This window comes from Jiangella endophytica (genome assembly GCF_003427025.1).
GTDB classification, from domain to species: Bacteria; Actinomycetota; Actinomycetes; order Jiangellales; family Jiangellaceae; genus Jiangella; species Jiangella endophytica.
The window spans coordinates 230,687-288,357 of sequence record NZ_QVAI01000008.1; the positions used below are offsets into that span (position 1 = coordinate 230,687).

The 57,671-nt window shown below is 72.1% G+C and carries 33 protein-coding genes (2 of these 33 running past the window's edge); 3 read left to right on the forward strand and 30 right to left on the reverse strand.

All coding sequences use genetic code 11. From position 1 onward, the window contains the following. Both DZA62_RS37245 and DZA62_RS18080 read left to right on the forward strand, forming a co-directional pair. On the forward strand, positions 1-125 hold the 3' portion of the coding sequence (locus DZA62_RS37245) for a hypothetical protein (protein WP_269813896.1). It extends 4 nt beyond the left edge of the window; 125 of the gene's 129 nt are visible here — the last part of the coding sequence; its start codon lies off the left edge, out of view; the stop codon is at positions 123-125. A gap of 36 nt (positions 126-161) precedes the next feature. After that, complete coding sequence (locus tag DZA62_RS18080) at positions 162-5,030, forward strand: S8 family serine peptidase (RefSeq protein WP_157987747.1); 4,869 nt, start codon at positions 162-164, stop codon at positions 5,028-5,030. 553 nt (positions 5,031-5,583) lie between these two features. Here DZA62_RS18080 and DZA62_RS18085 read toward each other — a convergent pair. The 17 genes from DZA62_RS18085 to DZA62_RS18165 form a co-directional block, all read right to left on the reverse strand. Continuing rightward, complete coding sequence (locus DZA62_RS18085) at positions 5,584-6,060, reverse strand: hypothetical protein (protein WP_116950298.1); 477 nt, start codon at positions 6,058-6,060, stop codon at positions 5,584-5,586. Between the two features lie 14 nt (positions 6,061-6,074). Continuing rightward, complete coding sequence (locus DZA62_RS18090; RefSeq protein WP_408619083.1) at positions 6,075-7,115, reverse strand: sigma-70 family RNA polymerase sigma factor; 1,041 nt, start codon at positions 7,113-7,115, stop codon at positions 6,075-6,077. Between the two features lie 174 nt (positions 7,116-7,289). Further along, positions 7,290-8,246 carry a sugar phosphate isomerase/epimerase family protein gene (locus DZA62_RS18095; protein WP_116950299.1) on the reverse strand — a complete coding sequence of 319 codons (957 nt, stop codon included), beginning with the start codon at positions 8,244-8,246 and terminating at the stop codon, positions 7,290-7,292. 34 nt (positions 8,247-8,280) lie between these two features. Further along, positions 8,281-9,288 carry a sugar phosphate isomerase/epimerase family protein gene (locus DZA62_RS18100; protein WP_116950300.1) on the reverse strand — a complete coding sequence of 336 codons (1,008 nt, stop codon included), beginning with the start codon at positions 9,286-9,288 and terminating at the stop codon, positions 8,281-8,283. A 35-nt stretch (positions 9,289-9,323) separates the two neighbouring features. Then, positions 9,324-10,706: a nucleotide pyrophosphatase/phosphodiesterase family protein gene (locus DZA62_RS18105; RefSeq protein WP_116950301.1), complete on the reverse strand. Its 1,383-nt coding sequence runs from the start codon at positions 10,704-10,706 to the stop codon at positions 9,324-9,326. Further along, the gene (gene eboE / locus DZA62_RS18110; protein ID WP_116950302.1) at positions 10,703-11,878 is read right to left on the reverse strand and encodes a metabolite traffic protein EboE; all 1,176 of its coding nucleotides are present in this window, start codon (positions 11,876-11,878) and stop codon (positions 10,703-10,705) included. Before eboE ends, DZA62_RS18105 begins: the two co-directional genes overlap by 4 nt. Before the next feature lie 2 nt (positions 11,879-11,880). Continuing rightward, on the reverse strand, positions 11,881-12,762 hold the full coding sequence (locus tag DZA62_RS18115; protein WP_116950303.1) for a TatD family hydrolase: 882 nt from the start codon (positions 12,760-12,762) through the stop codon (positions 11,881-11,883). Positions 12,763-12,764: 2 nt separating this feature from the next. Further along, positions 12,765-13,430, reverse strand: coding sequence for an EboA domain-containing protein (locus DZA62_RS18120; protein ID WP_116950304.1), 666 nt, complete (start codon positions 13,428-13,430; stop codon positions 12,765-12,767). After that, positions 13,430-14,308, reverse strand: a complete 879-nt coding sequence (locus DZA62_RS18125) for a sugar phosphate isomerase/epimerase family protein (protein ID WP_116950305.1) — start codon at positions 14,306-14,308, stop codon at positions 13,430-13,432. Before DZA62_RS18125 ends, DZA62_RS18120 begins: the two co-directional genes overlap by 1 nt. After that, on the reverse strand, positions 14,305-15,279 hold the full coding sequence (locus DZA62_RS18130; RefSeq protein WP_116950306.1) for an SCO3242 family prenyltransferase: 975 nt from the start codon (positions 15,277-15,279) through the stop codon (positions 14,305-14,307). The genes DZA62_RS18125 and DZA62_RS18130 overlap by 4 nt, the downstream gene beginning before the upstream one ends. Continuing rightward, complete coding sequence (locus DZA62_RS18135; protein WP_116950307.1) at positions 15,276-16,430, reverse strand: inositol-3-phosphate synthase; 1,155 nt, start codon at positions 16,428-16,430, stop codon at positions 15,276-15,278. The genes DZA62_RS18130 and DZA62_RS18135 overlap by 4 nt, the downstream gene beginning before the upstream one ends. Before the next feature lie 238 nt (positions 16,431-16,668). Continuing rightward, entirely contained in the window at positions 16,669-22,965 is a 6,297-nt protein-coding gene (locus DZA62_RS18140) for a ThuA domain-containing protein (protein ID WP_408619085.1), read from the reverse strand. A 221-nt stretch (positions 22,966-23,186) separates the two neighbouring features. Beyond that, on the reverse strand, positions 23,187-24,392 hold the full coding sequence (locus tag DZA62_RS18145) for a Gfo/Idh/MocA family protein (RefSeq protein WP_116950308.1): 1,206 nt from the start codon (positions 24,390-24,392) through the stop codon (positions 23,187-23,189). An 88-nt stretch (positions 24,393-24,480) separates the two neighbouring features. After that, positions 24,481-25,545: a substrate-binding domain-containing protein gene (locus tag DZA62_RS18150; protein WP_116950309.1), complete on the reverse strand. Its 1,065-nt coding sequence runs from the start codon at positions 25,543-25,545 to the stop codon at positions 24,481-24,483. A 102-nt stretch (positions 25,546-25,647) separates the two neighbouring features. Continuing rightward, positions 25,648-26,718 carry an ABC transporter permease gene (locus DZA62_RS18155; RefSeq protein WP_232827525.1) on the reverse strand — a complete coding sequence of 357 codons (1,071 nt, stop codon included), beginning with the start codon at positions 26,716-26,718 and terminating at the stop codon, positions 25,648-25,650. Beyond that, a complete protein-coding gene (locus tag DZA62_RS18160; protein ID WP_116950357.1) occupies positions 26,715-28,205 on the reverse strand; it encodes a sugar ABC transporter ATP-binding protein in 1,491 nt (496 codons plus the stop codon). The genes DZA62_RS18155 and DZA62_RS18160 overlap by 4 nt, the downstream gene beginning before the upstream one ends. A gap of 17 nt (positions 28,206-28,222) precedes the next feature. Further along, positions 28,223-29,488: an ROK family transcriptional regulator gene (locus DZA62_RS18165; protein WP_198663911.1), complete on the reverse strand. Its 1,266-nt coding sequence runs from the start codon at positions 29,486-29,488 to the stop codon at positions 28,223-28,225. A gap of 468 nt (positions 29,489-29,956) precedes the next feature. Between DZA62_RS18165 and DZA62_RS18170 the strand changes: the two genes are divergently transcribed. Further along, on the forward strand, positions 29,957-30,337 hold the full coding sequence (locus DZA62_RS18170) for a VOC family protein (protein ID WP_116950310.1): 381 nt from the start codon (positions 29,957-29,959) through the stop codon (positions 30,335-30,337). 76 nt (positions 30,338-30,413) lie between these two features. Here DZA62_RS18170 and DZA62_RS18175 read toward each other — a convergent pair whose 3' ends face one another. From DZA62_RS18175 to DZA62_RS18240, 13 genes are all read right to left on the reverse strand, one after another. Then, the gene (locus DZA62_RS18175) at positions 30,414-32,528 is read right to left on the reverse strand and encodes a PQQ-dependent sugar dehydrogenase (RefSeq protein ID WP_116950311.1); all 2,115 of its coding nucleotides are present in this window, start codon (positions 32,526-32,528) and stop codon (positions 30,414-30,416) included. A gap of 982 nt (positions 32,529-33,510) precedes the next feature. After that, positions 33,511-36,840 (reverse strand): PQQ-dependent sugar dehydrogenase, encoded by a 3,330-nt coding sequence (locus DZA62_RS18180; RefSeq protein WP_116950312.1) that lies wholly within the window; start codon positions 36,838-36,840, stop codon positions 33,511-33,513. Between the two features lie 27 nt (positions 36,841-36,867). After that, on the reverse strand, positions 36,868-37,815 hold the full coding sequence (locus DZA62_RS18185; RefSeq protein WP_116950313.1) for a sugar phosphate isomerase/epimerase family protein: 948 nt from the start codon (positions 37,813-37,815) through the stop codon (positions 36,868-36,870). A 1,028-nt stretch (positions 37,816-38,843) separates the two neighbouring features. Continuing rightward, positions 38,844-40,037, reverse strand: coding sequence for an ROK family transcriptional regulator (locus DZA62_RS18195; RefSeq protein WP_116950359.1), 1,194 nt, complete (start codon positions 40,035-40,037; stop codon positions 38,844-38,846). Between the two features lie 66 nt (positions 40,038-40,103). Then, positions 40,104-41,048 (reverse strand): ABC transporter substrate-binding protein, encoded by a 945-nt coding sequence (locus DZA62_RS18200; RefSeq protein ID WP_116950315.1) that lies wholly within the window; start codon positions 41,046-41,048, stop codon positions 40,104-40,106. Positions 41,049-41,086: 38 nt separating this feature from the next. Then, positions 41,087-41,728: a hypothetical protein gene (locus DZA62_RS18205; RefSeq protein WP_116950316.1), complete on the reverse strand. Its 642-nt coding sequence runs from the start codon at positions 41,726-41,728 to the stop codon at positions 41,087-41,089. Positions 41,729-41,904: 176 nt separating this feature from the next. Further along, positions 41,905-46,590, reverse strand: coding sequence for a ThuA domain-containing protein (locus DZA62_RS18210; protein ID WP_198663912.1), 4,686 nt, complete (start codon positions 46,588-46,590; stop codon positions 41,905-41,907). Positions 46,591-46,717: 127 nt separating this feature from the next. Then, complete coding sequence (locus tag DZA62_RS18215; RefSeq protein ID WP_116950317.1) at positions 46,718-52,498, reverse strand: ThuA domain-containing protein; 5,781 nt, start codon at positions 52,496-52,498, stop codon at positions 46,718-46,720. A gap of 84 nt (positions 52,499-52,582) precedes the next feature. Further along, a complete protein-coding gene (locus tag DZA62_RS18220) occupies positions 52,583-53,449 on the reverse strand; it encodes a sugar phosphate isomerase/epimerase family protein (protein ID WP_198663913.1) in 867 nt (288 codons plus the stop codon). A 124-nt stretch (positions 53,450-53,573) separates the two neighbouring features. Beyond that, on the reverse strand, positions 53,574-54,809 hold the full coding sequence (locus DZA62_RS18225) for a substrate-binding domain-containing protein (RefSeq protein WP_116950319.1): 1,236 nt from the start codon (positions 54,807-54,809) through the stop codon (positions 53,574-53,576). A 28-nt stretch (positions 54,810-54,837) separates the two neighbouring features. Further along, the gene (locus DZA62_RS18230; RefSeq protein ID WP_116950320.1) at positions 54,838-55,902 is read right to left on the reverse strand and encodes an ABC transporter permease; all 1,065 of its coding nucleotides are present in this window, start codon (positions 55,900-55,902) and stop codon (positions 54,838-54,840) included. Next, positions 55,899-57,008, reverse strand: a complete 1,110-nt coding sequence (locus DZA62_RS18235) for an ABC transporter permease (RefSeq protein WP_116950321.1) — start codon at positions 57,006-57,008, stop codon at positions 55,899-55,901. Before DZA62_RS18235 ends, DZA62_RS18230 begins: the two co-directional genes overlap by 4 nt. After that, positions 57,005-57,671: the 3' end of a sugar ABC transporter ATP-binding protein gene (locus DZA62_RS18240; RefSeq protein ID WP_116950322.1), read on the reverse strand. 881 nt of this gene lie beyond the right edge of the window; only the last 667 of its 1,548 coding nucleotides appear in the window; its start codon lies off the right edge, out of view — the gene reads right to left on this strand; its stop codon occupies positions 57,005-57,007. Before DZA62_RS18240 ends, DZA62_RS18235 begins: the two co-directional genes overlap by 4 nt.

A 57,671-nucleotide genomic window follows, 5' to 3' on the forward strand; every position in this document is an offset into this window, starting at 1 on the left:
CCTCGCCCGACCCGCGCGAACGGGTGCCGGACGGCGCCCAGGACGACGCCCCGGGACCGGACCCTGCCACGACCTCGCCCACCCCCGAAGCGCCCGGCCGCCCGGATGGCTACGAGCCGCTCTGAGCCCCGGGCCGGAGCACCCCACCACGAGGAGTGACGATGCGACGACTACGACGCGCGACGGCGGCCCTGGCCTCGGTCATCGGCCTGACCGGTGCCGCCCTGGTCATGTCCGGCGCACCGACGGCGGGCGCCGAGAGGCCGGACCCGGCACCGTTCGACACCGGCGGACCGCCCGCCGCCGCGGGTCCGCCGTCGGCGCTGGCGGGTCTGGACCAGGCGTCCTACGACCTCACTCTCATCACCGGCGACCGAGTGCGGGTGGAGCGGGTGGCACCCGGCGACTACAGCGTCCAGGCCGAGGCCGCGACCCGCCCGGACGGATCGGTCCCCCGCATCGAGGTGACCAACCAGGGTGCGAGCGACGCCCTGTACGCCATCCCCGACGACGTCCGCGGGCCGCTCGAGTCGGGGCTGCTCGACGAGCAGCTCTTCGACGTCGCCTACCTGGCCGAGAACGGTTACGCCGACCGCGCCGACCTGCCGCTGATCGTCGAGTACGCCGGCGCGCAGGACGCCCGCACCCTGGCCGGCCGCGCCGCCACCCTCGCGGCGACCGGCGCCAGCGTGCCGCTGGACAGCATCGACGCCGCCGCGATCACGGTCGACCGGGCCGGCGCCGCCGACTTCTGGGCCTCGCTGTCCGCCGGCCGGAACCGGCTGGCGGCCGGGATCGAGCGGGTCTGGCTGGACCCGGCGGTCTCCGTGAGCCTGGACGAGAGCGTGCCGCAGATCGGCGCCGACGAGGCCTGGGCCGCGGGACTGGACGGCGCCGGCGTGACCGTCGCGGTCCTCGACACCGGGGTCGACCCGGCGCATCCCGACGTCGCCGGGCAGGTCGCGGCCAGCCAGAGCTTCATCCCTGGTGAGGAGGTCACCGACGGCCACGGGCACGGCACCCACGTGGCGTCGACCGTCGCCGGGACCGGCGCCGCCTCCGGGGGCCGCTTCGCCGGCGTCGCGCCGGGCGCGCGGCTGGTCGTCGGCAAGGTGCTGTCCGACGCCGGCAGCAGCGTCGGCTCGTCGGTCATCGCCGGGATGGAGTGGGCCACCGTCGAGCAGGACGCCGACGTCGTCAGCATGAGCCTGGGCGGCGGCCCGTCGGACGGGACCGACCCGCTGAGCCAGGCGGTCGACGCGCTGACCGAGCAGACCGGTGCGCTGTTCGTCATCGCCGCGGGCAACGCCGGCCGCGACTTCTCCGTCGGCACGCCCGGCACCGCGGACGCGGCGCTGACCGTCGGCGCCGTCGACAAGCAGGACGCCCTCGCCTCGTTCTCCAGCCGTGGCCCGCGCCGCGGCGATTACGCGATCAAGCCCGAGATCACCGCGCCCGGCGTGGCGATCGGCGCGGCCCGCGCGGCCGACACCAGCATGCCGGGCGCCGTGCACATCGACGACCGCTACACCCGGGTGAGCGGCACGTCGATGGCGACGCCGCATGTCGCCGGCGCCGCGGCGATCCTGGCGCAGCAGCACCCGGACTGGACGGGGCAGCAGCTGAAGGCGGCGCTGGTCGCCGGTGCCGAGGACGGCGGGTACACGGCGTACGAGCAGGGCGCCGGCCGCCTGGACGTCGCGCGCGCCATCGGCCAGCAGGTGCTCGTGAGCCCGGCGACGGCGGACTTCGGCTTCCTGCGGCTGCCGGTCGAGGGCGAGGCCGTCACCCGCACGCTGACCTACACCAACCCGGCGGACGTGCCGGTGACGCTCGAGCTGGCGCTGTCGATGCGGGGCGACGACGGCCCCGTGGTCCCGGCCGACGCCGCGCGGCTGGACCGCGACACGATCGAGCTGCCGGCCGGCGGCTCGGGCACCGTCGTCGTCACGTTCGACCAGAACGCTGTGGAACCCGGCGCCTACACCGGCAGCGTGGTCGCGACCGCGCCCGGGATCCGGCTCACCACACCGGCCGGGGTCACCATCGGGGCGCAACTGCACACGGTCACCGCCCGTCAGCTGCACTCCGGCGCACCGAGCGGGTGGAGTCCCGGCAGCGTGACGTTCGCGCCCATCGACGGCCCCGCCGCGGCGTCGACCCGGGACGGCTGGGTCAGCCGCGGCGGCGGCATCGACGTCCAGACCCCGCAGGAATGGGCGGACGGCGTGGAGTTCCAGCTGCCGACCGGCACCTACATCGCCTTCACCAGCTCCGTGCAGTGGTACGACGCCGCGACCGGCGGCGAGAACTGGGCCACTCTCGTCGACCCCGAGGTGGAGATCACCGGCGACGGCGAGATCGTGCTCGACGCCGCCGACGCGGAGCGGGTCACGTTCGACACCCCGCTGCCCGCCGAGGGCTTCCAGCGCCGGATGATGATGCAGCGCTGGGTGCCGGACCACGTCGCGGGCGGCGGCGGGTTCGTGACGCTCGCGGACAACCCCACCACCGCGAACGGCCGCGCCGACTACTGGGTGACGCCGACCGACGAGGTCGAGACCGGCGAGTTCCGGATGGTCATCGAGAACACGCTGGTCGCTCCCGACCTGTCCATGCGGGCCGAGGGGCACGACGACCTCCAGCTGCGACCCGAGTACCCGGAATGGGGCCAGCCGTTCGCGACCGCCGGACCGCCCCCGTTCAGCGTCGGCGAGCCGGCCGTCGACGGCGAACCCGCCGCGACCGCGCCCGGACCCGTCGTGCCGACCGGCGCCCCGGTCGAGGTGGCGGTCGTCGTCTCCAACCCGGCCGGCTCCCCCGTCCGCACCGGGCTGACGGCGAGGTCGCCGCTGGGCACCGGCACGTGTGCCACGGACACGCTCCTCTCCGGTCAGTCGACCACCTGCGCTCTGCTGACGACAGCCGTCGCCGGCCCGCAGATCGTGCCGCTGATCGTCACCGGCGCCAGCCTCGACAGGGACGGTGTGCCGATGCCCTCGGCGGACACCGCCGTCGCCTATTACACCGGCGCCGCCGGCGCGGACGACCCGCCACCGCCGGCCGGAACGGCCGTCGCGATCGTCACGGCCGCCGTGTCCGGGCAGGCCGCGAGCCTGGCGCCGGGCCCGCAACTGGAGACCGGGACCGACCTCACGATCGAGGTGACGGTCCGCAACACCGGGACCGCGGCCCTGAGCGAGGTGGTCGCCGAGACCGACCTGGGCCCGTTGACCTGCCCGCGGCCGGCGCTGGCGCCGGGCGAGGACACCACCTGCACCCTGGCCGCCGAGGTCGTGGCCGGCCGGTCCCCGATCGCCGTCACCGCCGTCGGCCGTGACGCCCAGGGCGCTCCGGGCGGTGCCGCCACCGTCGTCTACTACGAGGGCCGCACCAAGCCGGCGATGTTCTCCGGCCACCGGAGTCTGGACGTCGTCGACGCCGGCTTCGGCACGCCGGCCGAGCTGGCCGGGCTGGATCTGCAGGGCGCGCTGGTGCTGCTGCGGGCCGATCCGGCGAGCTTCGACGGGCAGCGGACCAACTGCTGGCCCACCCGCGACGCCGTCGACGCCGTGGTGGCCGCCGGCGCGGCCGGCGTCGCGCTGACCCCGAACGAGGAGCACCTGTTCTTCGACGGCCCGCCCGGCGGGTACCTGAACGGCAGCCTGTGGTGTGCGGTGGCGCCCCTGCAGAGCTCGTCGGAGGTGCAGCGCTACGCCGAGGCGATCACGCGGGTGCCGCTGGTGTACCTGCCGTTCGACCAGGGTGCCGCCCTGCGCGAGCTGGCCGCCGGCGATCTGAGCGTCGCCGTCGACGGCACGCCCGTGACGCCGTACTACTACCAGCTGCGCCCGGCGCTGGACGGCGCGATCCCGGACTCGCTGCACTTCACCGTCGACGAGGACGAGCTGGTCACGATCGACCACCAGATCCACGCCGCGGGCAGCAGGGGGATCGGGGTGTCGCTGGCCGGGTGGCGGCCCGCCGACGCGGCGGCCGGCCCGCGCACGACCGGCACCCGGGCTCTGCCGCCGTTCGCCACCACGGCGCCGTGGGAGGTGACCGAGTTCTCCTGGCCGCTGGACCCGGACACCGTCGTCCGTCACGAGGTGCAGGACTTCACCTCGCCCGCTGGGCGGCAGGTGCGCTACGACGTCTTCGACGAGCCCACCCGCACCACGATGGTGTGGAACGACTCGCCGCCGGTCCCGGCGCCGGTGCCGCCGCTGGCCGGCAGCGCGCCGACCGGTTACCTGACGCACGGCTACATGCCGACCGAGATGGCGCCGTGCACCGGCTGCCGGGAGGGCGACGTGTTCTTCCCGCACCTGCGCTACACCGCGTCGGCCGACCCCGGCCAGATCGGCTGGGACGTCATCGGCCAGTTCGGGCAGCTGGGCAACGACGGCAGCACCCACCTCTACCGTGACGGCGTCGAGGTCCAGGGCGGCCCTGATCCGGTCGGGCGGACGCTGCTCGCCTACCAGCTGCCGCCGGAACCGGCCGACTACCGGCTGACCCACCGGTTCGGCCCGACGGATACGGCGTGGGAGTTCCGCTCCGGCACGGCCGACGAGGACCTGCTGGCCGATCCGTACATCTGCGACTCCGAGTGGATGACCCGGATCCTGAAGCGGCCGCCGCTGGGCACGCCGTGCCGGCCGGAGCCGCTGATCTTCCTCCGCTACGACCTCGGGCTGGACCTGACGAACCGGGTGGACGCGCCGGGCCCGCAGCGGATCACCGTCACCACGGACCGCCAGCCGTCGGCGCGGCCGATGCCGGCGGTCGAGGGTCTGCGGCTGTGGGTCAGCTACGACGAGGGCTCCGAGTGGACCGAGGCCCGCGTCCGTCCCCGCGGCGACGGCGAGTTCGACGTGACGGCGCTGCACCGGCCGGCCAACCGCCGGGCGTCGGACGTGGTCAGCCTGCGGGTGGAGGCGTGGGACGAGGCGGGCAACCGGGTGGAGCAGACCATCCGCAACGCCTACCGGCTGGTCGACCGGAACGACGCCGCCGGTCCCCGGTGACGGAGCCGGCCGGGTCGCACCGCAGGCGGCCCGGCCGGCTCGCCAGCCGAACGGTCGGTGCATGGTGGGGGTCGTCGGTGGCGGTTGCTGCGGGGTGTGGTGTCCACTTGGTGAGATTTCTCGTCGCTTCGGGGGCCATGCCTAGGACTGTGTTCGCTCTGCGAGGCATGCATGCCTGGTGGAGCGGGAGAACGCCTAGTGGCGTACGTGATCGTTGATGATCATCGCTGTCCACAGGCTCGCGGCGTCGGTGATCCCGAGGCCACGGTCGCCGAGGGCCGGTTCACGTCGCCGGCCGGACCGCGACGACGGCCGCCGGTGTCGCGCAGCCGACCATGGCCGAAACTGCGCCACGGTCGCCGCCGAGAGGGTGGCGTCGCCTGCGGAGCTGGAGGTGGGCCAGACTCGTCCGTCCCCCTGATAGCTGCCACGTTCTTGGCTGCGCGGCTAAGAGAATGGGCAGCAGGGGACGGCGAACGGCACGAAGCCGGCATACGAGTGCACCGGCCACAGGAGTAGACCGAGCCGACGCACGTCGCGGAAGAGGCCGTTCTCACTCCACCTCGTTGCGGACCAGCGCGACGGCGGCGTCGACCCGGGCCTTGGTGTCGGGGTCGCGCAGGTCGATGCCGGAATCGACCGCGGCGGTCCAGACGATCTCGTCGGCCGGAGTGCGCCGGCCGGTGACGCGCACGCCGCGGCGGCCGTCGACGGCGACATGGCGGCTGATGACGACGCTCTGGGTGACCTGCTCGCGCACGACGTCGACCAGGCGGCGTGGCGACTCCAGCGCCACCCGGTGCCGCACGCGGCGGCCGCGGTCGTCAGGCACCTCGGTGACGACCAGCAGCTCGGCGTCGCCGTCCCACGCGGCGGTCTCGACCTGCGTCCACTCGACGGCCGCGCCGCGCAGCAGCAGCCGGTGCGTGGTGGCGGCGACCTCGCCGTCGGGTCCGCCGGCGGTGGCGAGCACCCGCTCGCCCGCCGCGAGCCCGTCGATGGCAGGGGGACGTGGCCGGCGCAGCTTCACGCCCCCCAGCCTAGTCAGCCGAGGTAGTCGCGCAGCTCGCTGGCCCACTCGTTGCGCCGCAGCTTGGTCAGCGTGCGGTGCTCGATCTGCCGGACCCGTTCGCGGGTGACGCCGAACTCGCGGCCGACCTCCTCGAGCGTGCGGGTGCGGCCGTCGTGCAGGCCGTAGCGGAGCCGGACGACCGCCCGTTCGCGCTCGCTGAGGCCGTCGAGCACCTGCTCGACCTGGTCGCGCAGCAGCAGCTGGGCGACCAGCTCCTCGGGGCTCAGCTCGTCGGTGTCCTCGACGAAGTCGCCGAAGCTGTTGTCGGACGACTCGCCGACCGGCAGCTGCAGGCTGACCGGCTCCTCGGCGTACGAGAGCAGCTCGACGACGCGGTCGGCGGTCAGCGACGTGGCGGCGGCGAGCTCCTCGACGGTGGGGTCGCGGGCCTCCTGCTGCGCCATCGTGCGCAGCACCCGCAGGACGCGGTTGAGCTCGTCGACCACGTGCACCGGCAGCCGGATGGTGCGGCCCTGCTCGGCCAGGGCGCGGCTGATGGCCTGGCGGATCCACCAGGTCGCGTAGGTGGAGAACTTGAACCCGCGCGCGTGGTCGAAGCGCTCGACGGCGCGAATGAGACCGACGTTGCCCTCCTGGACGAGGTCGAGCAGCGGCAGGCCGCGCCGGGTGTAGCGGCGGGCGATGGAGACGACGAGGCGCAGGTTGGCCTCGATGAGGCTGGCCTTGGCGCGCTGCCCGAGCCGCACCACCTCGAGCAACTCGTCGTGGTCGGGACCGGTGTCGCCGGCGGCCAGCCGTTCACCGGCCAGCAGCCCGGCCTCGATGGCGCGGGCCAGCTCGACCTCCTCGAGCCTGCTGAGCAGCGGGATGCGGCCGATCTCGCGCAGGTAGCGGCGCGTGAGGTCGGTGCCGTTGCCGGACCCTGGATCGGATGTCCGGGGCACCGGCGCGGCCGGCGGATCGTCGTCGTCGACGACCGCCGTGGACACAGCGTCGCCCTGCGTACTGCCTTCGGAAAGATCACCCTCCAGCCGCCCACGCTGGGACGGCAGCGCGCGACCCTCCGCCCTCGATCGGATCACCGGCACCACCTCGGTCCCCCAAGTGTGCCCCGTCGAGGTGCCCGGGAGCTACCCTTCCGGCCGAATCGAAGATCATCGTCATCTGGACGAAACAGGGCGGCGGCCCGCCTCAGCGTGCCGCCGCCCTGGTCGAACGTCCTGGTCTCAGCGCATGCGCAGCTCGGTAAGGTACCGGTAGCCGACCTCCGCCGTCTGCAGCGGGGTGACGTCCGGGCTGTCGTTCTCGACGATGTACTCCAGCACGCGGTGCGCGCGGAAGATCTTCGCGAAATCGATGTGCCCGGTGCCGAGGTCGGCCATGTCGCCGCCGTCGAGGTGCCGGTCCTTGACGTGGTACTGCAGCGTCCGCTGCGGCGCGGCGTCGATGACGTCGATGGCGAACTCCTCCGCCTTCGCGACCGGGACGCCGGTGTTGATGCCGCCGGTGACCGCCCAGTAGAGGTCGACCTCGAGGTGCACCAGCTTCGGGTCCAGCTCCGACGTCAGCACCTCCCACGGGGTCACGCCGCCGCCGAGGTCGGTGGTGAACTCGTGCGCGTGGTTGTGGTAGCCGTAGCGCAGCCCGTACCGGCGGGCCAGCCGGGCCTCCTCGTTCATCTGCTCGGCCCACAGCTGCCAGTCGGACAGGCTGTCCGAGGCGAGGTACGGGACGACGATGAAGCGCTGCCCCAGCGTGGCGGCGTTCTCCAGCTTCGCCTCCAGCGACGCGCGATCGGGGCTGATGCCGTCGTGGCTGGACGTGCAGGAGATGCCGATCTCGTCGTAGAAGTCACGCAGCTGCTCGGCCGTGCGGCCGAAGTACCCGAGTGCCTGCTCGACCTTCGTGTAGCCGTAGTCGGCGATCGAGCTCAGCGTCGCGTCGTAGAGGGCGCCCGGCGCGAGCGCGTCGCGCACCGTCCACAACTGGATGCTGATGGCGCCGCGCGGGACGATCTTGCGGCCGGTCGGCTTGGCCCCGGCCGACGCGGGCACCGCAGCGCCGACGCCGGCGAGCACGCCGCCGGCGGCCGCGGCCGCGCCCAGCAGGAAGGTGCGCCGGCCCAGCCCGCGGCGGGCCAGCGACTCGTCCAGGGCGCGATCGCCGTCGTATCCGTAACACATCGTCGTGCTCCTTTCGGGGTGGTGCTGCGGAGGTCTAGTCGGTGGAGCTGAACGCGGCGTCGAAGGCCGCGGCGGGCGCGTCGAACAGGTTCGACCGCACGAACTCCAGCGCTTCCGGGGCGCCGCGCAGCCGGTCCATGCCGGCGTCCTCCCACTCGACGGAGATGGGGCCCTCGTAGCCGATCGCGTTGAGCATGCGGAACGACTGCTCCCACGGCACGTCTCCGTGGCCGGTGGACACGAAGTCCCAGCCGCGCCGCGGGTCGGCCCATGGCAGGTGCGAGCTGAGCCGGCCGTTGCGGCCGTTGCCGAGCTGCTTCTTCGTGTCCTTGCAGTCGACGTGGTAGATGCGGTCGCGGAAGTCCCACAGGAACGCCACCGGGTCGAGGTCCTGCCACACCATGTGGCTGGGGTCCCAGTTGAGGCCGAAGGCCTCGCGGTGCCCGATCGCCTCCAGCGTCTGCACGGTCGTCCAGTAGTCGTAGGCGATCTCGGACGGGTGCACTTCGTGCGCGAACCGCACGCCGACCTCGTCGTACACGTCGAGGATCGGGTTCCAGCGGTCGGCGAAGTCGCGGTAGCCGGCCGCGATCATGTCGTCCGACGCCGGCGGGAACATCGCGACGTACTTCCAGATCGCCGAGCCGGTGAAGCCGACGACGGTGTCGACGCCCAGCCGGGCCGCCGCGCGCGCCGTCACCTTCATCTCCTCGGCGGCGCGCCGGCGGACGCCCTCGGGCTCGCCGTCGCCCCAGATGCGGTCCGGCAGGATCGCCCGGTGCCGCTGGTCGATCGGGTCGTCGCAGACCGCCTGCCCCTTGAGGTGGTTGGAGATCGTCCAGACCTTGAGGCCGTTCTTCTCCAGGATGTCCAGCCGCGACTTCACGTAGGCGTCGTCCTCGGCGGCGCGCCACACGTCCAGATGATCGCCCCAGCAGGCGATCTCGAGGCCGTCGTAGCCCCATTCGCCGGCCAGCCGGGCGACCTCCTCGAACGGCAGGTCGGCCCACTGCCCGGTGAAGAGGGTGATCGGTCGTGCCATGGTGTCTCCTTCGTGCCTCGGTGCGTTGCGCTCTGTCAGTTGCGTGCGGGCGTGCTGAGCCCGGCGAGTTCGAGCATCAGGTCGCGGACGTCGGTGGCGGCCAGCTGGTCGCGGGCCGTCGACGGGTCGCTGCACAGCAGCACCGGCCCGTCGGCGGGGTCGTCGGGCAGCCGGCCGTGCGTGCCGCGGACCCACTGCCCGTCCAGCGGCACGACGTTCATCGCGTAGCGCAGGCCCAGCTTCTTCTTCGCCAGGTTGGCGCCCGCGCGCAGCTTGACCCGGGGGTCGGCCGGGTCGAGGAACAGCTCGGCGGGGTCGTAGCCGGGCTTGCGGTGGATCTCGACGCCGCGGGCGAAGTCGGGCGCGCGGTCGTCGTGCAGCCAGTAGTAGTAGGTGAACCAGGCGCCGAGGTCGGCGACCAGCACCAGCTCGCCGGAGCGCTCGTGGTCCAGACCGAACTCGCGCTGCGCGGCCTTGTCGAGGACGAGGTCGACCCCGGGCAGCGCCTCGCACTGTGCGCGGACGGCGTCGAGGTCACCCGGATCGCGGACGTAGACGTGCGCCACCTGGTGATCGGCGACGGCGAACGCCCGCGAGGCCCACGGGTCGAGGTACTCCATGCCTGCCTGCGTGTACACGTCCAGCAGCCCGGCCTGCCGCAGCGCCCGGTTGACGTGGACGGGGCGGCTGGCCGGGCCGATCCCGTACTCGCTGAGTGCGACGACGGTGACGCCCTGGTCGCGGGCGTCGATGAGCAGCGGCGCCAGGACGCGGTCGACGTCGCGGGCCGCGGCGACGGCCTGCGGGCTGTGCGGCCCGAAGCGCTGCAGGTCGTAGTCGAGGTGCGGGACGTAGGCCAGTGTGAGATCGGCCTGCGGCATCAGCCGCCGCGCCGCCTGGACGATCCACTCACTGGACCTGATCGACGCCGTCGGGCCCCAGTACTGGAACAGCGGGAACTCCCCCAGCGACCGGGTCAGCTCGTCGTGCAGCGCCGGCGGCCGGGTGTAGCAGTCCGGCGACTTGCGGCCGTCGGCGTGGTAGATCGGCCGCGGCGTCACCGTCCAGTCGGTGTCGGCGCCCATCGCGTACCACCAGCACACGTTCGCGACGGTGTACCCGGGGCGCGCCTGCCGGGCGAGGTCCCAGACCTTCTCGCCCTGCACGAGCCGGTTGTGCTGGCGCCACAGGAAGATCTCGCCGAGGTCGCGGAAATACCAGCCGTTCCCGACGATGCCGTGGTCACGCGGCATCGCGCCGGTGAGGAACGTCGACTGGACCGAGCAGGTCACGGCCGGCAGCACCGTCCCCAGGGCGGCCTGCCAGCCGTCGCCGGCGAGCGCCCGCAGGTTCGGGGTGTGCTCCAGCAACCGCGGCGTCAGGCCGACGACATCGAGCACCAGCAGCTTGTTGGTCACGAAATCTCCTCCATACCGATCTCCGCCATCCGGTCCGCGACCCAGCGCAGCTCCGCCGCCAGCCCGGCCACCAGCCCGTCCGGGCCGTCCGGCCGGCGCCCCACGGGCAGCACCGACCAGGTGTACGTCTCGACCTCCACGTGGTCGGTCACCGCCCGTTCGCCGCCGAACAGCCCGCGCAGGGTCGCCGCCAGGTGGTCCTGGGTGGCGGCCAGCGGCGGCTCCGGCTGCTCGTGCACGGGCACGTGGAAGTGCACCCGCCACGGCCCGTCGTCCGGGAACGCCGCCGACGACAGCGCCGCCGGCAGGTCGTCGGCGCCGACGATCTGGCCGCGGACGCGGGCGCGGGTCTGATGCAGGAAGCGGTCCTCGGCGTAAGCGGCCAGCGCCTTGCGGGCGGCCGGGTCGGCCGGATCGGCGACCTCGAGCGCCGCCGACGCCTGCGTCTTGACGACGGGCAGCCCGGCGTCCGCGAGCGTCGCCAGCGCGTCGGCCGGCTCCTCGAACTGCGTCGCCAGGTGGCAGGCGTCCAGGCAGATCCCGATGCGCTCGGTGTCGACGGCGTCCAGCTGGGCCGCCGCGCCGTCGACGGTCTCGACCACGCAGCCCGGTTCCGGCTCCAGCGCGACCCGGACCGTCCGCCCGGTGTCGGCCTCGACCTTGGCCAGCCCGTCGGCCAGCTGCGCCAGCCGGTCCGCCGCGAGCCCGCGCCGGGCGTCGTCCCAGGGGGTGCGCCAGGCCAGCGGCAGGCTCGACACGCTGCCGCGGACCGCGTCGTCGGGCAGCAGCGCCGCCAGCACGCGGGCGCAGTCGAGCGTGTAGGCCAGCCGCTGCGAGGTCAGCCAGTCCGGGTGATAGACGGCCAGCTTGACCTGCGGGTCGTGGAAGCCCTGGTACGGGAACGCGTTGAGCGTCACCACCTCCAGGCCGCCGGCGGCCAGCGTCGTGCGCAGGCGGTCCAGGTCGGCGCGGCCGGCCTCGGAGGCCAGCCGCGCCACGACCGGGGCGGGCAGCCACAGGCCCAGCCCGAGCCGCGACGCCCCGAGCCGAGACCGCACGCCGGCGCCGTAGCGCGTCACCTGGTCCAGTAGCGCCTCGACGTCCTCGGTCGGGTGGACGTTCGTGCAGTACGCGAGGTGGACGACGGTGCCGTCGCGGTGCCGGAACCGCATGCTCAGGCCTCCGCGTCGGGTCGCTGCCCGCGCAGGATCGAGTTGCCCTCGAACGTGGCCGTGCGCCCGCCCGTCCCGGCGAGGTCGACCTCGTCCAGCAGCAGCCGCCCGCTCTGCCCGTAGAACGCGACCGGGTTCTGCCAGAGCACCCGGTCGACGTCCTCGGCGGTGAACTCCTCGGCGAGCATCGCCCGGCCGGTCTTCACCGTCTTGAGCGGGTCGCTGTGACCCCAGTCGGCGGCGGAGTTGACGATCATGCGGTCCAGCCCGCGGTCGGCGAGGATGCGCACCATCCGGTGCTCGTCCATCTTGGTGTCCGGATAGATCGAGAACCCCATCCAGCAGCCGGAGTCGGCGACCATGCCGACCGTGGTCTCGTTCAGGTGGTCGACCAGCACCCGCTCGGGCGGCAGCCCGCTGGCCGCGACCAGCTCCAGCGTGCGCCGGGTACCGGCCGCCTTGTCGCGGTGCGGCGTGTGCACGAGCACCGGCAGGTCGTGCTCGCCGGCCAGCTCCAGCTGCCGGACGAACACCTTCTCCTCATCGTCGGTCATCGAGTCGAAGCCCAGCTCGCCGACCGCGACGACGCCGTCCTTGGCGAGGTAGCGCGGCAGCACCTCGAGGACGCCGTGGCAGCGCGGGTCGTTGGCCTCCTTCGGGTTCAGCGCGATCGTGCAGTGATGCCGGATGCCGAACTGCGCGGCCCGGAACCGCTCCCAGCCGACCAGCGCGTCGAAGTAGTCGACGAACGAGCCGACGTTGGTGCGCGGCTGACCCAGCCAGAACGCCGGCTCGGTGATCGCCCGCACGCCGGCGGCGTACATGCGCTGGTAGTCGTCGGTGGTGCGCGAGGTCATGTGGATGTGGGGGTCGAAGATGCGCATCGTCAGTCCTCCTGGGCGGGGACGGGGAAGCGGCCGGCCACCGCTTCCGGGTGGCGGCCGAGGATGCGCCAGGCGTCGCTGGGCACCGACCGTCCCGCGGCCACCCGCTCGTTGCCGTAGTCGGCGACCATGCGGGCCAGCTCCTCGTCGCCGCGTGCGTCGAGGTCGGCGACGGCGTCCAGCGGCACGCCGACGAACAGGCACTTCAGCACGCCCTGCCGCCAGGCCGCGGCGTCCAGGTGCCGCGCGGCGTACGGCCCCAGCGCGGCGGCCACCAGCCGGACGTCGTTCGTGCGCAGCGCGTCGGCCACCAGCGGCAGCCCGGCGTCGCCGAGGTCCAGCGCCGGCAGCGCCCGCAGCACCGCCCGTTTCTCGTCGGCGTCGCCGTAGCGGTACAGCTGGCCGACCTCTTCCACCAGCGCGGCCCGCTCCAGCCGGGCGGCGGCGGCTACCAGCAGCGCCGCCCGGGCCTCGTCCTCCAGGCGCGGGCTGCGCAGGCCGTCCGGGTCGGCCGGGTTGGACGGCCCGCGGGCCACCCGCCGCCCGACCGCCGGGAACAGCACCGAGATCCGCCGAGGGTCGCTCTCGACCTCCGCCAGCAGTGCGGCCAGCCGGCCTCGGGCATCGTCGTCGAGGTGCGGGGCCGTAGGTTCGATCGTCGCGCTCATCACGTTGCCTCCTCTCCCCCGTGTCCCGAACGTGCGGCGAGAGCCTGCGCCTCGGCCGCCCGCAGTGCCTCCAGTGAGCGGCGCGCGACAGCGGGCGCGGCGTGCCCGTGCCGCGGCAGCTCGACGGCGGCCAGGCCGCCATAGCCGACGTCGAGCAGCGCGCCGAGCGCCGCCGGCAGGTCGACCTCGCCCTCGCCGAACTCCAGGTGCTCGTGCACGCCCTCGACCATGTCGTCGACCTGCACGTTCGCCAGCAGCTGCCCGGCCTGGTGGACGCAGTCGGCGACGGTGCCCGCCTCGTTCGCGACGACGTGGCCGATGTCCAGCGTCACCCGCAGTCCTTCCGGGTCACCGAGCCGTTTGCGCAGCTCCAGCACCCCGGCGACGGTGTCGACGAACATCCCCGGCTCCGGCTCGAACGCGCAGACCATGCCCCGCCGGTCGGCCTCCTCCAGCACCGCCGCGACGCCGGACGTCAGCCGCCGCCAGCCCTCGTCGGCGCTCACCCCGCCGGGCAGCGTGCCGGACCAGAACGACACCGCCTCGGCGCCCAGTTCGGCGCCGATGCGAACCGCCCGGCACAGCAGGTCGACCCGGCGCTCCCGCCCGGCGTCGGACACCAGGTTCGGCTCGTGCTTGCGCCACGGGTCCAGCACGTACCGCGCGCCGGTCTCGATGACGACGGCGAGGTCCAGCTCGGCCAGCCGCTGCCCGGCCGCGACCGTCCGCGCGGACAGGTTCGGCGCGAACGGATCCAGGTGCGGGTGGTCGACGGTCAGCGCGACGCCGTCGTAGCCGAGCCCGGCGATGACGGCGAGGGCGTCGTCGAGCCGGTGGCTGCCGAACCCGTTGGTTCCGTACCCGAACCGCAGGCTCATGTCGGCGACACCACCTTCGACAGCGCCCGCACCGCTGGGCCGATGCCGACCACAGCGCCGGCCAGCGCCACCGCGCCGGCCCGCGCCAGCAGCGCCGACTGCAGCGGGATCACGCCGCGCACCCCGGAGCCGGTCGCCGACCGCACGGTCGCCGCGTCGGGCTGCCGGACCGCACCGAGCTGCGCCTTGCCGACGGTGGCGGCGTACAGCCCTGCGAATCCGGCCGCGGCCAGCGCCCCGGCCGGCGAAACCGCAGCTCGGTGGCTGTTGTCGCGCCCCTGGAGCTCTGCCGTCGGAAGCGACGGCAGAGCTCTATCGCGCGATGGCGCTCTGCCGTCTGATGCGACCGCAGACCTCCAGCGGGCCGGCAGGTACGGTGCGGCGGCCACCGCCGCCGCGGCAGCGGTCGCGCCGAGGGCGACCCGGGCCGACGACGGGGAAGCGCCGTGCACCTCGCCGCGGCTGAGCACCGTCACACCGACGGTGTGCGTGGCGACCGCCAGCGCCGGCAGCGCGGCCGCACGTTCCCGTCCGCCGGCGCCGAGCAGCACGTCGAGGCCGCGCGCCGCGCCCATGGCGACCGGACCGGCCGGCGTGGCCTTGGCGACGAGGTCGTACGCCCACACCGTCGCGGCGAGCGGGACGGCGACCCGCAGCGCCCGCCGGCCACCGGCCACCGCGGCCAGCCCCAGACCTGCGGCGGTGAGCCCCGACGCCACGGCCAGCGCCTGCCCCGGCGTCACCCGGCCGGACGGGATCGGCCGCTCCGGCCGCTCGACGCGGTCGAGGTCACGGTCGGCGTAGTCGTTCAGCGCCATGCCCGCCCAGTACAGGCAGGCCGAGGCCAGCGGCGTGACCGCGGTCCGGGCTCCGTACGGGAACCCGGACGCGGCCGCACCGGCCAGCGAGTCGCCCGGCACGGTCAGCGCCGCGGGCGCCCGCACCAGCTCGGCGACGTCGCGCAGCCTCATTCCGCGCCCCGGCCGGCCCGGTCGCACCACGCCACCAGCGCGTCCCACTGGGTGCTGAGCGCATGGACGTCGCTGCCGACCGGGTCCTTGAAGAAGAACCCGAGCTGCGGCATCGGCCCGGCCTCGCCCAGCTCGTGAGCCCGCGCCACCAGCCGGACGAGGTCCAGCACCAGCGGCGCGGCCAGCGAGGAGTCGCAGCCGGACCAGGTGAACTGCATGGACATCCGGGTGCCGAGGAAGCCCTCGAACGACACCAGGTCCCAGGCCGTCTTCCAGTCGCCGAGGTCGGGCACGTAGTCGATGTGCAGCGGCCCGTCGACCGGGTGGCCGAGGATCGACTCCAGGCCGTTCGCCTTGGTGGCGATCTTGCTGGCCGCGTTGTCCGGGTCGGCGAGCGTCTGCCCGTCGCCGCCGCCCAGCAGGTTCACCGACGACCACGAGCGCACCTTCAGCGCGCGCATCGCGAACATCGGCCCGAGCACGGTCTTGACCAGCGTCTCGCCGGTCTTGGCGTCGGAGCCGGCCCACGGGACGCCGCGCTCCAGCGCCAACTCGGCCAGCGCCGGGACCCGCGGACCCGGGCTCGGCGTGAACGCGACGTACGAACAGCCGGCCCGGAACGCGGCGTACGCGTACAGCGAGCTGCCCGGCAGCGGCGCCTCGCCCGCGTCCAGCGCGGCCTCCAGCTGCGCGAGCGTCGCCAGTGCCGCGACGTCGCCGGCAGGCGGCTCGGTGCTGGACACGTCGACGACGACCACGCGGTCCAGGCCGTGCTCGTCGCGGAACGCGCGCAGCTCGGCCTCGACGCGGTCCGCCGCCGACCGCTGCGTCCCCTGCCCGGCGACGACGCCGGGCCGGATCCGCTCGTCGGCGGCGGCGAGGTCGCCGGCCAGGACGGTGGCCAGCGCGGGCGGGAACACCCCGCCCGCGCTCAGCTCCTCGGCCCGCTTGCCCAGCGTGCCCTCGGCGACCTCGTGGCCGCCGATGACGACGCCGTCCAGCGCCGGCAGCCCGGCCGCCGCGACCTCCGGCAGCTCGGACACCATGCCGGTGTGCCCGGCCAGCCGGGACCGGATGGCCAGCAGCCCGACGGTGGTCGTGGTGGCCACCGACCCGCGGGCGCCGACGAACCAGATGCCGACGCCGCTCATGCCCGGACCCCTTCCAGCGCCACGCGAATGGCGCCCCGGTGCCGGCGCGGAGCGCGTCGCTCCGGCACCGGGGCCGGGAACCGGCGGATGCCGGCTCCCCGTCGCCCACGAGAGCCCGGCCCGGCGATCCGGGGCAGGGCCGAGGTGCCCTGGTCGCGGGTTCCGTTCCGGCGCGGTGCGCCGGACGGCAGCAGAACTCTCATGGTGACGTCTCCTTGGGGGTGGGGGTGGGAACTCGTTACTCGATGGCGGGCAACTCCCTGCCCTCTGCACGGTCCGGGTCGCCGTCGAGACGGCCCGTCCCGGTGAGCGCTTCGCCACCGTTGGCCCGGACACCGGCCGACGCCTGCCGTGGCGTGCCGCCGAGCCGGAGGATCATCGCGTCGGCGTCCCGGACGAGGGTGCCCCGCACCCCGGCGTCGGTGACCTTCGCGGTGACCGTGCTCTTGAACGTCTCCAGCGCGATCACGGCCCGGTCCTCGCGGCCCATGCCCTCCTGCCGGCGGGCGGTGGACAGCGACTTCTGCAGGTCCTTGGCCACCTGCGACGTGATGCGCCCGGCCGTCTGGAACTGGGTGATCAGGCTCTCCATGTCCGCGAACGACGTGGTGGAGAAGAACACCAGCTCCTGGATGGTCTCGTTGCCGGCCGCGTCCTCCGCGGTGACGACCAGCTCGTGCAGGCCGAGCGGGATCGCGTGCAGGGCGATGACGGCACCGGACTGGATGGCCGCGCCGTCCAGCGTCCCGGTCACGGTGACCGGGCCGTTGTCGGTGGCCGTCCAGGTGACGGTCAGGTTCTGGCTGTCGCCGTAGAGCTGGCCGTGCGCGACGCCGCTGACCGACAGGACCGGCGCGGACCCGTCGACGGTCACGGTGACCGCCTTCGCGTCCTCGGCGTTCCCGGCCTCGTCCGTCGAGCGGTACAGCAGCTCGTGCTCGCCGTCGCCGCTGACCGTGACCGGCCCGCCGTACGCCGTCCAGTCACCGCCGTCGAGCGACCACTCGGTGGCCGCGACGCCGGAGGTGGCGTCGGTGGCCGCGAGGGTGACGTCGACGGCGCCGCCCGCGCCGCCGCCGTCGAGCGTGGCGGTCGTGACCGGCGGGGTGGCGTCCTTCGCGACCGCCACCGGCACCGGCGCGGACACGTTGCCGGCGGTGTCGGTGCCCCGGAACTCCAGGGCGTGCTCGCCGTCGGCGTCCACGACCACCGCACCGGTGTACGGCGTCCAGTCGCCGCCGCCGATCCGGTACTCCAGCGCGACCTCGCCGCCCTGGTCGTCGGTGCCCACCGCCGTGACCGACACCGGGCCGGTCCACCAGCCGTTCTGGCCGGTCGGCTCGGCCGGATCGAGGGCGACCTCGACCGTCGGCGCCGTCTCGTCGACGAGTTCCTGGATGCGGATGTTGCGGAAGTAGTTCTGGTCCGCCGCACCGTGGTTCTGGATACCGATGTAGCTGGGCTGGTTCATCCGGTTCGGGTCGGTGTCGGTGTAGTCGTTGATCAACTCACCGTTGAGGTACACCCGGATGCGGTCGCCCTGGACCACGATCTCGTACTCGTTCCACTCCCCCGGCGGGTTGAGGGCGGCGTCGCGAGCGGCCTGGTCGGCGCCCTGGAACGCGTAGATCGCACCGGTCGTGCGGTCGGGCGCGTCGGTGGCGTCGATCTGGATCTCGTGACCCTGGTTGACGGCGACCCACGGGTCGGTCCCCGGGTTCGGGAACCCGACGAAGACGCCGGAGTTGTCGTCGCCCGGCATCATCCAGTCCAGCTTGAGGCTGTAGTCCTCGTAGGAGTCCGCCGAGTACCAGTACAGGCCCATGCCGCCCTCGGACAGCAGCGTGCAGTCCTCGGTGAGCGCGAACCCGCCCGGACCGGCCATCTGCCAGCCGGCCAGGCTGGCCTCGGTGCCATCGAAGAGGCTGGTGTAGCCCTCCTCCGGCGTCGCCGGCTCGCAGGCCTGCTGGCCGCCGGTGACGCGGAAGTGGTCGTACGTCACCGTCTGCGGCTCGGACTGCGAGGTGCCGATGGCGAACAGGCCGACCCGCACGTCGCCGGACGCCAGCGCGGTGTTGGTGACCGACTCCGCCAGCTCGGTCCAGGTCTGGCCGTCGGCGCTGTAGGCGCCGCTGTAGGTGTCGCCGGACCGGGACAGCCGCAGGTGCCAGACGCCCTGGGTGAGCGCCGTGACCTGGGGCTGCGGGTCCTGGATGACGGCGCCGACCTCGCTGCGCAGCTCGATGCGGCGTGCCACCGGCTGGCCGGCCGGATTGTCCACGACGAAGTCGAACTTGACGTAGTTGTCGTCGTCGCCGTGGACGATCAGACCGCCCTGCTGGTACTGCTCGACCAGCGCGGACGCGTCGACCACCGTCTCGATGGTCCACTCGTCGCCCGCGGGCGCGGGCTGGAGCATGAAGTTCCCCGGCAGCGGGTCGGTGTTGCCGGTGTAGATGTCGCCGTTCGGGGTGTCGATCTCCAGCTTGCCGCCGGCGACCCGGTAGCCCGCGTCGTCCGGCCGCAGCACGGTCCAGCGGCAGCCGTCCAGCGTCGTGCCGTCGAACTCGTCGTCCGGCGTCGTGGGCGTGGCGGTGTCGTCGGGCGTGATGTGGAACGAGTCGAACGCGACGTCGGTGACCGGCTGGCCGGTGCCGGACAGCGCGACCAGGCCGATCTTCGGGTCCTCGATGCCGGCCAGGCTCTTCGTCTGCGGCATCTCGGTGAAGTTCACGCCGTCGGCGCTGTACGCGGCCCGCAGGTTGGCGCCGTCGCTGATGTAGCGCACCCAGACGGTGTCCGGGTAGGCCGCGCCCAGGTTGGCGGTGTTGCTCTCGCCGACCTCGTTGGGCGCGCCGTTCTCCTCGCGGATGAACTGGAAGATGCGCGCCGCCGGGTTCGACGTGCCGGTGTCGCGGCCCTCGAGCACCATCTTGGCGTAGTTGTCGTCGTCGCCGTAGATGATCAGGCCGGCCTGCTGGTAGGCCCGGTAGGCCTGCATGGTCAGCTTCGCGGTCGCGGTGAACGGCCCGTCCGGCAGGTCCTGCAGGACGATGTTCGGCGTGTCGGTGTTGTTCGTGCCGTAGATGTCGGTGGCCGTCGCCGGCAGCACCAGCGCACCGTCCTCGACCACGAGGTCCTGGTTCTCCCGGACGACGGTGGTCCAGCGGTCGCGGTCCAGCGTCGTGCCGTCGAACCCGTCGGACCGCCCGTTCAGGCAGACCGGCGGCTCTGATGTCACAGGGGCCACGTCAATCGAGACGTGCTCGGTCGCCGCGGCGCCGCGCGCGTCGGTCACCGTCACGGAGGCGTCGTAGCTGCCCGCCTCGGTGTAGGTGTGCGACGCCGCCGGCCCGCTGGCGGTACCGCCGTCGCCGAAGACCCACGCGTAGGTGAGCGGGTCGTCGCCCTCCGGGTCGGTGGCGCTGGCCTCGAACGCGACGTCCAAAGGCACGGTGCCACTGGTCGGCGTCGCGGTCAGCTCGACGTCGGGCCGCTGGTTGTCGGTGACGCCGCGGCCGGTGAAGTCGATCCAGTTGACGTTGAGCTGGCCGGAGACGTTGACGAAGTACAGCGGGCCGCTGTCGTCGGCCGTCTCGCCACTGACCTCGCCGGTGAAGTAGTCGTAGGTCTGCCAGGCGCCGGTCGGGTTCACCGTGATGGTGGCCACCGTCGGTCCCTCGGGTGAGCCGGTGCGGACCTCGACCGTCGACGCGCCGGTCGGCGTCGCCGCCCGCAGCGTGATGCTGTCGATGTTCGTGAGGTTCATCGGGTCCCAGGCCCACCAGTCACCGGGCTCGATGAAGCCGATGTTCTGGCTGCCGCCCAGGACGTCGCCGGTGGTCTCGCGTTGCACGCCCGGGTCGCCGCCGGACGTGGAGCCCTCCAGCCGACCGGTGAGGTCGAAGTGCTCGGCCTCGCGCCGCTTGGGCTGCAGGACCAGCACCTCCTGGCCGGTCAGTGCGCGGACGTTCGGCGCGCCGTTGTCGGTGTAGGTGACCGTGACGGTGCCGAAGATGTTCGCGCCGAGGTGACCCTCGTCGCCGGGCAGCGGGAACACGCCCTCGCAGCCGAAGTTCTCGGCGTACCCGTGCGAGTGTTCGTCGTGCCCGAGCGCCGGCTGCGTGACGATGCGCGCGCAGTCGGCCTGGCCGTCCTCGGCGTCGGTGGCGCTCACCTCGTAGCGGATGGTGTCGCCGAACTCGAAGAACCCGCCGTTCGGGGGCCAGGCGACCTGAACGTCGGGCGCGGTGTTGCCGGCCGCGATCTCGACGTTGGCGATGTCCTGCAGGCCGTCCTGGTCGGTGACGGTCAGCGCGACCGTGTAGTCGCCGGCCGTGGTGTACGTGTGCGTGGCCTCTTGATCAGTACTGTCGGTGGAGCCATTTCCGTCGAAGTCCCACGCGTAGGTGATCGGTCCGCCCTCGGGGTCGATCGACGCGGTGGCGTCGAAGGACACCTCCAGCGGCAGCGGGCCGGACGTCGCGCTGGCGCTGATGCGCGCCACCGGCGCCCGGGTGCCCTGCACGTAGTCGATGCGGTAGACGCCGGAGTCGGCGTTGTTGCCGCCGAAGCCGCTGCCCCACTCGATCAGGTACAGCGCGCCGTCGGGGCCGAACTCCAGCGCGTGCGGGCGGGCGAAGGGCCAGTCCGGGAAGACCGCGTTGATGTCCGTGACGGCCGCCCCGGTCTGGTCCAGCTGGAACGAGTACAGGTTGCCCTGGTTCCACTCGCCGAAGATCGCCTTGCCGTCCCAGTAAGCCGGCCACTTGCGCTCCGACACGAGGTCCGGGTCGTAGCGGTACACGCCGCCGGCCATCGGGGCTCCGCCGCCGCCGATCTCCGGGAACAGCGGGTTCGTGGAGTAGCCGTACCAGACCTCCGCCTCGATGGCGGCCGGCAGCTGGGTCAGGCCGGTGTTGTTCGGCGAGTTGTTCACCGGCGCGCCGCAGTTGAAGGCCGCGCCCGATGCGTTGGTGGCGAAGTCGAAGTCGATGTACGGCGTGTTGTTGCCCACGCAGTACGGCCAGCCGTAGAAGCCGGGCTCGTCGACGATGTTCCACTCCACCCGGCCGTCCGGACCGCGGCTGGGGTTCGCGCTGCCGGCGTCCGGTCCGTAGTCGGCGACCATGAGCGTGTTCGTCGCCGGGTCCAGGCCGATGCGGAACGGGTTGCGGAAGCCCATCGCGAAGATCTCCGGGCGGGTCTGCGCCGTGCCCGGCGGGAACAGGTTGCCCGCGGGGACCGCGTAGCCGCCCTCGTCCAGCGGGGTGATGCGCAGCACCTTGCCGCTCAGGCTGTTGCTGTTGGCCGACGTGCGCTGGGCGTCCCAGAGCTCCCGGCCGGGCCGCTCGTCGATCGGCGCGTAGCCGCTGGAGGCGAACGGGTTCGTGTTGTCGCCGGTGGTGAGGTACAGGTTGCCGTCGTTGTCGAACTCGAGCGCGCCGCCGGCGTGGCAGCACTCCACCCGGTTGGTCGGGTACTCGATGATGACGGTCTCGCTGGCGAGGTCGAGCGTCTCACCGGTCAGCGTGAACCTCGACACCCGGTCGATCGCCTCGCCGCCCGCCGGCGCGTAGGTGAGGTAGACCCAGCCGTTGGTGGTGAAGTCCGGATCCAGCGCGATGCCCATCAGGCCGAACTCCTGGCCGGTGTACACGCTCAGCGTCCCGGTGGTGGTGGCCGAACCGTCCGGCCGAATCAGCCGGACCGCGCCGTTGCGGTCGATGTACAGCACGCGGCCGTCGTCGGCGACCGCCAGCTCCATCGGGTTGCTGGTGGTGTCGTCGAGCGTCACCTTCTCGAAGCTGTCCGGCTTGCTGGCGGAGCAGTCGGCCGGCGTGACGCCCGCCGCGGTCTCGATGCCGCCGAGGACCAGCTGGAGGAAGTCGGGCTCGGAGTACGACTCGATGGTGTGGCCGAGGCCGGTGTACCAGGACCGGCCGCCGTCGTAGTCCTGGCACCAGGTGATCGGGTGGTCGGCGCCCATCGCGCCGCCACCCGGCGAGTACGACTTCTCGTCCAGCGACGTCAGCACGTGCACGTTGCCGCGCGGGTTGGACTGGTAGTTGTACCACTCGTCGAACCGGGACCAGAGCGGGTCGAGGTGCTGGGTCGACGGGTGTGCCGGGTCCTCCACCTTGACCGTCGCGGTCTGGTTCTGCGGGTGGCTGGCGAAGTAGGCGCCGACCAGCCCGCCGTACCACGGCCAGCTGTACTCGGTGTCGGACGCGGAGTGGATGCCCGCATACCCGCCGCCGTTCTGGATGTACCGCTCGAACGCCGCCTGCTGGTCGGCGTTGAGCACGTCACCGGTGGTCGACAGCCAGACGACCGCGTCGTACTGGGCGAGGTTCTCGTCGGTGAACGCCGCGGCGTCCTCCGTCGCGGTGACGTCGAACTCGTGCTGGGTGCCCAGCTGCTGGATCGCCGCGATGCCCGCGGGGATCGAGTCGTGCCGGAACCCCGCGGTCTTCGAGAACACCAGGATCGAGTAACCACCGTGGCCCGGGTGGGCCGCCGCCGGAGGCGCCATCGCGGCGACCGCCAGCGGCACCGCCGTCACGACGGCAGCGCCTGCCGCCAATAATCGCCGCGCCCATCGGCGGGCGCGTTGCGCGGGATGACTCACCACAGTCTCCTTCGACTGTCGGGAACGGATGATGCGCTCCGTGCCCGGGGTCGCCCCCGGTGGTACTACTCGGCCGAACCATGCTTCTCCGGTGAGGCCGATATGTCCGGCCCTGCGTGCTGCTCTCAGGCGGGTGCGGGAACCTCCGTCCACGCGCTGCCGGCGGCGGCGCTGTCCTCGACGGCGGCCAGGACGCGCTGCACGGCCAGGCCGTCGGCGAACGACGGCTCCGGGTCGCGGCCCTCGCCGATCGCCGTCAGCAGGTCGACGGCCTGGTGGGTGAAGGCGTGCTCGTAGCCGAGCCCGTGCCCCGCGGGCCACCAGGCGCTGACGTACGGGTGGCTGGGCTCGGTGACCAGCACCCGCCGGAAGCCGGCCAGCCGGTCGTCCTCGGTGTTGTCGAAGAGGTTGAGGACGTTCATGTCCTCGAAGTCGAACGCGAGGCTGCCCTTCGACCCGTTGATCTCGATGCGGATCGCGTTCTTGCGGCCGGTCGCGAACCGGGTCGCCTCGAACGAGGCCACCGCTCCCCCGGTGAACCGCGCCAGGAACAGCGCGGTGTCGTCGACGGTGACGGCGCCCAGCTCGGCCTCGGCCGTCGCCGATCCCGCCAGCCCGGTGAACGAGTCCGGGATCGGGCGCTCCTTGACGAACGTCTCGAGGATCGCGCTGACGCCGGTGATGCGCTCGCCGGTGATGAACTGCGTGAGGTCGACGATGTGCGCGCCGATGTCGCCGAGCGCGCCGGACCCGGCCCGTTCCTTCTGCAGCCGCCACGACAACGGCGCAGCCGGATCGGCGATCCAGTCCTGCAGGTACTGCGCGCGGACGTGGTGCAACTGCCCGAGCCGGCCCTCGGCCACCAGCTGCCGGGCCAGCGCGATGGCCGGCACCCGGCGGTAGGTGAAGCCGACCAGGCTGCGCACCCCGGACTCCGCCGCCTTCTCCGCCGCCTCGACCATGGCCTCGGCCTCGGCCACGCTGTTGGCGAGCGGCTTCTCGCAGAGCACGTGCTTGCCGGCCTCGAGGGCCGCGATCGCGATCTCGGCGTGCGTGTCGCCGGGGGTGCAGACGTCGACCAGGCCCACGTCGTCGCGGGCGACGAGCCGCCGCCAGTCCGTCTCGACGCTCTCCCACCCGAAGCGTCTGGCGACGTCGCCGGCCGCTTCACTGTTCCGGCCGCCCAGCGCCACCAGGCGCGGGACCACGGGAACGTCGAAGAAACTCGGCGCGTTGCGCCAGGCCTGGGAGTGGGCCGCCCCCATGAACGCGTAGCCCACCATCCCGATGCCCAGTGACGTGGCCGGAGTCGGCGTGTCGTCAACCGTCATGTGCTGTGCCTTCCGTTGTGTGCCCCCGTTGGTGACGGGCGAGGCCGTGGCGGGGCCGGCGCCGGCCCCGCCACCTCGCCCGTCCTGATCAGGACTCGAACGCCAGGGGGAGGTACTGCTCGACGTTGTCGGCGTTGACGACCGGAGCGTTCAGCACGATCCGGCGCGGTACCTCGACCTGGACCAGGTCCGACATCCCCTTGTTCTGCGCCAGCAGCCGGGCCAGCCGGATGCCGTCAGCAGCCTGCGTCGGCGGGTAGAGGATGGTCGCCTCCATCTCGCCGTCCTGGATCCACCGCATCGCGTTCGCCGAACCCGCACCGCCGATGAAGAAGAACTCGTCGCGGCCGGCGTTGTCGAACGCCTGCTTGACGCCGACGCCCTGGTCGTCGTCATGGTTCCAGATGATGTCGATCTGCGGCGCCGCCTGGAGCAGGTTCGACGCCTGCTCCTCGCCGGACTCGACGGTGAACTCGGCGGCGACGCGGTTGTCGACGGTCTGCCCGCAAGCCTCCAGCGCGTCGGCGAAGCCCTGCGAGCGGTCCTGGGTCAGCGGCAGCGAGTCGATGCCGGCGATCTCGGCGATCACCGGGTCGGCGATGCCGTTCTCCTCGATCAGCCCGCAGGCGTAGGTGCCGGCCGAGACACCCATGCCGTAGTTGTCGCCGAGGATCGTGGTGCGGGCGGCGAACGGGGTGGAGAACTCGCGGTCGACGTTGACGACCGGGATGCCGGCCTCCATCGCCCGAGTGGCCACCTCGGTGAGCTGGGCGCCGTCGGTCGGCAGCAGCACGATCGCGTCGACACCCTCGTTGATGAACGTCTCGATCTGGCTGATCTGCAGGTTGGCGTCGTTGGTGGCCTCGGCGGTGCGCAGCTCGACGTCGTCGTAGCTCTCCGCCTCGGCGATGGCCGAGTCGTTGACGGCGGCCAGCCAGCCGTGGTCGGCCTCGGGGCCGGAGAAGCCGATGACGACGGTCTCGCCGGGCTCGTCGTTGCCGCCGGAGGGCGCTTCGCCGCCGGTCTCCGCGGCCGGCTCGTTCTCCTCCTCCGGCTCGTTGCTGGTGCAGCTGGCCACGAGGGCCCCCGCCGCGAACACGGCGGCGGTGGCCGTCAGCAACCGGCGGCGCGGCCGGTTCGTACGTACGGACATGGGTCTCTCCTCGTCATTGATTCGGTCCCGGACTGCCCGTCCGGCGGGTGCGCTCTTGGGGGTGGCTCTGGGGACGTACGGCGGGGCCGGTCGGCCCGGCCGCTAGGTCGAGTCGCTGCTGCGGACCGCGACCCGCTGCTGGAGGAGCACGGCGACGACGATGATCGCGCCCTTGGCGACGGCCTGGGTCGAACTGTCGAGGTTGTTGAGGGTGAACACGTTGGTCAGCGTGGTGAAGATCAGCACGCCGATGATGGTGCCGACGATGGTGCCGCGGCCGCCGGTGAGCAGCGTCCCGCCGATGACCACGGCGGCGATGGCGTCCAGCTCGTACAGCTGGCCGTGGGTCGCGCTGCCGGTGCCGGTGCGGGCGGTCAGCATGATCGCGGCGATGCCGCAGGCCAGCCCCAGCACCACGTACAGCAGGACGGTGTGCCGCTTGACCGCGATGCCGGCCAGGCGCGCCGCCGTGGCGTTGCCGCCGACGGCGATGGTGCGCCGGCCGAACGTGGTGCGGTTGAGCAGCACCCAGCCGATGGCGCTCACGACCGCGAAGATCCACACCAGCACGGGGATGCCGATGAAGTCGCCGTTGATGAAGTCGACCAGCCCGCGGACGTCGACGATCTGGGTGCGCTTCTCGGAGATGATCTCGGCCAGGCCGCGGGCGGCGGCGAACATCGCCAGCGTCGCGATGAACGGCGCCATGCCTCCGTAGGCGATGAGTAGGCCGTTGACCAGCCCGCAGCCGATGCCCACCGCGCAGGCGACGAAGACCATCATCAGCCAGTGGGTGTCCTCGGCCATCGTCTGCGTGGCCAGGGTGGTGGCCCAGACCGACGAGAGCGCGACGATGGCGCCGACCGACAGGTCGATGCCGCCGCCGATGATCACGAACGTCATGCCGATGCTGACGACGCCGATGACCGAGGCCAGCCGGAGCACCGTCAGCATGTTGTCGGTGCTGGCGAACCGGTCGCCGGCGGTCGCCACGCCCACGATGCAGAGCACGACCAGCGCGATCACCAGGCCGAGGTTGCGGCCGAACGGACTGCTCATGAACCGGACGAAGCCGGATCGGGTCTCGCCCTCGGCCGCGGCGGCCGCCTCGATGCGGCGGTGCTCGTCGGCGGGCGGGGTGGCCGGCGGTGCGGCCGGAGTCTGGTCGCTCACGCTGCGCTCCCTTCCATGACCAGGTCGAGGACCCGGTGCTCGTCGATGTCGTCGGCCGGCCCGGTGTGCACGACGACCCCTTCCCGCAGGACCAGCACCCGGTCGGCCAGGCCGAGCACCTCGGGGACCTCACTGCTGACCAGGACGACGGCGACACCGTCGTCGGCGAGCCGGCGGACGAGCGCGTAGATCTCGCTGCGCGCCCCCACGTCGACCCCTCGCGTCGGCTCGTCCAGCAGCAGCACCCGGCACTCCCGGAGCAGCCACCTGGCGAGGACGATCTTCTGCTGGTTGCCGCCCGACAGCGTGCGGACGGCGCGGTCGACGTCGGGCGGACGGACGTCGAGCGCCTTCACGTGTTCGGTGGCGGCGCGCTTCTCGCCGCCGCGGTTGAGGAACCCGCCGCGGGCGAACCGCCCCATGGTGGCGAGGCTGACATTGCGGTAGACGGCCTCGTCGAGCAGCAGGCCCTGGCTCTTGCGCTCCTCGGGGCACAGGCCGACGCCGGCGCCCACGGCGGCCCGGACGTGCCCGTTGCGCAGCCTCTTCCCGTCGACGCTGACCGTTCCGGAGGACGCCTTGCGGGCACCGTAGATGGTCTCGAGGATCTCCGAGCGGCCGGAGCCGACCAGCCCGGCCAGCCCGACGATCTCGCCGGCCCGGACGTCGAAGTCGACCCCGCTGAACGCCTTGCCGGCCGAGAGGTCACGGACCGCGAGCACGACCGCGCCGTCGCCGTCACCGTCACGCGAGGTCGGCTGCGGGAACACGTACTCGATGTCGCGGCCGGTCATGCGCCGGGTGAGCTCGCGCGTCGGCGTGTCGCGGGCGGGCAGGCCGGTGGCGACGGTGCGGCCGTCCTTGAGGACGGTGACGCGGTCGCCGATCTCACGGATCTCCTCCAGCCGGTGCGAGATGTAGACCACGGCGACGCCCTCGGCCTGCAGGTCGCGGATGACCTTGAACAGCCGGGCGACCTCCTCCTGGTCGAGGACCGCCGACGGCTCGTCCATGATGATCAGCTTGACGTCGTGGGACAGCGCCCGCGCCATGCTGACGATCTGCTTGCCGGCCGCGGACAGGGTGCCGACCTCGCGGCGCGGCGAGATCTCCGGATGGCCGAGCCGGGCCAGCAGCGCCGCGGCCTGCTTCTGGGCGTCGCCGCGGCGGGAGAATCCGGCCGCCGCCAGCTCGTGGCCGAGGTAGATGTTCTCGGCGACGGACAGGCCGTCGACGAGGTCGAGCTCCTGGTAGATGGTCGCGATGCCGTTCTTCATCGCCGCCATCGGGGTGCCGAGCCGGATCTCCTCGCCCTGCCAGCGGATCTCGCCCTCGTCCGGCTGGTGCGCGCCGGCCAGCACCTTGATCAGCGTCGACTTGCCGGCTCCGTTCTGGCCGAGCAGGCAGTGCACCTCGCCGGAGCGGACCTCGAGGTCGACGCCGTCGAGGGCCCGGACGCCGGGGAAGACCTTGACGATGCCGGTCATCTGCAGCAGCGGGTCGCTCACGCCATACCTCCGGGGAGTGGGGTCGGAATCGAGGGGGCCGCCGCCGCACCCACCGTCGCGGGGTCGGTGAAGACGGCCTCCAACGCGACGTGCGCGCCACCGCGGCAGGCGGCGGTGAAGCCGAGCGCCGACAGCTCGATGCGGCAGCCGCCCCGCGCCGGCGCGACGACCCGTTCGTCCAGCTCGGTCTCCATGGCCGGCAGGAAGAACTCGCCGAGCGCCGCGAAGTAGCCGCCGAGGACGATCACCCGCGGGTTGAACAGGTTGACCAGGATGGCCGCGCCGAGCCCGAGCGCGGTGCCGACCGCCTCGATGCCGCGCAGCGTGCGCCCGTCGCCGAGCGAGGCGCGGCGGCGGATCTCGGCCAGCCGGACCTCGAGGTCGACCGAGGGGTCGGTGACCGGGTCGTCCTTGTCGGCCACCTCGCGCAGCAGTGCCGCGAGGCCGACCGACGCCTCCCAGCAGCCGAGCTTGCCGCAGCCGCAGCGGTGCGCGGGGTCGCCGATCGGCATGTGCCCGATCTCGCCGCCGTAGCCCTCGGTGCCACGCAGCAGGACGCCGTCGGAGATGACGCCGCCGCCGACGCCGGTCTCGCCGGTGACGTAGACGAGGTCGCCGGTGCCGGCCGAGGAGCCCATCGCGTATTCGGCCAGCGCGCTGAGGTTGGCGTCGTTGTCGACCCGGATGGTCGCGCCCGGACCGGCCAGGCGTGCGGCCAGCTCGTCGGCGATGCGCACTTCACGCCAGCCGATGTTCGGCGCGTGCCGCAGCACACCGGGCGCCGTCTCGACCATGCCCGGGATGCCGACGGTGATGCCGGCGACGTCGTGGCCCTTGGCCGCGGAGTCGTCGACCGCGGCCGCGATGGCGGCGGCCAGCTCGTCCAGCGTCTTCTCCACGCCCAGCCGCGGCACGTCGAGCGGGGTGCGGACGTAGCTGACCTGTTCGCCGCGCAGGTCGAGCACGAGGACGGCGACGTAGTCGACGTTGACCTCGGCGCCCAGCCCGCAGATGCGGCCGTCGATCTCGACCGTCTGCCCCGGCCGGCCCACGCCGCCGCCGCGCTCGACGTCGCCGTCGCGGACCAGACCCAGCTCCGCGAGCTCGGCGACCAGGCTGGAGACGGTGGCCTTGTTGAGGCCGGTGTCGGCGGCGATACGGGCCCGCGAGCGCGGTCCGTGGTCGCGCAGGTCGCGCAGCACCATCGCGAGGTTGTGCCGTCGCAGGAACACCTGGTCGGCGGGCGCGGACGTGTCTGTCATGCGTGCCCCCTCTCCCGGCGTGACCTGCATCACGGGTGTTCGTCGGTTGGGACAACAAACTAGGAAGAGCGGCCACTGAAGGTCAAGAGTTACGAACGAGTTTCTTCGGGTGACCAGCCGATGACGTTCGAACGACGGAGGGGCCGCCAGCGGCGCCGGGATCCACAGGAGGATCCGGTCCATACCAGGCGATATGCCGCCTGAGCTGGGAGTTGGTCGGCCAGAGTGAGGACCGGGCACGCGGCGGCCGGCAGCCGGAGCGACGAGGTCACGGTTCGGCAACATCCGGCGCCGGGCCGACAGAACGACAGCACTGAATCCAGGTTTCATGCATACGAACGGCGAACTTCTGACTTTCATTGGACAAAGTAGCGAACCGTTTCAATGCCACCTGCGACCGGCCGCGGGGTGCGGTGCGGGTGGCGGGCCGCTGGGGCGAGGCGACGTCGGCACGTAGCATCACGGCCCATGCATCGCAGCCGCCTCTCGACCCTGCTCATCGACGCGCCGGCCGACCAGGCCGGGCAGAGCGTGGCGTTCTGGACCGCCGCGCTCGGCACCACCAGCCAGTGCCCGCCCGGCGAGCCGCAGTTCCACTCGCTGGCCGAGGCCGTCCCCGGGCTCGTGACCGCCGTCCAGTCGGTGGAGGACGCGCCGCGCTACCACGTCGACATCGAGACCGACGACGTCGCCGCCGAGGTGGCCCGGCTCACCGCGCTCGGCGCCGCCGAGGTCGGCAACTGGCAGGGCTGCCACACCCTGCGGGTGCCGGGTGGGCACCTGCTGTGCGTGATTCCGGTGCACAGCGACCCGGCGGAGTTCGCCGCCGCGGCCCGGGTCTGGGAGTAGCGATAGCGCGAGCCGGCCGGGTTCGCGCCCCGTGGACGGGAACCCGGCCGGTGCGTGCGTCCGGACGTTCAGGGCGTCAGCCCGCCGGAACGAGCACCACCTCCGCGCTGTCGCTCAGCGCCGGCACACCCTCGCCGGGGTCGTCGGTGTAGGTGGCGTTGAAGACGCCGGTCAGGTTGTCGCCCGGGTCGTGGCCGCCCGGCAGCGTCGTCAGCAGCGTGCCGCTGCAGCCGAGCGCCGTCGTCTGCGGGTGACCGTGGGTGTCGTGGCCGAGGATGTAGGTGACCCGCACCCGCGAGCAGTCCACCGGCTGGTCGTCGGTGACCTGCACCTCGTAGGCCACCTGGTCGCCGAAGCTGAACGTGTCGCCCGACTGCGGCGTCACGAACTCGACCTGCGGCGTGAGGTTGCCGACGATGACGTCGACCTCGGCCGACGCCGACTTGTTGCGGTGCTTGCCGCCGACGTCGGTGACCTTGAGCGTCGCGTGGTAGAGGCCGTTCTCCTCGTACGTGAAGGACGGGTTCCGCAGCCGGGAGTCGACCTTGCCGTCGCCGTCGAAGTCCCACTCGTAGCGCAGCCGGTCGCCGTCCTCGTCAGTCGTGCCGGCGCTGGAGAACTGCACCGACAGCGGCGCGAGCCCCTCGGTGACGTCGGCCGTCACCTTCGGCGTGGGCGTGTGGTTGCCCCCGACGCCGATGTAGTCGATGCGCGACAGCTGTGCGTCGGGGTTCTCGGCGAAGTAGCCGTCGCCGTACTCGAGCACGTAGAGCGCGCCGTCAGGGCCCCACTCGAGGTCCATGGGGTTGTCGGTGACGACCGACGGCACGAACTGCTCGATGGCCTCGACCGAGCCGTCGTCGCCGACGTGCACGCCCTGGATCCAGTCGCGGGTCCATTCGTAGAGCAGCGGCACGCCGTCGTAGTAGGCGGGCCAGGCGATCGGAGCACGACCTCGGGTGGTGCGCGGGTCGAAGTCGTAGGCCGGGCCGCCCATCGGGCCGATGCCGCCGGTGCCCAGCTCAGGGAACTCCGCCGACTCGCCGTAGCCGTACCAGATGTCGGGCTGCGTCACCGGCGGCAGCTCGGTCAGTCCGGTGTTGTGGGGCGACTCGTTGACCGGCGCCGCGCAGTCGAACGCGTCGCCGGACGCCTCGGTGCCGAAGTCGTAATCGACGTAGGGCAGCTCCGCCGTGGCGCAGTACGGCCAGCCGTAGTTCGCCGGCTCGCGGATGACCGTCCACTTCCCCTGCCCGGCCGGGCCACGAGCGGGGTCGGCCGCTCCGGCGTCGGGCGAGTAGTCGCCGACGTAGACGTGACCGGTCTCGGGCTGCACGTCGAGCCGGAACGGGTTGCGCAGGCCCATCGCGTAGATCTCCGGCCTGGTGCCCTCGGTGCCCGGGGCGAACAGGTTCCCTTCCGGGATCGTGTACGAGCCATTCCGTTGCACCTTGATCCGCAGGACCTTGCCGCGCAGATCGTTGGTGTTGGCCGAGGTGCGCTGCGCGTCGAACGCCGGGTTGCGGGTGGTCCGCTCGTCGATGGGCGCGAACCCGTCGGACTCGAACGGGTTGGTGTCGTCGCCGGTGCCCAGGTACAGGTTGCCGGCGTCGTCGAAGGCGATGTCGCCGCCGACGTGGCAGCAGATGCCGCGGTCGACCGGGACGTCCATGATGTGCTGCTCGGTCGAGAGGTCGATCTGGTCGCCCTTCAGCTCGAACCGGGCCAGGGTGATGTGCCCCTCGAACGGCTCCCAGTCCGCAGGCGTGCCCTCGAACAGCGCATCGCCCTCGTTGACCGTCGGGGTGTCGGGGTCGTCGAGCGGGGTGTCCAGCGGCGGCGAGTAGTAGAGGTAGATCCACTTGTTCGTCTTGCCGAACCCGGGATCGACGGCGATGCTCTGCAGCCCCTCCTCGTCGTGCTCGTAGACGTCGAGCTCCGCGGCCAGCGTGTTGAGCCGCGTGTCGGGGTCGTGCAGCCACACCTCGCCGGCACGGGTGGTGTGCAGGACCCGGCCGTCCGGGAGGACCACGAGGTCCATCGGCTCGCCGGGTGTGTCGTTGAGGGTGACCTTCTGGAACGCCGAGTCCGGCGGCGCCGCCTCCGGTGCACCCGATGCCGCGAGGCTCGGTGCCGCGACGAGCGTGGACGCGACGAGCGCCCCCGCCGCCATCAGTACGGCTTTGCGCATGCTGCCCTCCGATCACGGTGCGGAAGGCCTCAGATAAACGTCATGTTTCCACTATGTCAAGACGTTTGAAACAGTTTCGTCGTATACCGTGCAATCTCGTCGATGAGTTGTTGAAAGTGGACGGAAGGGGCCTAGCGGGCGTCGGGACGAGGGGTCGCCGAGGGTCGTCACGAGCGGAGGGATGAGCGAGAGCTCGCGTCGAGCGCAGGCGTTGCGGACTCTCCCGCCAGCGTGCGGTCGCGGCGGGTGTCGACAGTGGAGGGGTCGCGATCCTGGTGAGCCGATGGACCGATCGACCCGCGCGCGGCGGCTCGAGCACGGTCAGCTGTCAGGGCGACGGTGGACGTGCGGGCGCGCCCCACTTGGCGCACCGTGCGCTGCGGCTTCGATGCACGTGTGCCGTTGGGCGCTGTGGACATCGGTGATCATCGACGATCGCATACATCACCAGGCGCTCTGGTGCTTCACCAGGCGTGCATGCCTCGTGGAGCGGGAGAACTCCTGGTGGAGTGGGGTGTGAACCGATGTTCACGGGCGGTTGGTGTCGCCGGGGCGTCAGTGAGCCGCCTCGTGATCACCGTTCTCACCATGGCGCGCGCCCGCCACCGAGGCCGGGGTGACGGCAGGCGCAGCCGGCACCACGCACGCGAAGCCCGAGGCGTGTCCAGACGCCCGGCCCACCGTCACGCCGCGCCGACCGAGCCGACGGCCGACCGAGTGAGCGAGCGAGGGCACCGAGGTGCGGGGCGACGCGAACACGCCGTACCGAACCAGCGCGAGGCCGCCCGACCGCCGGTACGCCGGGCCACCGGATCGACATACCGGACGCGCGTTGTCAGTGCCCGCCCAGTGGGTGGGCACCCCACCCGAACGGGAGGGGACCGCACCCGAGCACCAAGCGACCGCCCGATCTACCGGACATGGCGAGGCACCGGTGGGCCGGTCTGCGGCCCGGCCCACCGGCGTGCTTCGAGTCAGCCCGTCAGCCTCCCAGCTGGGCGGTCAGCACCTCCGCGTGGTGGACGAGCACCGTCCGCGCGGCGGCGTCGGTGACGAACGTGGCGCTCCGGGCGGCGGACAGGAACTGGGCCAGCGACCGTACGGCGCTGTCGTTCCGGCCGGCCTCGGCGTGCCGGACCGCGGCGTCGAGATGCAGGCGCAGCCGGCTCTCACCCGCCGTCGTCAGCACGCCCGCGCCGTTGTAGTGCTGGACGATCGCGGCCAGGTCGGCCAGCGACGTCGTGACCGTGAACGTCGCCGACGCGGTGCCCTGCCGGCCGGCGTTGTCGGTGGCCGTGGCGGCCAGCGCGTGCTGGCCGACGGTCAGCGTCCAGAGCTGCACGGTGGAGCCGGACGCCAGCGGCGCGCCGTCCAGCGTCCCCGTCACCGAGGCGATCCCGGAGACCGCGTCGGTGCCGGCGAACGACGGCGAGAGCGTGCCGCTTGCCGCGTAGCTGCCGCCGTTCTGCACCCCGCCGATCGACGCGACCGGCGCGGTCTTGTCGATCTTCACCGTGACCGAGCCGACGGACGACACGTTGCCGCCGTTGTCGGTGGCCCGGTAGTGCACCGTCGTGCTGCCCTCGGCGGTGATGGTCAGCGGGTTGTTCGCGTTGACCCAGGTGACGCCGCCGTCGGTGGACCGCTGCCGGCTGGCGACGGTGCCGTTGTCGGTGGCGTTCACGGTCAGCGTGACGTCGCCGGTGTACCAGCCGTTCTGGCCGTTCGGCGTCGCCGGGCTGAGCGTGTGGCTGACCGTCGGCGGGGTCACGTCGGCCACGCCGTCGCCGATGAAGCGGACCTCGTCCAGGTCGAACCCGCTGGTCGACGTCAGGTACAGCCGGCCGGAGCCCGCCGGTGCGTTCGTCAGCGCCTGCTCCACCTCGAACCAGCCGGTCCGGTTGCGGAACGAGAGCTGCGCGAACGGCGGCGCCTTCGGGTCGTTCCAGCGCAGGTGCAGCGTGCCCCGTCCCCAGGCCCTGGCCACGATGCTGTCGATGTTGGCCAGGTTGACCGGGTCGAAGGCGATCCAGTCGCCGGCGTCGAACGACGTCACCTTGCGCAGGCCGTTCGCGTCGGGGTCGTCGGTGATCTGCACGCCGTTGCCGGCGTCGAACCACTCCGCCTGCTGCGTCTTCGGGTTCAGCAGCAGCGACGCCTCCCCGCGGGCCGGCGGGACGCCCAGGTGGCCGTTGTCGGTGTAGCCGACCACCAGCGCGCCGTAGATGTTCTCCGTCTCGCCGTGCTCCGGCGCGTCGGCCGGCGTCGGGACGCCGAACGTGCAGCCGGCGCCCGAGCTGAGCGGATGGGCGTGCTCGTCGTGACCCAGACCGAACGCCCAGCTCACCCGCGAGCAGACCGGCGTGTTGCCGTCCTCGGGGTCGCTGACGGAGACCGTCACCGGCACCGCCTGGCCCCAGTCGAAGAAGCCGCCGGTCGGGGTGTCGAGCGTGACCGTCGGGGCCACGTTGCCGACGGTGATCTGACTGGACCGGACGCCGAACTTGCCGGACGGGTCGGTGACCCGCAGCGCCGCGTTGTACTGGCCCAGCTCGGTGTAGGTGTGCGTGACGGTCACCCCGGTGGCGTCGAACGTGCCGTCGCCGTCGAAGTCCCACTCGTAGGTGAGCGCGGCGCCCTCGGGGTCGGCCGACGCCGAGGCGTCGAACGTCACCGTCAGCGGGGCGTTGCTGCTGGAGATCGGGTCGGCGGTGTAGCGCGCCTGCGGCGACTTGTTGCCCTCGGCGTAGTCGACCCGGTACAGGCCGGCATCGGGGTTCTGCCGGAAGAAGCCGTCACCGTACTCGAGCACGTACAGGGAGCCGTCCGGGCCGAACTCCATGTCCATGACGTTGTCCCAGATCGGCTGAGCGACATGGCTCAGGTGCGCGTTCGGCAGGAAGTCGGTGATGGCCGTGACCGGGCCGTTGGTGGCGAGGTCCAGCGTGAACACCGCGACGTAGTCCTGGGAGAACTCGGCGAAGAACGGGTGGCCGTCCCAGAACTCGGGGAACTTCGCCGGCGACGGGTTGTCCGGGTCGAACCGGTACACCGGGCCGCCCATCGGGCCCTGGCCGCCGCCGCCGAGGTCGGTCAGCTCCGGCCATGGCTGGTGGCTGGCGTTGTCGCCGTAGTACAGGTGCGGCGCGGTGGCCGGCGGGACGACGTCGAGGCCGGTGTTCCAGCGCGAGTTGTTCTGCGCGCCGGCCTCGCAGTCGAACCACGCCCCCGGCGTCGCCGTCGCGTAGTTCCACTCGTTGTAGTTGGCGTTCGGGCCGTGGCAGTACGGCCAGCCGCCGTTGATCGGCTCCAGCGTCGACTGCCACTCGACGTAGCCCATCGGGCCGCGGTCCGCGTTCGGCGCGCCGGCGTCCGGGCCGTAGTCGCCCCAGACCAATGCGCCGGTCTCGACGTCGTAGTCGATGCGGAACGGGTTGCGCACGCCCATGACGTAGATCTCCGGCCTCGCCTGCGCGGTGCCGGGCGCGAACAGGTTGCCGTCGGGGATCGTGTACGACCCGTCGTCCTCGACATGGATGCGCAGGATCTTGCCGCGCAGGTCGTTGGTGTTGCCCGGGCCGCGGCGGGCGTCGAAGCCAGGGTTCATGCCCGGTGCGTCGTTGTTCGGCGCGAAGCCGTTGGCGCCCGGCGTGCTCGCCGGCGTGTTGTCGCCCGTCGACAGGTACAGGTTGCCGTCGGCGTCCCAGGCCATGTCTCCGGCGACGTGGCAGCACTGCCCGCGCTGCGTCTCGACCTTGATGATCTGCTGCTCGGTGGACAGGTCGAGCGAGTCGGTCCCCTCGTCCCACTTGAACCGGGACAGGACGTTGTAGCCCTTCCAGCGGTCCCAGTAGGACTCGGTCTCGCCGGCCGGCAGCGAGTTCGGCGCGCTGCCCGTCGGCGTCGTCTGCGGGTACGGCGCCTCCATCACGCGCGGCGCGTACAGCAGGTAGACCCACTGGTTGGTGGCGAAGTCCGGGTCGATCGCGATCGTCTGCAGGCCGTCCTCGGAGTTCGCGTAGACGTCGATCGTGTTGATGACCTCGGTGATGCCCGTGGCCGGGTCGGTCAGCCGGACGTCACCGTTGCGGGCGGTGTGCAGGACGCGGGAGTCGGGCAGGACGGCGAGGTCGATCGGCTCGCCCGTGTTCTTGCTGAGCAGGATCTTCTCGTAGTTGTTCCAGTCCAGGGCCGGGTCGTCGGCGGCGGGGTCGTGGCCCTCGTGGGCGATCGCCGGTGCCGTCGCCGTCAGGGCTGCGACGGGGAGCAGGGCGGCGAGGAGCGCGGTGAGGGTGCTGCGTGTGCGGCGCATGCGGAGGTCCTCTCGTCGCGGGGCTGGTCAGCCGCGCAGCTCGTAGATGGCGTCGTAGCTGCGCTCCGCCGCACCCAGCGCGCCACCGGCGTCGGGCGACGTGTTCGGCGCGTTGTCCTGCTCGTACAGCGAGTAGTGCCGGCCGCGGGAGCCGATGCTGCTGTAGAAGCGCTGGAAGTCGATGTCGCCGGCACCGAACTCGACGATGTCGTACCCGTTCGCCGACGTCGACCGGCGGCCGTCCTTGGCGTGGAACAACGGGTAGCGCAGCCGGTTCGCGACGACGTAGTCGATCGGGTCGAAGCCCGGCGCGATGTGCTGGCCCACGTAGGCCCAGTAGACGTCCATCTCGAGGAAGACCAGCTTCGGGTCGGTCAGCGACAGCAGCAGGTCATAGAGCCGGACGCTCGGGTCGTCGTTGGCGAAACGGAACTCGTTCTGGTGGTTGTGGTGGTACCAGCGCAGCCCGCGGGCCTGCGCCGCCGCGCCGAACGCGTTGAACTCGGCGGCTGCCGCCTGGTAGCCGGCCACCGTCCGGTTCGCCGACGTCACCGGCTCGTTCGCCGTCCCGATGAACGGCAGGCCGAGGATCTCGGCGCGGTCCAGCTCCAGCTCGATGTTGCTGCGGAACGCGCCCAGGCCGACATGGCTGCCGATGCCCGTCAGCCCGTTGTCGTCGAGCAGCTGCTTGATCTGCTGCACCGTGATGCCCGGCTCCGCCGGCGACGTGTAGCCGGCGAACTCGACGTTCTTGTAGCCCAGCCGGGCCAGCTCCTCGAACACGACCCTGAAGCCGAGCGAGGAGACCAGGTTGCGGATGGTGAACAGCTGGATGCCGATCTTGCCCGGCGGCACCAGCATGCCCTTCGCCGCGTTCGCGGCGGACGGAGCGGCCAGCCCGGCCGCGGTCACCGCCATCGTCGTGCCGGCGACGGCGCCTAAGAACTGCCGCCGGTTGATCTCGGGACGTGCCATCTCGTTCTCCTCATTGAGCCGATCGACCGCAGAGCGGGATCTGTGACGGGATGCCAGGCGCGCGCCGAGCGATGCCCCCCTCCCTTCGCCCACGTGCCCGTGCGAACGCGCGAAAAGAAACCGGCCCGAAACGGCCGTTGATCACGCAAACTAGACGTCAGAGGAAACCCAGGTCAACAGTTTGCGGCGTACTTTCGAAACTTGACGTGGTAAGTAACGCGATTCGCCGGGGATAGTGAGCGTTGGCGCAGGCGCCCGGCGCCGTGCTCGCCCGGATGTCGGTGCCCGCCCATAGGGTGGGGGCCCTCCCTAGAGGGGCGGGGCATGCCGCCCGAAAGTGCGGGCGAGCAGCCGGAGCGCCACCCCCAGAGGCGGCCGGCGGACGGCGACAAGCAGCGGAGCCGGCCCCCAACCCAGCGCACGCGGCTGCGGCCAGCGGACCGGCGTGAAGCCCGCCCGTCGGCCGGGACCGAGTTGATCATGGAGAAGTCGGGGTTCCGGTGCGCCGGGAACCCCGACTTCTCCATGATCAACTTGCCGGAGCGCCGGAGGTGAACCCGACGGCGGCCAGCGGACACGGACCAACAGTGGAGTCGGTCGCCGAAACGCCACCCACGGCCAGTGAGCGGCCGGCGGAGCCCAAGAAGAGCGGAGGCAGGAGCCGGGCCCATTTCCGGGGCGGCCCCCTGACGCTGCTTGAACCGGGGGCCGCGGGTGGCCGGGTCAAGCGGTCCCCGCCCGCGCGAAGCGCCAGAACTGGTCCGCTCGAGGCGGCGTCCCGCGCCCCCGACAATGGAGAGCAGCAGGGGGCCGACCAACGCGGCAAACCCAGCCAACGGAAGCCCGGCCCACCAAGAAACCGGCCAACAGGAAGACCCGGCCATGCCGCCCAGCGACATGCACAGCTTCGTGTGTGATGGAGTCAGAACCCACTCCACGAGACTGGCCCACCACTGGCCCAAGCGGCCCCGGCCAGCCCAAAGCGGCCCCAGCGCCCCGGCCAGACTCGAGCGGCCCGGCCCCGTCCGTCAGGGGGCGGCGAAGATCGCGTCGCTGATCAGGGCCGCAGCGCCCACCACGCCCGCGTCGTCGCCCATTTCGCTGAGCACGACCGGGAGGTTGCCGGTCGCCAGCGGGAGGGAACGCCGGTAGACCACGCCGCGGATCTCGGCCAGCAGCGGGTGCCCGAGCCGCGCTACCCGGCCGCCGATGACGATGAGGCCGGGGTTGAAGAACGACACCAGGCTGGCCAGCACCCAGCCGACCCGATGGCCGCCGTCGCGGATCATCTGGACGGTGAAGGGGTCGCCCATGGCCACCGCGGCGGCGACGTCGGCGCCGGTGAGCTCGCCCTTCTCGGCGAGCAGCGAGGCCAGCGCCGGCGAGCGTCCGCCGCGCGCGGCCGCCAGGGCGTCGCGGGCCAGGGCAGAGCCGCCGAAGAACGCCTCGAGGCAGCCGGTGTTGCCGCACGCGCAGGTCGGGCCGAACTCCTCGACCCGGATGTGGCCGATGTCGCCCGCGCAGCCGTCGACGCCACGGTAGAGCTGGCCGTCGACGACGATGCCGCAGCCGATGCCGGTGCCGATCTTCACGAACAGGAAGTCGCGGGCGTTCTTGGCGACGCCGGAGTGCTGCTCGCCCAGTGCCATGACGTTGACGTCGTTGTCGAGCAGCACGGGGCAGCCCAGCTCGCGGGCGAGCGCGTCGCGGACCGGGTAGCCGTCCCACCCGGGCATGATCGGCGGCGAGACCGGCATGCCACCGTGGAAGTCGACCGGGCCGGGGACGCCCACGCCGACGCCGGCCGGGCGGGTGACGCCGTGTTCGGCCAGGACCTTGTGGGTCAGCTCGAGGGCGCGCGCCAGCACCGGCTCCGGGCCGAGGCGGACGTCCATGTCGATGGAACGCTGCCCGAGCACCGTCAACCGGCCGTCGGTGAGCGCGACGGACACGGTGGTCGCACCGATCGCCACCCCGACGAACCGCACGTCGGAGGAGAGGTCGACCAGGGTCGAGCGACGCCCGCCGCGCGACGCGGCGGGGCCGGCGCCCTCGGCCAGCCCCAGCTCGGTCAGCCGGCTGACCTCGCTGGCCATGGTGGTCCGTGAGACTCCGAGCCGGTCGGCGAGCTCCACCCGCGAGAGCGGCCCCTCGTCGCGCAGCAGCTTGAGGACTTTCGCCTGGGTCGCCGTCTCCGGCCGACCGGCGAGCGTGTGCGCCATGAAGCCATCGTGCCACACTTTCGCCGGGTCACCGCGAAAGTGTCTCCCATCGTGAGAGCGGACGTCTCAGGCCTCGGTCCCCGCGATGGCCTCCAGCTCGTCCAGGATGAGGTTGGCTCCGAGGACGCCGATGCCGAGCATCCAGGTGTCGTCCTCGACCTCATGGACGTCGCCCGCGGCGATGGCGGGCAGGCCGGTCCAGAGCCGCTCGACGGCCGGGCGGGTGGTGGTCTGCGGGTCGCCGTAGCTGGTGTGGATGACGAGGTCGCCGTCGATCTGCTCGAACTCCTCGGGGCTCAGCTCGGCCATCGAGTACTCGTTCCAGGTGTGGTCGCCCAGGTCGAAGCCGACCTCGGTGAGAATGGAGCCGGAGAAGGTGTCGGGGCCGTACAGGCGGAAGTTCTCCGGCAGGAACCGCACCATCGACACCGTCCGGCCCGCGGCGCCGACGGAGTCGCCGATGGCGGCGGCGCGCTCGGCGAACTCGTCCAGCAGCGCGTCGGCGTCGTCCTGACGGTTCAGCGCGGCGCCGACGATCTGGACCTGCTCCTTCCAGTTCGTGCCGGAGTCGGCGGAGAACACCGTCGGCGCGATCCGGCTGAGGTCGGCGTACAGCGCCTCGTGCCGGACCCGGGCGCCGATGATGAGGTCGGGCTCCAACTGCGCCACGGCCTCGACGCTCGGCTCGACGGTCAGCCCGACGGTCTCGACGCCGTCCAGGTCGCCGAGGTAGGCGGGGTACCCGGCGCCGGCCTCCGCCTCGGTGGCGCCGACCGGCGTGACGCCGAGGGCGACGGCGGCGTCGAGGTGCGGCGAGTCCAGCACGACGACGCGCTCGGGCTCGGCCGGCAGCTCGGTCGTCCCCATGGCGTGCTCGACGGTGTACCCGGCGCCGCCGCTCGCCTCCGCCGCCGGCTCGTCGTCACCACCGGACCCGCAGGCGGCCAAGGCAAGAGCGGCGAGGACGGTGACGGCGGACGCGGCGCGGAGGCGGCGGGGCACAGGACGCATGCCCCGCAGCCTATCCGGCCAAGTTAGGCTAACCTCATCTACCCTCCGGTGTGGTTCGTGTGATCCTCCTCGGACGGTTCGAAGCCGACGCCGCCGTGCGGGTCGACCTCCTCTCCGGGTCGCGACGGCAGGGTGATGTGGACGTGACCGTTGCCGACGTCGATGTTGAGGACGTCGAGCTGCGTGGCGGCCACGGACCAGGCCGCCACCGCCTGGTCGCGCAGCCGCCCGGCCAGCTCCAGCAACCGGTCCTGCTCAGGCCCGGCCGGCGCCGCGACGGCGGACTCGTACGCCGTCGCCGCGGAGCCGAGCAGGTCGATGGCCAGCAGCAGGCCGTTGCGCGCGGTGTTGAACTCGGTCGAGCCGGACGGCGGGTCGCCGAAGGTGCCGATGGCGGCGCCGACGGCCGAGTGCCAGGCGGTGGGGTCGACGGCGGGTGAGACCACCGCCTGCCCGCCGGCCGGCACCACCGTGTGCAGACCGTCGATCACGTTGAGCAGCCCGGCGTGCGCGGCGGTCGTCTGCTCGGTCAGCTGGCCGACCAGTTCGACCTGACGCACCTCTTCCTGGGCCTCCAGTTCGGCGACGCGATCGGCCACCGGGTCGTCGTCGTCGCGGCCACCGCTGAGCACCAGCGTGGCCAGCACGATGTTGACGGCGGCGAGGACCACCGCGACCACGATCCAGAAACCCCGGCGCCGGGGCGGGGTCTGCTGCCCCGGCGCCGGGGACGAGGACCGGCCGGCACCGGTCCCCCGTCCTCCGCGCGCGCTCGGTCTCCGTGATTCGTCGCGTCGGTTCGCCACGTTCGCAGGACGTTGAGCTTGCACGGTGACGTCTCCCTTCTTCTGGGTGGTCAGAGGCGCGCCCGCAGGGCGTCGCCCATGCGGAGCAACTCGGCTCGAACCGCCTCATCCTGGACGGTGCCGGCGACGGCACCATAGCGATCCAGCGACCGCTCGGCCTGCGCGGTCTGACCGTCCTGGGCCAGCCGCGACGCCATGGACAGGTGCTGCACCAGCTGCCGTTCCTGCTGCCGGTTCAGCGCGCCGCGGTCGAAGTGGTCCGAGACGAGCGTGGTCGCCGACTCGAACGTGAACTCCTGGATCCGGACGTTCCGGAAGTACACGTCGTCGCCGTTGCCGTGGTTCTGGATCCCGATGAAGCTCGGCTGGTTCATCCGGTTCGGGTCGGTGTCGGTGTAGTCGTTGATCTTCGTGCCGTTGAGGAAGACCTGGATGCGGTCGCCCTGCACGACGATCTCGTAGGCGTTCCACTCCCCCGGCGGGTTGAGCGCCGCATCGCGAGCCGCGACATCAGCGCTCTGGAACGCGTAGACCGCACCGGTCGTCCGGTCCGGCGCATCGGTGGCGTCGATCTGGATCTCGTGACCCTGGTTGACGGCCAGCCACGGGTCGGTCCCCGGGTTCGGGAACCCGACGAAGACGCCGGAGTTGTCGTCGCCCGGCATCATCCAGTCAAGTTTGAGCGAGTAGTCGGTGAACGCCTGGTCGTACCAGTAGAGCCCCAGCCCGCCGTACGAGACCAGCTCGCAGTCGGCGTGCAGGAACCCGCCCGGACCAGCCATGCGCCACGGCGCCAGGCTGTCCGCCGTCCCGTCGAACAGGCTCTGGTAGCCCGCACCCGGGTCCGTCGGGTCGCACTGGACGACCGGCGCCTCGCCGAAGGTGAAGCGCTCGAACGTCGCCGGCTGGCCGACGCCGTTGAACGCGGCCAGGCCGATACGCGCGTTGGGCAGCCCGGACGTCGGGCGCGGCCGGCCGAACGCCGTCCACTCCTCACCGTCGGCGGACCAGTACGCGGTCAGCGTCGCGCCGTTGCTCACGATCTTCACGTGGGCGTTCTCGTTGATGCCTTCCGGCAGCGGCCCGGAGCGGTCCAGCGCGGCGTCGAACACCGCCTGCCCGCCCTGGTTGAGGCCGAACTCGAACCGCCAGCCCACGCCGGGGATGTTGATGAGCACGGCCTTGGCGAAGTTCTGGTCGCCCGAGTGGACGATCAGCCCGGCCTGCTCGTAGTCGCCGCCGGCCGGGAGGGCCAGCTGGGTGGTCGCCTCGAAGCCGGCCGCCGGGTCGGCGATCGGCTGCAGGACGACGTTGGCGGCGGTCGTGTTGCCGCCGAACATGTCGCCCTCGAGCGCGCCGATGCGCAGCTTCGCGCCGTCGACGCCGAGCGCCTCGGTGTTGGGCCGCAGGATCGTCGACCACCGGCAGCGGTCCAGCGCGGTGCCGTCGAACTCGTCGTTCGGGTCGACCTCGGCGCCGGGGTCCTCGCACGCCGCCGCGTCCGAGCTGAACGTGAACGCGTCGATGTCCATCAGGCCGCCGCCGCTGCCCTGGAACACCAGGTAGAGCGGGCCGGTCCCGGTGCCCGGGTCGGTGACGGGGACGGGTTCGAGGTCGACGTAGTTGTCCGGGCTGCCGGTGTGCGGCACCTCCGCCACCGCCGCGAGCGGACCGTCCGGCGCGCCGGTACGCAGCTCGACGGTGCCGCCGGGGCCGCCGGCCGACACCCGCAGCTGCACGGACTTCGCGCCGGCCAGGTCGTACGGCTCGAACGAGATCCAGTCGCCGGGATCGATGTAGCCGACCCGGGCGCCGCCCTCGGCCCCGCCGTGGCTGACCACCTGGACGCCGTTCTGCGCGGAGAAGTGCTCGGCCTGACGGTGCCGCGGCTGCAGCACCAGCTCGGCCGTTCCGGTGACGGGGACGGTGTCGGGCGACGGCGGCGTGTCGGTGTACTCGGCCAGCAGCAGCCCGAAGATGTTGTCGTCGGTGCCGTGCGCGCCGTCGGTGCCGGTGGAGATGGTGCCGGAGCACCCGGTGACCGACTCGCCGCCGTGCGTGTGCTGGTCGTGGCCGAGCGCGAACGTCACCTCGACGTCGGCGCAGTCGACCGGCTGCCCGTCCGGGTCGGTGACGCTGACCTCGAACGCGACGTCCTGTCCGAAGGTGAACAGGCCGCCGTCGGGCGGCGACTCGAACTCGACCACCGGCGCGGTGTTGCCGACGACGACGTGCGCGGTGGCCACGCCGGTCAGCCCGGACGAGTCGGTGACGGTGAGCGTCGCCGTGTACTCGCCGTTGGCGGTGTACGTGTACGACGCGTCCGGCGAGGACGAGTCGACCGTCCCGTCGGTGGTGAAGTCCCACGCGTAGGTGAGGACGTCGCCCGGGTCCGGGTCGGTGGACCCCTCGGACGAGAACTGCACGGTCAGCGGCGCCAGGCCGGACGTCGGCGTCGCGGTCGCGATGGCGGACGGCGAGCGCGTGCCGGCGACGTAGTCGATGCGGTAGAGCGCGGAGTTCGCGTCGCCGTTGAAGAACCCGGTGCCGTAGTCGAGCACGTACAGCGACCCCTCGGGCCCGAACTCCAGGTCCATCAGCTGCGTGTTCTGCATGAAGCTGGAGAACGCGCCGATGTGCAGTGGGCCGTCGGACCCGACCGACATGTTCTTGATCCAGCGACGGCCGAACTCGTAGGCGAAGAACTGCCCGTCGTAGTACTCGGGGAACTTCGTCTCCGACTCCAACTCCGGGTCGTACCGGTACACCGGGCCGGCCATCGGCGACTCGCTGCCGCTGCCCAGTTCCGGCACCGAGCCGCCGTCGTAGGGCAGCCACGCGGCGACCGCGGGTGGCACCGTCGCCAGCCCGGTGTTCAGCGCCGAGTCGTTCGCCGCCCCGCCGGCACAGTCGAACTTCGCGCCGACCGCGTCCTGCGTGCCGTCGTTCGGGTCCGGCTGACCGGTGTTCGGGTCGATGCCGTAGTAGGAGGTGAACTCGCGGTCGGCGTACGTCTCGGCCGCCGTGTTGCGGCCGGTGCAGTAGGGCCAGCCGAAGTTGCCCGGTTCGGTGACCCGGTTGAACTCGACCTGGCCGCCGGGGCCGTACTGGTTCGGGCCGCCGGAGTCGGGGCCGTAGTCGCCCACCCACACATCGCCGGTCTCCTGGTCGACGCTGATGCGGAACGGGTTGCGGAAGCCCATTGCGTAGATCTCCGGCCGGGTGAGCTCCGGGTCCGACGTCGCCGGCGGGAACAGGTTGCCCGCCGGGATCGTGTACGACCCGTCCTCCTCGACGGCGATCCGCAGGATCTTGCCGCGCAGGTCGTTGGTGTTGCCGGAGGTGCGGCGCGCGTCGAACTGCGGCGCGCGGGTCGCCCGGTCGTCGATCGGCGAGTACCCGTTGGACTCGAACGGGTCGGTGTCGTCGCCCGTGGACAGGTAGAGGTTGCCGTCGGCGTCGAAGTCGATCTCGCCGCCGTGGTGGCAGCAGTTGCCGCGGTCCTGCGGCACCTGCAGGATCACCTGCTCCGAGGCCGGGTCCAGCACCCCGCCCGTGAACTGGAACCGGGACAGGTTGTTGTGGCCCTCGTAGGCCTCCCAGATCGACGGATCCAGGCTGGAGTGCGCGACCTCGCCGGGCGGCGTGGCCAGCGGCGGCGAGTAGTAGAGGTACACCCAGCCGTTGGTGGCGAAGTCCGGGTCGACGGCGATGCCCTGCATGCCGTCCTCGCGGAAGTCGTACACCGGGATGTCCGCCGCCAGCGTCGTCTGGCCGGCCGCCGCGGTGTAGAAGACCCGGCCGTCGCGCGACGTATGCAGCGCGCTGCCGTCGGGCAGTACGGCGACGCCCATCGGCTCACCCATCTCCTGCGGGCCGCGGGCCAGCGTGACCTGGTCGAAGTTCTCCGTGACGGTGGCGCCGCAGTCGGCGTCGACGGCTCCCGCGGCGGTCTCGATGCCGCCCGCCAGGTGCTCGCGGAACTCCGCCTCGGCGTAGGACTCCTGCGTGTGCCCGCCCCCGGTGTACCAGGACCGGCCGCCCTCGTAGTCCTGACACCAGGCGATCGGGTGGTCCGCGCCCATGACGTCGCCCTCGTAGCTGTCCGCGTCCAGCGACGCCAGCACGTGGACGTCGCCGCGCGGGCTGGCGCGGTAGTCGTACCACTCGTCGGTGCGCTCCCACCGGTCCGGCAGGTGCTGCGTGGACGGGTGGACGCGGTCCTCGACGACGACGGTGGCCGGCTGGATCTGCGGGTGCGACTGGAAGTAGGCGCCGACCAGCCCGCCGTACCAGGCCCAGTCGTACTCGGTGTCGGCGGCCGCGTGCACGCCGGCGTAGCCGCCGCCGTCGGCGACGTAGCCCTCGAACGCGGCCTGCTGCTCGTCGTTCAGCACGTCACCGGTGGTGGAGAGCCACACGACGACGTCGTACTGCGCGAGGTTCTCCGGGGTGAAGGTGGCCGCGTCCTCGGTCGCGGTGACCTCCCAGCCGCGTTCGGCGCCGAGTTCCTGGATGGTGGCGATGCCGGTCGGGATGGAGTCGTGCCGGAAGCCGGCGGTCTTGCTGAAGACGAGGACGTGGACGCCCTCGTGCATGGTCTCGAACTCCTGGGCGGCGACGGGCTCGGCGGCGGCCGGCGCCGTGGTCGCGGCGAGCGGCAGGAGCAGCGCTCCGGCCGCGGCGATCGCCGCGGATCTGAGCAGGGGTCGTGGGCCTCTCGATTGGCGTGGCAACGTTGCCTCCTCGAATGCGGTGCGTGCGCCCCTGACCCCCGTCCACCCGCCTCGGCCGCGAGTGTGGTGCCGGGTGCCGGGCGGCGGTGACGATGACCACCGCCGCCCGGCACGTCTCAGCGAGACATCACAGCTGAGCTCGCAGCGCGTCGGCGTACGCCAGCAGCCAGCCGCGCGCGGTCTCGTCCGTCACCCCCTCGGCGGTCGCGACGAACCGGTTGAGCGACTGGGTGGCGCCGTCTGTGACGCCCTGCCCGGCCAGCCGCTCGGCGTTGGCCAGGTGGGTCGACAGCTGGACGCCCTGGTTGCGGTTGACAGTGCCGTCGTCGCGGTACCGCTGCACCAGCGCCTTCGCGCCGTCGTACGTGGCGACGACCTCGAACGCGACGGTCGTCTCCGCGGCGTTGCCCGCCTCGTCGACGGCCGTGGCGACCAACGTGTGCGCGCCCAGCTCAGGCGTGACGGTCGACGGGTTCTCCACCGCCGCGCCGTCGAGCGTGAGCGACACCGCCACCTCGCCGGACACGTCGTCCGTCGCCGTGGCACTCAGCTCCAGCCCGGTGGCCAGGTCGTAGCTGCCGCCGTCGGCGACACCCTCGACCGTGATCACCGGCGGGGTGGTGTCCGGCTGGTCCGTCGTGAGACGGAAGTAGTCGAACGCCACCGTGACCGGCTGGGTCTGCTGCGGACCGATCGCCATGAGGCCGAACGAGGTGAGCTCGGCGTCGTTGGTGACCGGGTCGCCCAGCGAGGTCCAGTTGACGCCGCCGTCGCTGATCTCCGCCGCGTAGGTGTCACCGCTCTTCGTCATCCGGAGGTAGAACCAGCCGCTCTCGCTGGTCTCCGGGATGTCGATGTTGCGGTTGCCGCCGTTGCCGAACTGGCCGCCCTTCTCCGAGACCAGCTCGGCCCGGAGGTTGGTCGGCGCCGTGGCGGCGTTGTTCGCGACGACGTCGAACTTCACGTAGTTGTCGTCATCGCCGTACACCATCAGGCCGGCCAGCTGCCACTGGTGCAGCATGGTCGGCGTCAGCCGCGTCTCGATCGTCCAGTCACCCTGGGCCACGTCCTCGGGGATGCGCTGCAGGATGAAGTTGCGCGGACCCTCGTTGGCTGACCCGTTGATGTCGCCCGGCTGGGTCTGGATCCGCAGCTGGCCGTCGGCCACCGAGACCTTCGACGAGTCGTACCGGACCACCGAGTTCCACCGGCAGCCGTCGATCGCGCTGCCGTCGAACTCGTCGGAGATTTCGACGTCGTCACCGGTGTCCTCGATGTCCGGCGTGATGGTGAAGTGGTCGAAGACCGCGTTCACCGAGTGCGCCGCCGTGTCGCCGGCCGCCACCAGGCCGATCGTCGAGCCCTCGATCACCTGGGCCGCGCCGGCCAGTGCCGTCCACGCCTCGCCGTCGGCCGAGTAGGCCGCCGTCACCTGCTCACCGTTGCTGACCAGCCGCAGGTGCGCCGTCGACGGGAAGTCCGCCGGCAGCGTGACGTTGGCGTGCCAGGTCCGGGTACCCGCGGCCTCGGTCTGGAACTCGAGGATGCGGCTGCCGGAGTTGGTGCGGGTGAAGGCCAGCTTGACGTAGTCGTCGTCGGTGCCGTGCATCAGCAGGCCGGCGTGCTGCCACTCGCGGGTGTGCTCCAGCGAGACCGCAGTCTCGACGGTCCACTCACCGCCGCGGGTCGGCTGGCCGACGTAGCTGATCGGGCCCTCGACGGCCTCGTTGATGTCGCCGTTGGTGACCGGCAGCACCAGACCGCCGTCGGCGACGCTCACCGGGAGGTCGTCGGCGCTGCGCACCGTCGTCCACCGGTTCTCGTCCAGCGTGTCGCCGTCGAACTGGTCGGTCCCCGTGACGAGGCAGACGGGCGGTTCCTCCTCACCGGGCTCCTCACCCGGCAGGCCGTCCTCGAGCACGAAGTCGGTGAACGTCGCCGTCGTGCGGGCGCTGCCGCTGTGCGCGGTGACGGCCAGGCCGATGTCCTGGACGTCGGTCGCCCCCGGCAGCGCGACCGGCTCGCCCACCTGCGTGAACGTCTCGCCGTCGCGGCTCCAGTACGACGTGTACAGGTCGCCGTCGCGGACGATCCGCACCCACGCCGGGAAGCCGTTCTGGCCGGCGCCGGTGCTGGCGTCGAGCTGGCCGTTGCCGTCGCTGTCGCGCAACCACTCGAAGCTCAGCCCCGCCCGCATCGTCATCGCCGCGTAGCCCGGCGAGACGCCCGGCTGTGTGACGTCGTTGCGGACGATCAGGCCGGCCTTGGCGGAGTTGTTCGAGTTGGTCTGGCTGACCACCTTCGCCGTCGCCGTCCACTGGTCGCCGGTGGCCCCGGCCGCACCGGGCAGGTACACGGCGCTGTACTCGTCCGTCCCCTGCCACATGTTGCCGCCGCCGGACTCGACCACCCAGGTGTTGTTGTCCGGACGGTCGAACGTGCCGTTCGCGGCCGCGTGCGAGAACGTCAGCCAGTCGCCGAACAGGTCGCCGATCTCCACCTGCACGATCCGCGACGTCGACGTGGCGCCGAGGTCGTTGGTGGCGACCGCGGTCAGCTGGTAGCGCTGTTCCGCGGACACCGTCCACGTGGCCTCGAACGGCGCCTCGGTGTCGACGCCGATGGACTCGTCGCCGACGAAGAACTCGACCTGGGTGATCGTGTTCTCCGCGTCGCTGGCCTCGGCCGTGACCTGGACCTCGCCCAGGTCCAGCTCGTCGGCCGGCGTCGGGGCGGTGATGGCGACCTTGGGCTTCGTCGTGGTCGCGGCGCCCTTGCCGTCGGCCTCGATGAAGTTCAGCCGCCGCTCGCCGGCGCCCGGGAACACCACGTAGAGCGTGAAGCTCTCGCCCGGGTCGTCGACCTCGACCCGCACGTCGGCGTAGGAGCCGGAGCCCGTCGCCGGGACCTGGCCGGTGCCGAGGAGCGGGCCGTCGGGCGCGTCGCGACGCAGTTCGACGGCGCCGGCCGTGACGGCCGATGCCCGCAGCACGAGCGCGTCGACGTTGTACAGGCTGACCGGGTCGTACGACGCCCAGGCGCCGTTCTGGCCGGCGATCGCGCTGCCGTGCCCCTCGACGTCACGCGACGGTCCGGTGGTGACGCCCTGCGCCGCGGCGTAGAACTCGCCCTCCCGCTGCCGCGGGAACAACCGGGTGAGGTCCGAGCCGGTCAGCGCGGGGATGTCGCCCTCACCGCCGCTGTCGGTGTACCGGCCGTCGAGGACGTAGAACACGTTCATGTCCTCGCCGTGGCCGCCGCCGAGCGCCGTCGTCACCGAGCCGGTGCGCCCGCTGAGCGGGTCGGCCGGGTGGGCGTGCTCGTCGTGGCCGAGGGCCGGCTGGATGATGACGTCGGCGTCGTCGATGGTCTCGTCCTCGGCGTCGCTGACGCTGAGGTCCCACGCGACGGTGTCGCCGAAGTCGAAGAACGAGCCGTCCGGCGGCACGTCGAAGTCGACCTCGGGACGGGTGTTGCCGACGGTGATCGGCACCGTGGTGGTGCCGGTCTTGCCCGCGGGGTCGGTCACCGTGAGGCGGGCGTTGTAGACGCCGTTCTCGGTGTAGGTGAACGACGCCTGCGCGTCGGTGGAGTCGACGGTGCCGTCACCGGTGAAGTCCCACTCGTAGGTGAGCGCCTCGTTCTCCGGGTCGGTGCTGCCGGAGCCGTCCAGCTGGACGGCCAGCGGCGCCTGGCCGGAGTCCGGTGTCGCCGTCGCGTGCGCCACCGGCGAGCGCGAGCCGGACACGTAGTCGACGCGGTACAGGCCCGAGTTCGGGTTGTCGCGGCCGAAGCCGCCGCCCCAGTCGAGCACGTACATCGAGCCCTCGGGACCGAACGAGGAATCGATCGGCGCCATCCACTGCTCACCGGGCAGGAACGGGTTGATCTTCTCGAGCGCACCCGACTCCTCGTTGAGGTCGATCGAGTACATCCTGTTCTTCGCCCACTCGTAGAAGAACGGCTTCCCGTCGTAGTACTCCGGGAACTTCGTGTCGGACTCGAGCTCCGGGTCGAAGTCGTAGAACGGGCCGCCCATCGGCGCCAGCCCGCCGCCGGCCGGGATGACCCCCGGGACCGACGAGGTCTGGTAGCCGTAGTACATCTCCGGCTCCTGCGCCGCCGGCAGCTCGGTGAGGCCGGTGTTGCGGACGGAGTCGTTGATCGGGTTGTCGCAGTCGAAGTAGTCGCCGACCGTCACCGGGTTGGTGCGGTAGTCGACGTCGCGGTACGGCTCGTTCGGGCCGATGCACAGCGGCCAGCCGTAGAAGCCGGGCTCCTTGATGAGGTTCCACTCGACCATGCCGGCCGGGCCCCGGTTCGCGTTGGCGCTGCCGTTGTCGGGACCGTAGTCGGCCACGCCCAGCCAGCCGGTCTGCGGGTCGATGGAGAACCGGAACGGGTTGCGGAAGCCCATCGCGAAGATCTCCGGGCGGGTGTCCTCGGTTCCCGGCGGGAACAGGTTGCCCTCGGGGATGGTGTAGCCGCCGTCCGCCTGCGGGGTGATCCGCAGCACCTTGCCGCGCAGGTCGTTGGTGTTGGCCGACGTCTCGCGGGCGTCGTGGAAGGTCCCGTCGCGCTCGGACAGCGGGGCGTAGCCGCCCGACGGCTCCGAGTGCGGGTTCACGTCGTCGCCGACACCGAGGTACAGGTTGCCCTGGGCGTCGAACTCCAGACCGCCGCCGGTGTGGCCGGGCTCGTCGGGGAGCCGGCGGGCCGGCACCTCGAGCACGACGACCTCGGACGCGGGATCGATCTGCGAGCCCTCGCCGACGGTGAAGCGCGACAGCGTGCTGATGAAGTTCGCCGGGTCGGACTCGTTGGCACTGGCCTTCGAGTGGTAGACGAACAGGTGCCCGTTGGTCTCGAAGTCCGGGTCCAGCGCGATGCCCAGCAGGCCGTCCTCACCACCGGAGTACACCGGGATCGTGATGGCCGTCGACGTGGTCTGGCTGACCGGGTCGTAGACGCGGATCTGCCCGCGGACCAGCTCGGTGAAGAAGACGCGGCCGTCGGGCGCGACGTCCATCGCGAACGGCGCGCTGGTGTTCTGGTCCAGCGGCACCCGCTCGAACTGCTCCCACACGGTGCCGCCGCAGTCGCCCTCGGCCACGCCCGCGGCCCACTGCACGCCGCCGACGATGTGCTGGACGAAGTCGGGCTCCTGTGTGTAGTGCGCACCGAAGTGGCCCATGGCCGTCACCCAGGCGCGACCGCCGTCATACGGCTTGCACCAGGAGATCGGGTGGTCGTAGCCCTGGGCGTTGCCGCCCGGGTCGTAGGTGGTCTCGTCCATCGTCGCCAGCACGTGTGCCGTGCCCCGGACGTTGGTCGAGAAGTTGTACCACTCGTCGGCGCGCTCCCAGCGCTGCGGCAGGTGCGTCGTCGACGGGTGCACGCCGTCCTCGATGCGGACGATGCCCGGCAGGCCCGGGCTGCTGCCCGTGGCCGCGTGGCCCGGCATCAGCGAGCCGATGAGGGTGTCCCACCAGGCGTAGTTGCCGCGCATGTCCGCGGCGTTGTGGATGGCGACGATGCCGCCACCGGCCTGCTGGTAGCGCTCCATGGCGGCCTTCTCCTCGGCCGTCCACGGGTCGCCGGACGCCTGGAACATCACCAGCGCGTCGAAGTGGGACAGGTCCTCGTCGTTGAAGATCGAGGAGTCCTCGGTGTGCTCCGAGGTGATGCCGGCGGACTCGAACGCCGCCTGCAGTACGGGCACACCCTGCGTGATCGCCTCGGTGTGCCGGAACTGGGTGGTCTTGGTGAAGATCAGGACGTGCGCTGCCTCGCCGTGCTCACCTTCGTGAGCCGTCGACGGAAGCGCCGTGAGCAGTGGTATCGCCAGGACGGCGGCGAGCGCGACGGCGAGGAGCCGGGCCCACCGTCGGCGGGTGGCCACGATCATGAGGGGTTCCTCCAGGGGAAGAGCGACGATGCTTCTCTGAAACCCCGCGGCGTGCCGGCGCCGCCGGTGATGCGGTGGTGCTGCTCAGGCGTGCTGCTGCGGTACCACTCCCCTCAGGAAGGACAGGCCGTCGACGGCGATCGCGTCCTGGCTCGCGGCCAGCGGCCGCCAGATGGACGCTGCGGTGGCGATCGTCGCGTTGTCGGCGGTGAAGGACTCGATGACCAGCGGGCCCGTGTAGCCCGCCGCATCCAGCGCGGCGACGATGCCGGGCCAGTCGAGGTGGTCCGCGCCCGGGGCGCCGCGGTCGTTGGCACACACCTGGACGTGCGCGATGCGGCCGGCCGCGCGCGCGATCGCGCCGGTGACGGACTGTTCCTCGATGTTCATGTGGTAGACGTCCAGCGCCAGGCCGATGCCGTCGGCCGGCAGGCCGTCGATCGCCTCGAGCGCCTGGTCGACGGTGTTGATCAGGCTGGTCTCGTAACGGTTCAGCGGCTCGACGGCGACGGTCACGCCGGCGGCGCGGGCGTGCTCGACGACCGGGCCCAGCCCGTCGCGCAGCTCGGCGTACCGGTCGGCCCGCTCGGCCGGAGTCATCCGCCAGGTCCGCCCGACCGACGCGTACGCCGGCCCGGCGATGGCCGGTGCCCCGACCGTCGCGGCGACGTCGACGACGTGGCGCAGGTAGTCACGGGTGCGGGCGACGGTGTCCGCGTCGGTCCCGACCAGCTCACGGCCGTCGCCCATGACCAGCGCGACCGCCGCGGACAGGCCGTGGTCGCCGAGGACCTTCGCCGCCCTGGCGGGGTCCCAGTCGCCCGGGTTCTCGACCGGCAGCTCGACGACGTCGAACCCCCAGCCGCTGATCCGGGGCGCCAGCTCGGCCAGCGCGGCGTCGGTGAGCGGCGATGTCCACACCCACGTGTTGACCCCGAACGCTCTGCTCACGTGCGGACTCCTCTCCCCCGAATCCCCGTTGATCTTGGAGCTTTGCGGGTATCTACCGGACATTCCGGACCGCAATGCCGAACAACTCCAAGATCAACGGGGAGTGGGGCTCAGGTCGTACGGGTCAGCGGTCCTGCCAGGCAGTCGGGAAGCCCGGCAGGTCCTCTCCGCCGAACTTGGCGTAGTGCAGGGCGGGCATGTCGGCGTTGCGGTCGAGGAACTCGTCGCGGTCGTCCTCGGTGAGCTCGTCCTGCGGGAGCACCCACTCCTGCGGGACCTGCTCGCCGGCCCAGATCATCGTCGCGGCGAGGATCGGGGTGCGCCACTGGAAGTTCGAGTAGACGGGGGCGACGGCGGTCATGCCGGTCTCCTGCCACTTGCGCAGGAAGCTCAGCTCGTCCTCGCCGACCATCACCGGGTAGTCGTTGCCGGTGTCCTCGAACGCCTCGACGGCCGCGACGGCGCCATCACCGGCGTCCATCCAGATGCCGTCGACCTCGCCGCGCTGCAGGTACTGCGTGACGATGTTCTTGATCTCCGCGCCGTCGCCGCCGGTGAACTCGTCGCCGAGGATCTCCAGCTCGCTGTCGGCGAAGATCTCCTGCGCCGCCGCCCAGCGGTTCTCCAGCACGTCGACACCCGGCAGGATGCGCAGCGCCAGCACCGTCGAGCCCGGCTCCAGGTTGTCGACCAGGAACTCCGCGCCGTCGGCGCCGTAGGCGTAGCCGCCGATCGGGTGGATGAACGTCACCATGCAGTCGCTGTTGACGCCGCGGTCGAACACGATGACCGGCACGCCGCTCGCGCAGGCCGCCTCGACCGCCGGGGTGAGCGTGGCCGTCGTCGACGGCGAGATGATGATCGCGTTGCAGTCCCCGGCGTCGATGAAGGCCTGGATGTCGGAGATCTGCTTGTTGTCGTCGTCGGCGGCGTCGGACACCCGGAATTCGCCGATCTCGCCGGCCGCTTGCAGCACCTCGACCTGCTGCTGCATGGTGATCCAGCCGGTGACCCGCCACGGGTTGCTCACCGAGGCGTTCGAGAAGCAGAGCGTGTTGCCGTCCTGCGCGTACTGCGCGGTGTCGACGTACTCCGGCTCGATCGCCTGCAGCCACGGGGTGGCCGGGTCGCCCTCGGGGGCGACGTCACGCTGGGCCAGCTGCCGGTCGAAGTCGGCGCGGACGAAGAACTCGCCGTCGGCCGTCTCCTGCTCCGGCTCCTCGCCCTCGGCGCCCGGGTCCTCACCGGCCGCCGCGGTCTCGTCGGGCGCCGCGGTGTCGGACGGCTCGTCGGTGGTGCAGGCCGCGAGCATCAGGGCCGCGGCAGCCGCTGCCGCCAGTAGAGCGCGCGTAGTGCGCATCGTTCCCCCTCCTTGGGTGACGATCGAATCAGGCTTCGTTCGATTGCGATTGGGACGGAACTTCCTGGTGGTGCCGGGGACGCGCCCTCTCACGGGCCGCGTAGGCGACGGCCGCGATGATGATCACGCCTTGGACCGCCGGCCGGATGGTCGACGGCATGCTCAACTGGTTGAACAGGACGAACAGGGCCTCGAGGGTGAGCGCGCCGGCCATCGCCGCCACGACCCAGCCGCGGCCGCCGCCGAGCGCGACGCCGCCGAGCACCACCGCGGTGATCGCGGTGAACTCCATGCCCTGCCCCACCTGCGCGGTGACACCGGCGTAGCCGCCGATGAGGATCGCGGCCAGCGTGGCCAGCACGCTGGAGATGACGAACGCCAGCGTGCGCACCCGCCAGACCCGGACGCCGGAGAACCCCGCGGCGCGCTCGTTGTCGCCGGTGGCGATCAACGTGCGGCCGTACGAGCTGCGCATGACCGCCACGGCGATGATGACGACCCCGATGAGGATCATCAGCGCCCACGGCAGTTGCCGTACGACCGCCAGGTCGATGCCGCCGCGCCCGGGCTGGCGGAACGCCTCGGACAGAGCGCCGGTCGGCGCGCCACCGGTCCACAACCGGATGGCGCCGTAGAGCACCAGCATCATGCCGAGCGTGGTGATGAACGACTGCACCTTGAGCAACGTCGTGATCAGCCCGTTGATCAGGCCGACGAGGATGCCGAAGCCGAGCATCAGCAGGATGACGGGGACCGTGCGGCCCTCCTCGCCGTCGATCAGGGCGGCGGCGATGACCACCTGCGCGCCCACCAGCGACCCGACCGACAGGTCGAACTCGCCGGACACGATGACGAAGTACTGGCCGATGGCCAGGATCATCAGCGGCGCGGCCTGCTTGAGGAACGCCATCAGCGACGGCGGCTCGGCGAAGCTCGGGTTCACGATGAAGATCGCCGCGAACACGACGATGAGCAGGGCGAACACGGTGCCGCTGCCGCCCCCGAAGACCCGCGCGAGCAGGTCACCGGCGCGGGAGCCGGCGCTGCGCTGCGGCGCGGGCCCCTGGGCCGGCTGCTGTGTCGTGACCGTCATCGGGCACCTCCCTGGCCGGCCGGGACGGGATCACCGGTGTCGCCGGGCGCGCTGTCCGGCGGTGAGCCGGGTGGCGCGGAGCCGCCGCTGCCGCCGTCGCCGCCGAACCTGATGCGGCTGGCCTTCCGGTCGATCTGCCGGCGGGCGTAGATCGCGACGGCGGCGACGATGATGGTGCCGCGCAGCACGTCCTTGAAGAACGGGTCGACCGCGAGGATGTTGAACACGGTATCCAGCACGGCCAGGATCAGCACGCCGGCGATCGTCCCGCCGATGCCGCCGCGGCCGCCCATGAGCAGCGTCCCGCCGAGCACCACGGCCGCGATGGACTCCAGGTCGTAGCCGGAGTTGTAGACCAGCGCGCTGCCGGTGCCGAACCGGGCGGCGATGAGCAGGCCGGCGAGGCCCGCGGCGATCGAGCAGAGCACGTGCGCCGTCACGAGGACCCGGCCGGTGCGGATGCCGGACAGCCGCGCGACGTCCGCGCTGCCTCCGACGGCGAACATGTGGTAGCCGGTGCGGGTCTTGCGCAGGAACAGGATGCCGGCGACCGCGACGAGCAGCATGACCAGCGTCGACAGCGGCACCGGGCCGATGCGGCTGAAGCCGAACTGCTGGAAGGAGCTGGGCACCTCGCCGGCCGGGCCCTGATACTGGGTGTCCAGGTAGCCCTTGATGATGAGGCCGACGCCGAGCGTCGCGATGAACGGGTTGACCTTCAGCACCGACACGATGAGGCCGTTGCACAGGCCGATCGCTCCGGCCACCACCAGCACGGCGACGATCGCCAGCGGCACCCGTGCGGGGTCGCCGTTCATCGTCGTCGCCGCGATCAGGCTGCTCAGCGCCATCACGTAACCGACGGACAGGTCCAGCGACCGGCACAGGATGACCAGCGTCTGGCCGATCGCGACGAACCCGAGCAGGCTCGAGCGGCTGAGGACGTCACGGGTGTTGGCGATGCTGAACAGGTTCTGGCCGTCCAGGGCCACCAGGATCGCGCCGATGATCGTCACGCCGACCAGCGCCAGCCACACCAGCTCGGTGGCGCCCAGCCGGCGGCGGTCGGCCTTCCCGGTGCCGGCGACCGCGACCGCGCGGCTCATCGTCGCGTCCCTTCCACGTCATGACCCGTGGCCAGTGCCATCACCGTCTCCTCGCCGAGATCCCCGGAGCCGCCCGTCAGTTCACCCGCGACGCGGCCGTCCCGGAGGACGACGATGCGGTCGGCCATCCCGAGCACCTCGGGCAGCTCGGACGAGATCATCAGGATCGCCACGCCCTGCGCCGACAGCTCGCGCATGAGCGTGTAGACCCGCTCCTTCGCTCCGACGTCGATGCCGCGGGTGGGCTCGTCGAGCACGATCACCTTGGGCTCGGTGGCCAGCCACTTGGCCAGCACGACCTTCTGCTGGTTGCCGCCGGACAGGAACCGCACCTCCTGGCTGCTGCCACGCGAGACCAGCTCCAGCGACGACAGGATGCCGGGGATGCGGCGCGCCCCCTGCGCGGCGCGTCGCGGCAGGACGGCGTCGAGCACCAGCCGGGCGTTAGCGGCAATCGACTGGTTGAGCACCAGACCCTCGCCCTTGCGGTCCTCGGTGACCAGCGCCAGCCCGGCCCGCACCGCCTGACGCGGCGTCCGCGCGGTGAACGGGCGGCCGTCCAGCCGCACCGAACCGCGGGTGAACCGGTCGACGCCGAACAACGCGTGCGCGATCTCGGTGCGGCCGCTGCCCTGGAGCCCGGCCAGCGCCACGATCTCGCCG

Excerpts from the sequence above, each read along its gene's own strand:
- DZA62_RS18230 (WP_116950320.1), bottom strand. The coding sequence starts at position 55,902 with ATGACGGTCACGACACAGCAGCCGGCCCAGGGGCCCGCGCCGCAGCGC.
- DZA62_RS18165 (WP_198663911.1), bottom strand. The coding sequence starts at position 29,488 with ATGACAGACACGTCCGCGCCCGCCGACCAGGTGTTCCTGCGACGGCAC.
- DZA62_RS18235 (WP_116950321.1), bottom strand. The coding sequence starts at position 57,008 with ATGAGCCGCGCGGTCGCGGTCGCCGGCACCGGGAAGGCCGACCGCCGC.
- DZA62_RS18125 (WP_116950305.1), bottom strand. The coding sequence starts at position 14,308 with ATGAGCCTGCGGTTCGGGTACGGAACCAACGGGTTCGGCAGCCACCGG.
- DZA62_RS18095 (WP_116950299.1), bottom strand. The coding sequence starts at position 8,246 with ATGTGTTACGGATACGACGGCGATCGCGCCCTGGACGAGTCGCTGGCC.
- DZA62_RS18170 (WP_116950310.1), top strand. The coding sequence starts at position 29,957 with ATGCATCGCAGCCGCCTCTCGACCCTGCTCATCGACGCGCCGGCCGAC.
- DZA62_RS18195 (WP_116950359.1), bottom strand. The coding sequence starts at position 40,037 with ATGGCGCACACGCTCGCCGGTCGGCCGGAGACGGCGACCCAGGCGAAA.
- eboE (WP_116950302.1), bottom strand. The coding sequence starts at position 11,878 with ATGCGGTTCCGGCACCGCGACGGCACCGTCGTCCACCTCGCGTACTGC.
- DZA62_RS18130 (WP_116950306.1), bottom strand. The coding sequence starts at position 15,279 with ATGAGGCTGCGCGACGTCGCCGAGCTGGTGCGGGCGCCCGCGGCGCTG.
- DZA62_RS18100 (WP_116950300.1), bottom strand. The coding sequence starts at position 9,288 with ATGGCACGACCGATCACCCTCTTCACCGGGCAGTGGGCCGACCTGCCG.
- DZA62_RS18200 (WP_116950315.1), bottom strand. The coding sequence starts at position 41,048 with ATGCGTCCTGTGCCCCGCCGCCTCCGCGCCGCGTCCGCCGTCACCGTC.
- DZA62_RS18140 (WP_408619085.1), bottom strand. The coding sequence starts at position 22,965 with ATGGCGCCTCCGGCGGCGGCCCACCCGGGCCACGGTGGTTACTCGATC.
- DZA62_RS18180 (WP_116950312.1), bottom strand. The coding sequence starts at position 36,840 with ATGCGCCGCACACGCAGCACCCTCACCGCGCTCCTCGCCGCCCTGCTC.
- DZA62_RS18145 (WP_116950308.1), bottom strand. The coding sequence starts at position 24,392 with ATGACGGTTGACGACACGCCGACTCCGGCCACGTCACTGGGCATCGGG.
- DZA62_RS18120 (WP_116950304.1), bottom strand. The coding sequence starts at position 13,430 with ATGAGCGCGACGATCGAACCTACGGCCCCGCACCTCGACGACGATGCC.
- DZA62_RS18135 (WP_116950307.1), bottom strand. The coding sequence starts at position 16,430 with ATGAGCGGCGTCGGCATCTGGTTCGTCGGCGCCCGCGGGTCGGTGGCC.
- DZA62_RS18160 (WP_116950357.1), bottom strand. The coding sequence starts at position 28,205 with ATGACCGGCATCGTCAAGGTCTTCCCCGGCGTCCGGGCCCTCGACGGC.
- DZA62_RS18080 (WP_157987747.1), top strand. The coding sequence starts at position 162 with ATGCGACGACTACGACGCGCGACGGCGGCCCTGGCCTCGGTCATCGGC.
- DZA62_RS18115 (WP_116950303.1), bottom strand. The coding sequence starts at position 12,762 with ATGCGCATCTTCGACCCCCACATCCACATGACCTCGCGCACCACCGAC.
- DZA62_RS18150 (WP_116950309.1), bottom strand. The coding sequence starts at position 25,545 with ATGTCCGTACGTACGAACCGGCCGCGCCGCCGGTTGCTGACGGCCACC.
- DZA62_RS18225 (WP_116950319.1), bottom strand. The coding sequence starts at position 54,809 with ATGCGCACTACGCGCGCTCTACTGGCGGCAGCGGCTGCCGCGGCCCTG.
- DZA62_RS18185 (WP_116950313.1), bottom strand. The coding sequence starts at position 37,815 with ATGGCACGTCCCGAGATCAACCGGCGGCAGTTCTTAGGCGCCGTCGCC.
- DZA62_RS18215 (WP_116950317.1), bottom strand. The coding sequence starts at position 52,498 with ATGATCGTGGCCACCCGCCGACGGTGGGCCCGGCTCCTCGCCGTCGCG.
- DZA62_RS18175 (WP_116950311.1), bottom strand. The coding sequence starts at position 32,528 with ATGCGCAAAGCCGTACTGATGGCGGCGGGGGCGCTCGTCGCGTCCACG.